The organism is Halovenus anhuiensis (genome assembly GCF_037080055.1).
In the GTDB taxonomy this organism is placed as follows: Archaea; Halobacteriota; Halobacteria; order Halobacteriales; family Haloarculaceae; genus Halovenus.
Genome location: NZ_JBAOJI010000004.1, coordinates 1 through 55,467, shown reverse-complemented (window position 1 = coordinate 55,467; position 55,467 = coordinate 1). Strand labels below are relative to the sequence as shown.

55 protein-coding genes, 2 tRNA genes and 2 rRNA genes (1 of these 59 only partly in view) are annotated in these 55,467 nt (G+C 61.4%); 22 read left to right on the top strand and 37 right to left on the bottom strand.

Annotation, left to right across the window (positions count from 1 at the left end; translation table 11 throughout):
* The 3 genes from V8P86_RS11160 to V8P86_RS11150 form a co-directional block, all read right to left on the bottom strand.
* Window positions 1-758, bottom strand: the 5' portion of a protein-coding gene (locus tag V8P86_RS11160; RefSeq protein WP_336327349.1) for a thioredoxin domain-containing protein. The gene continues 1,360 nt to the left of window position 1, outside the view; the window shows 758 of its 2,118 coding nt (coding positions 1-758); it begins with the start codon at window positions 756-758; the stop codon falls past the left edge of the window.
* A 38-nt stretch (window positions 759-796) separates the two neighbouring features.
* The gene (locus tag V8P86_RS11155) at window positions 797-1,471 is read right to left on the bottom strand and encodes a helix-turn-helix domain-containing protein (protein ID WP_336327348.1); all 675 of its coding nucleotides are present in this window, start codon (window positions 1,469-1,471) and stop codon (window positions 797-799) included.
* Window positions 1,472-1,815: 344 nt separating this feature from the next.
* A complete protein-coding gene (locus V8P86_RS11150) occupies window positions 1,816-2,208 on the bottom strand; it encodes a CopG family ribbon-helix-helix protein (protein ID WP_336327347.1) in 393 nt (130 codons plus the stop codon).
* A 94-nt stretch (window positions 2,209-2,302) separates the two neighbouring features.
* Between V8P86_RS11150 and V8P86_RS11145 the strand changes: the two genes are divergently transcribed.
* Window positions 2,303-3,232, top strand: a complete 930-nt coding sequence (locus V8P86_RS11145) for a hypothetical protein (RefSeq protein ID WP_336327346.1) — start codon at window positions 2,303-2,305, stop codon at window positions 3,230-3,232.
* Here V8P86_RS11145 and lpdA read toward each other — a convergent pair.
* The 14 genes from lpdA to V8P86_RS11075 form a co-directional block, all read right to left on the bottom strand.
* Window positions 3,229-4,641 (bottom strand): dihydrolipoyl dehydrogenase, encoded by a 1,413-nt coding sequence (lpdA, locus tag V8P86_RS11140; RefSeq protein WP_336327345.1) that lies wholly within the window; start codon window positions 4,639-4,641, stop codon window positions 3,229-3,231. The two genes, V8P86_RS11145 and lpdA, sit on opposite strands and share 4 nt — an antisense overlap.
* A 33-nt stretch (window positions 4,642-4,674) precedes the next feature.
* The gene (locus tag V8P86_RS11135; RefSeq protein ID WP_336327344.1) at window positions 4,675-6,249 is read right to left on the bottom strand and encodes a dihydrolipoamide acetyltransferase family protein; all 1,575 of its coding nucleotides are present in this window, start codon (window positions 6,247-6,249) and stop codon (window positions 4,675-4,677) included.
* Window position 6,250: 1 nt separating this feature from the next.
* A complete protein-coding gene (locus tag V8P86_RS11130) occupies window positions 6,251-7,246 on the bottom strand; it encodes an alpha-ketoacid dehydrogenase subunit beta (RefSeq protein WP_336327343.1) in 996 nt (331 codons plus the stop codon).
* Window positions 7,243-8,367, bottom strand: coding sequence for a pyruvate dehydrogenase (acetyl-transferring) E1 component subunit alpha (gene pdhA / locus V8P86_RS11125; RefSeq protein ID WP_336327342.1), 1,125 nt, complete (start codon window positions 8,365-8,367; stop codon window positions 7,243-7,245). Before pdhA ends, V8P86_RS11130 begins: the two co-directional genes overlap by 4 nt.
* A gap of 150 nt (window positions 8,368-8,517) precedes the next feature.
* Window positions 8,518-8,913 (bottom strand): hypothetical protein, encoded by a 396-nt coding sequence (locus V8P86_RS11120; protein WP_336327341.1) that lies wholly within the window; start codon window positions 8,911-8,913, stop codon window positions 8,518-8,520.
* Between the two features lie 90 nt (window positions 8,914-9,003).
* Window positions 9,004-9,801 carry a DUF7260 family protein gene (locus tag V8P86_RS11115; RefSeq protein ID WP_336327340.1) on the bottom strand — a complete coding sequence of 266 codons (798 nt, stop codon included), beginning with the start codon at window positions 9,799-9,801 and terminating at the stop codon, window positions 9,004-9,006.
* The gene (locus tag V8P86_RS11110; protein WP_336327339.1) at window positions 9,798-10,679 is read right to left on the bottom strand and encodes a DUF7551 domain-containing protein; all 882 of its coding nucleotides are present in this window, start codon (window positions 10,677-10,679) and stop codon (window positions 9,798-9,800) included. Before V8P86_RS11110 ends, V8P86_RS11115 begins: the two co-directional genes overlap by 4 nt.
* 2 nt (window positions 10,680-10,681) lie before the next feature.
* A complete protein-coding gene (locus tag V8P86_RS11105) occupies window positions 10,682-10,918 on the bottom strand; it encodes a hypothetical protein (protein ID WP_336327338.1) in 237 nt (78 codons plus the stop codon).
* Window positions 10,919-11,092: 174 nt separating this feature from the next.
* Entirely contained in the window at window positions 11,093-12,013 is a 921-nt protein-coding gene (locus V8P86_RS11100; protein WP_336327337.1) for an ABC transporter ATP-binding protein, read from the bottom strand.
* Entirely contained in the window at window positions 12,014-13,402 is a 1,389-nt protein-coding gene (locus V8P86_RS11095) for a FecCD family ABC transporter permease (RefSeq protein ID WP_336327336.1), read from the bottom strand.
* Window positions 13,399-14,358, bottom strand: coding sequence for an NAD(P)/FAD-dependent oxidoreductase (locus tag V8P86_RS11090; RefSeq protein ID WP_336327335.1), 960 nt, complete (start codon window positions 14,356-14,358; stop codon window positions 13,399-13,401). The genes V8P86_RS11095 and V8P86_RS11090 overlap by 4 nt, the downstream gene beginning before the upstream one ends.
* A 270-nt stretch (window positions 14,359-14,628) precedes the next feature.
* Entirely contained in the window at window positions 14,629-14,877 is a 249-nt protein-coding gene (locus V8P86_RS11085; protein WP_336327334.1) for a DUF8151 family protein, read from the bottom strand.
* Between the two features lie 59 nt (window positions 14,878-14,936).
* Window positions 14,937-15,887 carry a lipoyl synthase gene (gene lipA / locus V8P86_RS11080; RefSeq protein ID WP_336327333.1) on the bottom strand — a complete coding sequence of 317 codons (951 nt, stop codon included), beginning with the start codon at window positions 15,885-15,887 and terminating at the stop codon, window positions 14,937-14,939.
* Window positions 15,888-15,961: 74 nt separating this feature from the next.
* A complete protein-coding gene (locus V8P86_RS11075) occupies window positions 15,962-16,183 on the bottom strand; it encodes a hypothetical protein (protein ID WP_336327332.1) in 222 nt (73 codons plus the stop codon).
* Between the two features lie 59 nt (window positions 16,184-16,242).
* Here V8P86_RS11075 and V8P86_RS11070 point away from each other — a divergent pair, with 59 nt between their 5' ends.
* Window positions 16,243-16,989 carry a hypothetical protein gene (locus V8P86_RS11070; protein ID WP_336327331.1) on the top strand — a complete coding sequence of 249 codons (747 nt, stop codon included), beginning with the start codon at window positions 16,243-16,245 and terminating at the stop codon, window positions 16,987-16,989.
* 98 nt (window positions 16,990-17,087) lie between these two features.
* Here the strand turns inward: V8P86_RS11070 and V8P86_RS11065 are convergent, their stop codons facing one another.
* Window positions 17,088-17,387: a hypothetical protein gene (locus tag V8P86_RS11065; protein ID WP_336327330.1), complete on the bottom strand. Its 300-nt coding sequence runs from the start codon at window positions 17,385-17,387 to the stop codon at window positions 17,088-17,090.
* Window positions 17,388-17,561: 174 nt separating this feature from the next.
* On the opposite strand from V8P86_RS11065, the gene V8P86_RS11060 reads away from it, so the two are divergent.
* Together V8P86_RS11060 and V8P86_RS11055 are read left to right on the top strand one after the other, a co-directional pair.
* Window positions 17,562-17,789, top strand: a complete 228-nt coding sequence (locus tag V8P86_RS11060; protein WP_336327329.1) for a YgaP family membrane protein — start codon at window positions 17,562-17,564, stop codon at window positions 17,787-17,789.
* Between the two features lie 75 nt (window positions 17,790-17,864).
* Window positions 17,865-17,948, top strand: a tRNA-Ser gene (locus V8P86_RS11055).
* A 103-nt stretch (window positions 17,949-18,051) separates the two neighbouring features.
* On the opposite strand, the gene V8P86_RS11050 is transcribed toward V8P86_RS11055, so the two are convergent.
* Window positions 18,052-18,561, bottom strand: coding sequence for an MOSC domain-containing protein (locus V8P86_RS11050; protein WP_336327328.1), 510 nt, complete (start codon window positions 18,559-18,561; stop codon window positions 18,052-18,054).
* A 272-nt stretch (window positions 18,562-18,833) separates the two neighbouring features.
* Here V8P86_RS11050 and V8P86_RS11045 point away from each other — a divergent pair, with 272 nt between their 5' ends.
* Complete coding sequence (locus V8P86_RS11045; protein ID WP_336327327.1) at window positions 18,834-21,113, top strand: methyl-accepting chemotaxis protein; 2,280 nt, start codon at window positions 18,834-18,836, stop codon at window positions 21,111-21,113.
* 145 nt (window positions 21,114-21,258) lie between these two features.
* Entirely contained in the window at window positions 21,259-22,230 is a 972-nt protein-coding gene (locus V8P86_RS11040; RefSeq protein WP_336327326.1) for a quinone oxidoreductase family protein, read from the top strand.
* 12 nt (window positions 22,231-22,242) lie between these two features.
* Here V8P86_RS11040 and V8P86_RS11035 read toward each other — a convergent pair whose 3' ends face one another.
* The 3 genes from V8P86_RS11035 to V8P86_RS11025 all read right to left on the bottom strand — a co-directional run bounded on the left by V8P86_RS11035 (window position 22,243) and on the right by V8P86_RS11025 (window position 25,536).
* Complete coding sequence (locus V8P86_RS11035; RefSeq protein ID WP_336327325.1) at window positions 22,243-23,493, bottom strand: RNA-guided endonuclease InsQ/TnpB family protein; 1,251 nt, start codon at window positions 23,491-23,493, stop codon at window positions 22,243-22,245.
* A gap of 112 nt (window positions 23,494-23,605) precedes the next feature.
* Window positions 23,606-24,835 carry a PGF-CTERM sorting domain-containing protein gene (locus tag V8P86_RS11030; RefSeq protein ID WP_336327324.1) on the bottom strand — a complete coding sequence of 410 codons (1,230 nt, stop codon included), beginning with the start codon at window positions 24,833-24,835 and terminating at the stop codon, window positions 23,606-23,608.
* Between the two features lie 71 nt (window positions 24,836-24,906).
* Window positions 24,907-25,536 (bottom strand): hypothetical protein, encoded by a 630-nt coding sequence (locus V8P86_RS11025; RefSeq protein ID WP_336327323.1) that lies wholly within the window; start codon window positions 25,534-25,536, stop codon window positions 24,907-24,909.
* Between the two features lie 78 nt (window positions 25,537-25,614).
* Here V8P86_RS11025 and V8P86_RS11020 point away from each other — a divergent pair, with 78 nt between their 5' ends.
* Window positions 25,615-26,703 carry a molybdopterin-dependent oxidoreductase gene (locus V8P86_RS11020; RefSeq protein ID WP_336327322.1) on the top strand — a complete coding sequence of 363 codons (1,089 nt, stop codon included), beginning with the start codon at window positions 25,615-25,617 and terminating at the stop codon, window positions 26,701-26,703.
* 1 nt (window position 26,704) lies between these two features.
* On the opposite strand, the gene V8P86_RS11015 is transcribed toward V8P86_RS11020, so the two are convergent.
* Window positions 26,705-27,928: a phosphoglycerate kinase gene (locus V8P86_RS11015; RefSeq protein WP_336327321.1), complete on the bottom strand. Its 1,224-nt coding sequence runs from the start codon at window positions 27,926-27,928 to the stop codon at window positions 26,705-26,707.
* Window positions 27,929-28,076: 148 nt separating this feature from the next.
* On the opposite strand from V8P86_RS11015, the gene V8P86_RS11010 reads away from it, so the two are divergent.
* On the top strand, window positions 28,077-28,499 hold the full coding sequence (locus tag V8P86_RS11010) for a DUF5790 family protein (RefSeq protein WP_336327320.1): 423 nt from the start codon (window positions 28,077-28,079) through the stop codon (window positions 28,497-28,499).
* Here the strand turns inward: V8P86_RS11010 and V8P86_RS11005 are convergent.
* A complete protein-coding gene (locus V8P86_RS11005) occupies window positions 28,496-29,242 on the bottom strand; it encodes a creatininase family protein (RefSeq protein ID WP_336327319.1) in 747 nt (248 codons plus the stop codon). The two genes, V8P86_RS11010 and V8P86_RS11005, sit on opposite strands and share 4 nt — an antisense overlap.
* Before the next feature lie 167 nt (window positions 29,243-29,409).
* Here V8P86_RS11005 and coxB point away from each other — a divergent pair, with 167 nt between their 5' ends.
* The 4 genes from coxB to V8P86_RS10985 all read left to right on the top strand — a co-directional run bounded on the left by coxB (window position 29,410) and on the right by V8P86_RS10985 (window position 34,122).
* The gene (gene coxB, locus V8P86_RS11000) at window positions 29,410-30,264 is read left to right on the top strand and encodes a cytochrome c oxidase subunit II (RefSeq protein ID WP_336327318.1); all 855 of its coding nucleotides are present in this window, start codon (window positions 29,410-29,412) and stop codon (window positions 30,262-30,264) included.
* A complete protein-coding gene (locus V8P86_RS10995; protein ID WP_336327317.1) occupies window positions 30,264-32,900 on the top strand; it encodes a cbb3-type cytochrome c oxidase subunit I in 2,637 nt (878 codons plus the stop codon). Before coxB ends, V8P86_RS10995 begins: the two co-directional genes overlap by 1 nt.
* Before the next feature lie 11 nt (window positions 32,901-32,911).
* Complete coding sequence (locus V8P86_RS10990) at window positions 32,912-33,178, top strand: cytochrome C oxidase subunit IV family protein (protein ID WP_336327316.1); 267 nt, start codon at window positions 32,912-32,914, stop codon at window positions 33,176-33,178.
* 68 nt (window positions 33,179-33,246) lie between these two features.
* A complete protein-coding gene (locus tag V8P86_RS10985) occupies window positions 33,247-34,122 on the top strand; it encodes a homoserine kinase (protein WP_336327315.1) in 876 nt (291 codons plus the stop codon).
* Here V8P86_RS10985 and V8P86_RS10980 read toward each other — a convergent pair.
* Both V8P86_RS10980 and V8P86_RS10975 read right to left on the bottom strand, forming a co-directional pair.
* Entirely contained in the window at window positions 34,119-35,531 is a 1,413-nt protein-coding gene (locus tag V8P86_RS10980; protein ID WP_336327314.1) for a hypothetical protein, read from the bottom strand. The genes V8P86_RS10985 and V8P86_RS10980 overlap by 4 nt on opposite strands.
* A gap of 130 nt (window positions 35,532-35,661) precedes the next feature.
* Window positions 35,662-36,876: a mechanosensitive ion channel family protein gene (locus tag V8P86_RS10975; protein WP_336327313.1), complete on the bottom strand. Its 1,215-nt coding sequence runs from the start codon at window positions 36,874-36,876 to the stop codon at window positions 35,662-35,664.
* 128 nt (window positions 36,877-37,004) lie between these two features.
* Between V8P86_RS10975 and V8P86_RS10970 the strand changes: the two genes are divergently transcribed.
* Window positions 37,005-37,643: a halocyanin domain-containing protein gene (locus V8P86_RS10970; RefSeq protein ID WP_336327312.1), complete on the top strand. Its 639-nt coding sequence runs from the start codon at window positions 37,005-37,007 to the stop codon at window positions 37,641-37,643.
* Between the two features lie 17 nt (window positions 37,644-37,660).
* Here V8P86_RS10970 and pdxS read toward each other — a convergent pair whose 3' ends face one another.
* The 5 genes from pdxS to coaBC form a co-directional block, all read right to left on the bottom strand.
* Window positions 37,661-38,569 carry a pyridoxal 5'-phosphate synthase lyase subunit PdxS gene (pdxS, locus tag V8P86_RS10965; RefSeq protein WP_336327311.1) on the bottom strand — a complete coding sequence of 303 codons (909 nt, stop codon included), beginning with the start codon at window positions 38,567-38,569 and terminating at the stop codon, window positions 37,661-37,663.
* Between the two features lie 60 nt (window positions 38,570-38,629).
* On the bottom strand, window positions 38,630-39,199 hold the full coding sequence (gene hpt, locus V8P86_RS10960; RefSeq protein ID WP_336327310.1) for a hypoxanthine/guanine phosphoribosyltransferase: 570 nt from the start codon (window positions 39,197-39,199) through the stop codon (window positions 38,630-38,632).
* Between the two features lie 47 nt (window positions 39,200-39,246).
* Entirely contained in the window at window positions 39,247-39,780 is a 534-nt protein-coding gene (locus V8P86_RS10955; protein WP_336327309.1) for a hypothetical protein, read from the bottom strand.
* Between the two features lie 172 nt (window positions 39,781-39,952).
* A complete protein-coding gene (locus tag V8P86_RS10950) occupies window positions 39,953-40,387 on the bottom strand; it encodes a type IV pilin domain-containing protein (RefSeq protein ID WP_336327308.1) in 435 nt (144 codons plus the stop codon).
* 121 nt (window positions 40,388-40,508) lie between these two features.
* On the bottom strand, window positions 40,509-41,666 hold the full coding sequence (coaBC, locus tag V8P86_RS10945) for a bifunctional phosphopantothenoylcysteine decarboxylase/phosphopantothenate--cysteine ligase CoaBC (RefSeq protein ID WP_336327307.1): 1,158 nt from the start codon (window positions 41,664-41,666) through the stop codon (window positions 40,509-40,511).
* 81 nt (window positions 41,667-41,747) lie between these two features.
* Between coaBC and V8P86_RS10940 the strand changes: the two genes are divergently transcribed.
* Together V8P86_RS10940 and V8P86_RS10935 are read left to right on the top strand one after the other, a co-directional pair.
* Window positions 41,748-42,299, top strand: a complete 552-nt coding sequence (locus V8P86_RS10940; RefSeq protein ID WP_336327306.1) for a hypothetical protein — start codon at window positions 41,748-41,750, stop codon at window positions 42,297-42,299.
* Window positions 42,299-42,529 carry a DUF8527 family protein gene (locus V8P86_RS10935; protein WP_336327305.1) on the top strand — a complete coding sequence of 77 codons (231 nt, stop codon included), beginning with the start codon at window positions 42,299-42,301 and terminating at the stop codon, window positions 42,527-42,529. Before V8P86_RS10940 ends, V8P86_RS10935 begins: the two co-directional genes overlap by 1 nt.
* 58 nt (window positions 42,530-42,587) lie before the next feature.
* Here the strand turns inward: V8P86_RS10935 and V8P86_RS10930 are convergent, their stop codons facing one another.
* Both V8P86_RS10930 and V8P86_RS10925 read right to left on the bottom strand, forming a co-directional pair.
* Window positions 42,588-43,823 carry a mandelate racemase/muconate lactonizing enzyme family protein gene (locus V8P86_RS10930; RefSeq protein WP_336327304.1) on the bottom strand — a complete coding sequence of 412 codons (1,236 nt, stop codon included), beginning with the start codon at window positions 43,821-43,823 and terminating at the stop codon, window positions 42,588-42,590.
* Between the two features lie 65 nt (window positions 43,824-43,888).
* The gene (locus tag V8P86_RS10925; protein ID WP_336327303.1) at window positions 43,889-44,803 is read right to left on the bottom strand and encodes a dihydrodipicolinate synthase family protein; all 915 of its coding nucleotides are present in this window, start codon (window positions 44,801-44,803) and stop codon (window positions 43,889-43,891) included.
* A 112-nt stretch (window positions 44,804-44,915) separates the two neighbouring features.
* Here V8P86_RS10925 and V8P86_RS10920 point away from each other — a divergent pair, with 112 nt between their 5' ends.
* The gene (locus tag V8P86_RS10920; RefSeq protein ID WP_336327302.1) at window positions 44,916-45,977 is read left to right on the top strand and encodes a glucose 1-dehydrogenase; all 1,062 of its coding nucleotides are present in this window, start codon (window positions 44,916-44,918) and stop codon (window positions 45,975-45,977) included.
* A gap of 6 nt (window positions 45,978-45,983) precedes the next feature.
* Here V8P86_RS10920 and V8P86_RS10915 read toward each other — a convergent pair whose 3' ends face one another.
* Window positions 45,984-46,433: a universal stress protein gene (locus V8P86_RS10915; RefSeq protein ID WP_336327301.1), complete on the bottom strand. Its 450-nt coding sequence runs from the start codon at window positions 46,431-46,433 to the stop codon at window positions 45,984-45,986.
* 66 nt (window positions 46,434-46,499) lie between these two features.
* The gene (locus tag V8P86_RS10910; RefSeq protein WP_336327300.1) at window positions 46,500-48,167 is read right to left on the bottom strand and encodes a tRNA uridine(34) 5-carboxymethylaminomethyl modification radical SAM/GNAT enzyme Elp3; all 1,668 of its coding nucleotides are present in this window, start codon (window positions 48,165-48,167) and stop codon (window positions 46,500-46,502) included.
* Between the two features lie 113 nt (window positions 48,168-48,280).
* On the opposite strand from V8P86_RS10910, the gene V8P86_RS10905 reads away from it, so the two are divergent.
* Window positions 48,281-48,511: a hypothetical protein gene (locus V8P86_RS10905; RefSeq protein ID WP_336327299.1), complete on the top strand. Its 231-nt coding sequence runs from the start codon at window positions 48,281-48,283 to the stop codon at window positions 48,509-48,511.
* A gap of 71 nt (window positions 48,512-48,582) precedes the next feature.
* A complete protein-coding gene (locus V8P86_RS10900) occupies window positions 48,583-49,923 on the top strand; it encodes a sulfatase (protein ID WP_336327298.1) in 1,341 nt (446 codons plus the stop codon).
* Here V8P86_RS10900 and V8P86_RS10895 read toward each other — a convergent pair.
* A complete protein-coding gene (locus V8P86_RS10895; protein WP_336327297.1) occupies window positions 49,891-50,940 on the bottom strand; it encodes a quinone-dependent dihydroorotate dehydrogenase in 1,050 nt (349 codons plus the stop codon). The two genes, V8P86_RS10900 and V8P86_RS10895, sit on opposite strands and share 33 nt — an antisense overlap.
* Before the next feature lie 4 nt (window positions 50,941-50,944).
* Window positions 50,945-51,142 carry a hypothetical protein gene (locus tag V8P86_RS10890; protein WP_049995293.1) on the bottom strand — a complete coding sequence of 66 codons (198 nt, stop codon included), beginning with the start codon at window positions 51,140-51,142 and terminating at the stop codon, window positions 50,945-50,947.
* A gap of 249 nt (window positions 51,143-51,391) precedes the next feature.
* Between V8P86_RS10890 and V8P86_RS10885 the strand changes: the two genes are divergently transcribed.
* From V8P86_RS10885 to V8P86_RS10870, 4 genes are all read left to right on the top strand, one after another.
* Window positions 51,392-51,703 carry a non-histone chromosomal MC1 family protein gene (locus V8P86_RS10885; RefSeq protein ID WP_336327296.1) on the top strand — a complete coding sequence of 104 codons (312 nt, stop codon included), beginning with the start codon at window positions 51,392-51,394 and terminating at the stop codon, window positions 51,701-51,703.
* Window positions 51,704-52,689: 986 nt separating this feature from the next.
* Window positions 52,690-54,161: ribosomal RNA gene (locus V8P86_RS10880) — 16S ribosomal RNA — on the top strand.
* A gap of 110 nt (window positions 54,162-54,271) precedes the next feature.
* Window positions 54,272-54,343, top strand: a tRNA-Ala gene (locus tag V8P86_RS10875).
* 190 nt (window positions 54,344-54,533) lie between these two features.
* A 23S ribosomal RNA gene (locus V8P86_RS10870) occupies window positions 54,534-55,467 on the top strand; the annotation flags it as partial.

The window sequence follows — 55,467 nt, the reverse complement described above, 5'->3', positions numbered from 1 at the left end:
TGGTCGTACATCCCGCCGTCGGCCATCGCGTCCAGCGTCTCGGTTACGACATCGAGATAGACATCGCGGTCTGTCTCGTCGTACGCACGCATGAGCAGGTGGAGCCGGCCGGTCTGGGGGAATTTCGGGCCGGAGCCCCAACCACCGTACTCTCGGTCTGCACCCCGGACGGCAGCCTGTGCCGCCGACGAGAGAACGTTGTCGTCCGGTGGCTGTGAGCCGCCAGGTGCGCCTTCCAGTTCGTCGACGGCCAACTCCGCCCACTCCTCGGCGCGGGACTGGATCTCTTCACGGTCTTCCTCGCTGTTCCAGGCCTCTTTGATCTGCTCCAGAATGTTGAGAAATCCCGGAGTCCGGCGTTTCTGCTCTTTCGGGAAGTACGTCCCAACCTGAAACGGCTTCTGGTCGGGTGTCAGCCAGACCGAAAGCGGCCAGCCCCCGCGGCCGCTGACGCGCTGACAGATGGTCTGGTAAATACTGTCGACATCGGGGCGCTCCTCGCGGTCGACCTTGATCGGGACGAAGTGCTCGTTGAGCATCTCGGCGACTTCCTCGTCCTCGAAACTCTCGTCTGCCATCACGTGACACCAGTGGCAGGCGGCGTAGCCGACAGAGAGGAAGATCGGTTTGTCCTGTTCTTTCGCGGCTTCGAGGGCCGCCTCGTCCCACGGCTGCCAGTTGACGGGATTATCGGCGTGATCCTGTAGATACGGACTCTCCTCGTCGTCGAGGCGGTTCCGACTTGCTGGAGTACTCATACCCCGTAGTTGTCGCTCCGGGAAGGTAAAGCCAGTACTTACAGGTCCTCGTCCCCCTCGGGAACGACCGAGGAGACCAGCGCTGCCTCGACCCGCCGGAGATGCTGCCCGACGACGCTTTTCGAGCAGCCCAGTTCGTCGGCGATTTTCTGGTGTGTCGCTTCCCGGGGAATCTGGTAGTATCCCTGCTCGACGGCCGCTTGCAGGACTTCCTGCTGGCGGTCGGTTAGCTCACGGAACAGTTGCTCGGAGCCCGGTCTGTGGCGATGGACGTGATTGATGTGCACGTCTGCAACCTCCCGAGTCTGCTCGATCCGATCCCGGAGTTCGTTTCGCGGCCCCGTCTCGACGATTTCGATGGTTGCCGGGTTCTGACTGACGTAGTCGATCGGAAACTCGACAGAGACGCCGAACGAGCGGTGCACATCCAGCAACTGCTCCAAGGTCTCGTCGGGATAGAGCCACAACTGGGCGACCAGCGGGTCGCTGTCTTCCGTGATCGAATAGTCGATGATCTTCTCCGGTGCGGCGTCGAGACAGCCTTGCAGCGTCTCTGCGTCGCCGTCGACTTCGTAGACCATGACGACCGATCCGTCCTCGACGAATTCCATCGAACGAATCGACTCCAGATAGATCCCCGCGTCCCACAGAACCGTCTCGCCCCTGTCGAAGTATTCCTGTTCTGGCGTGATTCGATATGATACTTCCCACATTGATTGGGTCAGTAACCGTTTGACGCTCGATCGTTTACCGTGGAACCGTTCAGTCGCGTTTCGAGTTTACAATGTTGCCCAATATAAAGATGCGGCTATTACAACGAGAATACCTTGGTGGCTGGCAACTGATCACATAGCTGTTCCATGATTCCGATGCGAACGGGAGGTGATCTACCGCGGCGGCGATGACGAACGCAGACATTGCGCTTGGTGTCTGTCTGTCACGGACGGTGCACTTTCTCTGCGACCGGCACCGACCATCCCCTATGACTGCCGGTCGCGGTTTTGTCTGTTGTCTTGTGTCCCACTCACCAGCCACGAATCCGGCATGCTCGGGTGGCTCAGTCGTTGGTTTGTATGACCATCGTCTTCACTCGGCGTACGCCGTCGAAATCGCGAAGCTCGTAGCTCAGTTCTCGGACTCTGCGCACTCCACCGCGGCAGAACAGCGATTCGAGACACCACTCTCCGTGATGCGTGTGGCTCGTGTTCAGGATAACGTCCTGGTACTCGTGTTGGATGCCATGTAACTCCTCGATCACGTCGTGATGGCGGTAATCGAAGGCAAGCAGTGCAACGACAGTCCCGTCTAACTTTTCGAGTCGAGCATGGGTCTCGATGTACTCCTGCATCGCCTCGCGGACTGCACGTGATCGGTTGTCCAGCCCTTCCTCTTGCCAGACCTGATCGAACTCTTCGAGCAGTTGTTCGGGGATGTTGAAACTCGTTCGCACAGCCGTCTTTCGACCGCCCGGTACAAGAAGGTATTACGATTCCCCCGATCCGGTAGTAACAACCGTTATGCCCGCTGTTTGCGGATATCTTGCTATGTTGCACGGTGACTCGCTCGGGCTGTTGGTCGGCGCTGTCGGACTCGGTGCCATCCACGGTATCGAACCGGGCCACGGCTGGCCCGTCGCCGCCTCGTACGCCCTCGATCAGGGGAACAAGTGGCTCTCCGGGATGGCGGCGAGTCTGCTCATCGGGATCGGTCACCTCGTGAGCAGTATTGCAATGGTGGCTGTCTTCTTCTACGCGAAGGGGTATTTCAGCCTCACGCAGGTCGACGAGCCGATCACGATCCTCGGCGGCGTTCAGATCGGTGGCCCAGTCAGTATCGTGGCCGGTCTCGTACTGGTGGCGCTTGGCGTTCGGGAGTACTTTCATGGCCACTCTCACGGGACCAGTGGAGATGGTCACAGCCACGAACACGAGAGCGGCCACGGTCACGAGCACGCCGAAAGCGATCACAATCACGGGCACACTGACGATCACGATCACGAGCACACTGACGATCACGATCACGATCACGAGCACACTGACGATCACGATCACAATCACGCGCATCACGAACACGCAGCGGATAACCAGCACGACGAGCACACTCACGACGACGGGGGACTCCGCTCTCGACTCGTCGGGTTCCTCCCCTTTGTCGGGGGGCACTCACACGGGACTCCGGAGGACGCTGCCGACCGCGGTCTGTTCGGCATCGCGTGGTTCGCGTTCCTGCTCGGGTTCGCCCACGAGGAAGAGTTCGAGATCATCGCGCTCTGTGCCGGCTCGACACACTGTCTCGAACTCATGACTGCGTACGCACTCACCGTCATCGTCGGGATTGTCGCGCTGACGATGGCGCTGATCGCGGGCTATCACGCCCACGAAGAGACAGTCGAACGGTACACCCCCTACCTCCCAGTGTTCTCCGCTATCGTCCTCGTGACGATGGGGCTGGGATTCATCGCGGGCGTGTTTTAGTAGTGAATGCTCTGTCCGCGAGCGCCCTTGGCGGCCTCGTGGACGGCCTCCGACAGCGTCGGGTGGACGTGAATCGTCGCTGCCACGTCCTCTAACGTTGCGCCGAGTTCGATCGCCAGGGCGAGTTCGGCGACCAGTTCCGAGGCTTCAGGGCCGACAATCTGTGCACCGAGCACGAACTCCGTCTCGGCATCGGCGACGACTTTGACGAAGCCCTCGCGTTCGTTCAGCGTCAGCGCTCGACCCGACGCCCGCAGGGGCATCTTTCCGACGACTGGCTCGAAACCGGCTTCCTCGGCGTCGGCCTCGGTCATGCCGACCGTTCCAATCTCGGGGTCGGTGAAGACTGCGGCCGGAATCGCCTGATAATCCAGTGCCGCGGGCTCGCCGGCGATTACCTCGGCCGCGACCTCGCCCTCTTTGAACGCCTTGTGCGCGAGCATTGGCTCGCCGGCCACGTCGCCGACGGCGAAGATGTGTTCCTTGTTCGTCCGCGCTCGGTCGTCGGTGTCGATTCTGCCTTGGACGGTCTCGATACCTGCGGCGTCCAGGTTCAGCGTATCCGTCACTGGCTGGCGGCCGACCGCGACGAGACACTTCTCACAGTCGAACGTGCCGCCGTCGCCGTCCTCGGTATCGGTGTGGACTGTGATGTCGTCCTCGTTGTCTTCCCAGTCGGCCGCTGCGTGGCCGAAGTGGAAGTCGACACCGAGTGACTCCGCGCGCTTGCGAACGACTTCTGTCACCTCCTCGCCGTAGGTCGGGAGGATGTCGTCAAGTTGTTCGACGATAGTCACGTCAGAGCCGAGTTTCTGGAAGACCGTCGCCAGTTCCATCCCGATGTAGCCGCCGCCGACGACGACCATGCTGTCGGGCACATTCTCCAGCGCCAGCGCGTCCCGAGAGGAGAGGATACGCTCGTTGTCGAACTCGAAGTTGGGAATCTGGATCGGCCGACTCCCGGTCGCGATGACGGCGTGCTCGAACTCGATGGACTCGGATCCCTGGCCCTCGCCCTCCTGAACGATGCGGGCGCTGTTCTCACCGGAGAACTCCGCGCGGCCCTCGATCAGCGTCGCGCCAGCGCCGTTACAGAGCGATTCGACGCCCTTCGTGAGCCGAGTGACGAGTTGATCCTTCCAGGAAACCATCCCCTGCATGTCGACCGCCGGGTCGGCGAAAATTCCCATCCGTTCGGCATCGCCCGCTTTGTGGGCGATGTCCGTCGCCGAAATGAATGCCTTCGAGGGAATGCAGCCGTAGTTGAGGCAGGTGCCGCCGTAGCTGTCCATCTCGACCAGCGTCACGTCGAGGTCGAGTTGCCCGGCGCGGATCGTGGCCACGTAGCCGCCGGGTCCGCCGCCGATTACCAGTACATCAGTGCCAGTGGTGACGTCTCCTACTACCATGTGTGGATCGTGTGTTGGGTTGATTGAGTCATCTTATTCGAGCAACAACAGCGTCGGATTCTCCAGGTACTCGATCACCGTGTTGGTGAAGTGTGCGGCCTCCGCGCCGTCGATGACGCGGTGATCGATCGATAGCGACAGCGGCAGCGTTTCGCGTGCAACCACCTCACCGTCCTCGGCGACGGGGCGCTGTTCGATCGCGCCGAGGCCGAGAATCCCCGTCTCGGGGTGGTTGATGATCGGCGTGGCGTACTCCCCGCCGATGGCACCGAAGTTCGTCACGGTGAAGGTGCCGCCCTGCATTTCGGCGGCTGACACCTCGCGGTTGCGGGCCTTCTCGGCCAGTTCGTTCACCTCCGAGGCCAGATCGAGAATTCCCTTTTGATCGACATCTTCGACAACCGGAACCATCAGGCCGGCGTCGGTCGCGACCGCGATGCCGATGTTGTAGTATTCCTTGTAGCGGACCTCCTCGGCCTCTTCGTCGAGTTCCGTGTTCATCACCGGGTATTCTTTCAGCCCCGCGACCAGCGCCTTCAGCACGAAGGGCATGTAGGTGAGGCTGATCCCCCGCTCCTCGGCCCGCGATTTCAACTCTGCGCGGGTCTCGACCAGATCGTCGACGACCGCCTTGTCGTGGTGAGTCGCGTGCGGAATCGTCTGTGATGAGGTCTGCATCTGGTTGCCGATGGTCCGGCGAATCCCGCGGTACGGCTCCGTCGAGACTGGCTTGTCGCCCGCGGTGGCCGTCTCCGCCTGTGTCGTTGCGTCGGTTGCGGCGCCCGTCTCCGCCGACGCCTCGGCTTCTGCGGCGGCTTCCTGCGCTTCGACGTACCGCTCGATGTCCTCGGGTTCGACGAAGGCCTCGCCGTCGCGCTCCTTCTCCGTGGGCACCGCGTCGATGTCGACCTCGTGGTCGCGAGCGACTTTCCGCGTCGCCGGGACGGCGAGCGTCCGGTCGCGGTCCGCCGACTCGGCGCTTGCGGTGGCTCCGCTCTCGCGTCGACGAGTGGCGGACTTCCGCTCGCCGTCGCTACGCTTGCTCACTGCCGACTTGCGCTCGCTGTCGCTTCGCCGTCGAGTCGCGGATTTGCGTTCTGTCTCCGCTTCCGACTCGTCGTCGGCCTCGGCGGCCGCCCGAACGTCGGATTCGGTGACGCGTCCGCTCGGTCCCGACCCCTCGACGGCCGCGATTTCGATGCCGAGTTCGCGGGCCAGTCGGCGAACGTTCGGCGGCGCGAACACCCGGCCCTCTGCGACCGGCGTCTCGCCGTCTGTCGTCGCAGCAGCAGCAGTTTCTTCACTGCCGCTCGCCTCCGTCGCAGGTTCAGCGTCCGCCGGTTCACCTGCGTCCGCTTCGTCCGCCTCGCCATCTACGTCGATGGTCACGACGACGCTGCCGACCGGGACGACATCGCCCTCCTCGGCGTGCAGTTCCCGAATCGTTCCCGCGACCGGCGAGGGCAGGTCGACGACCGCCTTGTCCGTCTCGATTTCGGCCAGCACCTCGTCCTCGTCGACGTGGTCGCCGACCTCGACGTGCCAGGCGACGACCTCGCCCTCCGCGACTCCCTCGCCGACATCGGGAAGTTCGTACTCGAAAGCCATGCTAAAAGTCCACCGTCTCCTTGATGCCGTCCTTGATTCGCGCGGGTTCCGGCATGTAGTAGTCCTCGACGGAGTACAGCGGGAACGGCACGTCGAAACCGGTGACGCGGTTGATCGGGGCTTCCTGGTAGAGGAGGATATCCTCCTGAATCGTGGCGATAATTTCCCCCGCCAGTCCGCCGGTCTTCGGGGCCTCGTGGACGACGACGCCCCGGCCGGTCTTCTTGAACGACTCCTTGATCGCCTCCTCGTCCAGCGGCGAAAGTGTCCGCAGATCGATCACCTCGCAGTCGATGCCCTCCTCGGCAAGATCTTCTGCGGCCTCCATCGTCGGCCGGGTCATCGCACCCCAGGTGTAGACCGACACGTCCGACCCCTCTCGTCGGGTGGCTGCCTTGCCGAGTTCGACCGTGTAGCTCTCCTCGGGCACGTCCTCGCGGAAGGCCCGGTAGATCAGTTTAGGTTCGAGGAAGATCACCGGGTCCGGGTCCCGAATCGCCGCCGTCAACAGTCCTTTGGTGTCGTACGGCGTCGATGGAATGACGACCTTCAGTCCTGGCTGATGGACGAAGAAAGCCTCAGTCGATTCGGAGTGGTGCTCCGGCGCGCGGATGCCGCCGCCGTAGGGTGCTCGGATCACCATCGGACAGGAGAAGCGTCCGTTCGAGCGCGTCCGCAGGCGTGCGGCGTGGCTGACGATCTGATCAAAGGCGGGGTAGATGAACCCCATGAACTGGATTTCGGGGACCGGTCGCATCCCGTAGGCGGCCATCCCGACCGCCGTGCCGACGATACCCGATTCAGCGAGTGGTGTGTCGACGACACGATCCGGGAACTCCTCGATGAGTCCCTGCGTGGCGCGGAAGACGCCGCCGTTCTCGCCGACATCCTCGCCCATGACGATCACGTCGTCGTCTTGGTCCATCTCGACGTACAATCCGTCTCGAACTGCTTGTACGAGCGTCAAGCTCTGTGTCTGACTCTGCTGTTGACTCATTCCAGTAGTACCTCCTCCCCGTGGCGGCTCCGTAGCCGGTCCAGATAATCGAGTTGCTCGTCGAGTCGCTGCGGCATCTCCGCGTAGACGTTCTCGAACATCGATTCGGGATCCGGTCGGTTCGCCTGCTCGGCCTGATCGATGGCCTCGGCGACAGTCTCTGCGATTTCGCTCTCGATCGATTCGATTCGCTCGTCGTCGAGCAGACCGCGGTCCCGCAAAAAGGTCTCCATCCGCGGGATCGGGTCCTTCTCGCGCCACTGCTCGACCTCCTCTTCGTCACGATAGACGGAGGGATCGTCGGCAGTCGTGTGCGCGCCGAAGCGATACTGCACGGCTTCGATCATCGTCGGCCGCGTCGCCCGACCGATCTCCTCGTCGGCACCGTCGGGGTCTTTCGCCTTCGAGAGCGCTTCCTTCGTGACCTTGTACACCGCAAGCGGGTCCATTCCGTCGACCTGCACGCCCTCGAAACCGTAGGCGTGGGCCTTCTGTGCCAGCGTCGCGCTGGCGGATTGGCGCTCTCGGGGCACCGAAATCGCCCACTGGTTGTTGTTACAGAAGAAGACGGCGGGCACGTCGAAGACCCCGGCGAAGTTCATGCCTTCGTGGAAATCACCTTCGGAGGTCGCACCGTCGCCGAAGTAACAGAGAAACGCGCGGTCCTCCTCGCGGAGTTTCGACGCCCACGCCGCGCCGGTGACGTGCGGGACTTGCGTGGCGATGGGTACCGCGCCGGTGAACATGTTGACTCCCTCCGGCGGTGCCTTGTGTTCCTCGCTGCCCATCCAGTACAGTAGGATCTCACCGAGCGACCAGCCGAGCACGTAGCCGACGACGTGTTCGCGGTAACTCGGGAAGACCCAGTCTTCGTCGCTCAGGGCGAAGGCGCTGCCGACCTGTGCGGCCTCCTGGCCCGACATCGGGGGATAGGTCCCCATCCGCCCCTGCCGCTGGAGGCTCACCGCGCGCTTGTCGAAGTGCCGGCCCAGTTTCATCGCTCGGTACATCTCGATCAGTGTTTTGTCGTCCACGTCAGGCACCGTCTCCCCCTCCCTGACAGTACCGTCGGTGTCGAGAATCTGTACCCGATCAGCCGGATCGCGCTGTAAAACGCTCACGAGAAAGTCCACCTCACTGCGAGTAGCATATTCGACCCTTCAGGGGCCTGTGGCTTATTGTTTTCGCGCACCCGGACCAGAACTGCCCATCTGTCAACCGCACTGTCGCTCTGAAACGCGGGGGGCCGCCGGCGGTGCTTTCACCGGTCGCTATCGAACGTTTTCCCGTTCGGCTTCGAGCCGTTGACAGCCAACGACCAGCGAATCGGGAATGTCGGCTGCTTTGGTCTGCAACGTCTCTAACACCGTTGCGGCCTCATCGAACTGCGGACCGCGGGAGGCAACCAGTGGCTCCGACTTGCTCACGACAAAGTCCATCTCGGACAACATCGGCAGATGGACGTGATGGAGTTCCCGCCGAAGCGACTTCGAGTCCTGCGGGACGTTCGGGTTGACGGCACTTTCGGGCAACGGAACCGACTCGTCCGGCGGCGTATCTAGCAGAGACACGATAATCTGACGGCGGGGTTCGGCCGAGAGCGCCTTGAATACGGTATTCCACCGTTCGATGACCTGGCTTCCGTTCGAGTGACGAGTTGTTGTCATTACGAAAAGTATGGGGCAGTACCAAATATATCTTCGGTGGCTGTAACAGTTCGAGTAATCAGTAGTTCACGTTACCCGGGTTTCGCGGTCTCAAGCCCGACGCGTGAGATGATCCCGGACCGCCCGCTGACAGTCCCGGCAGAGTTCTTCGAGTCGGCCCGCCGTCGACAGCACGGGGTACTCCACCGGGAAGTCCTCGTAGAGTTGGGGGATGATATGCTCGTGTCGAACCCCCGTCTCGACCCCTTCGCTCGTCGTCTCTCGCAGGAAGGCCTGTCGGTCCGCCGCCAGTTCCTCGCAGCGCACGCGGTGGCTCTCCAGTCGCTCGTGTCGCTGCTTCAGTTCTCGGAATCCCAATTCCGATAGCGCTGTCTCGTCGGCGTCGGCAATCCACGACGTGATCTCATCGACGGTTTCCCCGGCGTCCGCGAGTACGTCCGCCTCGCTGTCGAGCGTGCGTCGCATGACCTCGATTTCGGTGCGTCGACTCTCTGCCTCCGAGACGATGGCTCGTTTCAGCCCCGACGACAGCGGTGTGTTCGTCGCTGGAGCGAGTGCGGCGGCGACGGAGTCGGTTAACTCTGCGCTGATCGTCTCTAGCAGCGGCTCAGGCTCCTCGATGTCGGCCACGCTGTGCGGACGGACCGTTTCGGCGAAGGCTTCTCGGACCGCCGCACAGCCCTCTGTTCGTGCTCCGCCAGTCTGCAACTGTGTCGCCGTCGTCGTCGCAATTCCCTGTGAACTCGTCGACTGTGCCGCCGCTGTCGAATCCGGTGCGATCTCTCCCACGCGGTCGATGAACGTCTCGACCGCTGCTATCTTCGCGTCCAGTGCGTTCTGTTCTGCCGCAACCCGTTCTCTCGCGTCGTGGATGTGTGTACTGATCATGTCTGTATCGGTGCGCTTGCCAGTCCGTCCGAAACCCCGTCGGTCCCGAACACGAAGGTCAGTTCCCAGCCCTCCTCGGTCCGTTCGACCCGAGTCGTGGTCGGGGCCCGATCCAGTCCCCGGCCAAAGCAGTCGACGATGATCGGGAGGATCGGCAGTCGATTCTCCTGCGCCGCGAGCGCGTACCCTGCAAGTTCGACGGTGATCTCTCGGATGCCCTCTGCCGCACTCACCGACCACGGCGACCGGGTCACGTCCTCGACGACGCCATGCGTCCGCAGATCCGCGCAGGCGGCCGCGACGGGCTGGTCGGCAACCGCCCTCCTGTCCAGTTCACCCGCCGCTCGGGCGAGCACCGCTGCCTGTTTTGTCGGCGGGAGCTCCCGGGCGAGTTCGCTGGCCATGTGTTCGAGCAGGCGAAGGCACAGTTCGTCGGGGTCAGAGAGGCGCTCCGCGGACTCGAAGTAGCAGTCCATTATTGCGGATTCGATCTCTCGATAGCCACTCTTCGACAGCGCCTCGAAGACAGCTCCGACGATCCGGTGACAGAACGCGATCAGTGTCTGGTCTTCTCCGGTCACGACGGGGTCGGTCATCGCCCACTCGCCTGCCGAACAGCAATTCTTGTCGTGGCTCGACTCGCTCTCCTGACAGACGATGATATCGTAGCAGGGCAGATCCGAATCGTACTCTCGGAGTTGCTGTCGGTAGTGAGCCGTCGCACCCGCGGCCGCCCGTGCCGTAGCTCTGCTCTCGAAGCGCAGTCCGGACGCCGGAACCGGTCGGTCACCGTACCGCGCACAGATTAGATAATATTCGCCAGTCTCGCTCGCGAGCGCTTCGATGTATTCGCGGACGTGTTCGAGTGGTCTGCTCATCGTTATCGTCGGACTGTCATCGGCTGTTCTGCGCTGATGAACGGCTCTGTTTGGTCCTCCTCGGCCAGTGCCATCCCCGGCGTCACGTCGAGCAGCCGCCAGTCCGGTAACTCGGGAATGCCGTAGGCTGCGGGTTCACGCGCCGCCGCGATGGCCCAAGTTCGGGCGTGCATCGCCGACTGCGCCTTCCCCGGCGGTGCCGACTGCTCCTCGTCGGCGACCGATTGCTGCTCGTCCATCTCAGGTCTCCCCCGTGACGATTTCTGCGACGTGGCCGCGGTCGAACAACTGTTCGCCGCCGTATCTGAGTGCACCTCTCCGGGTCGCACTCTCGCCAGGTCCGTCGGTGTCCATGTAGTTTAGGCTAGCCTAAAAATACAAAACCGTTTCGTTCTTTAGGCGGGCCTAAAAACTTAATCACTCGTCAGTTCGACGGTCTCACAGGCCGATTCGGGGCCGGACGGCTCGTGTGAGTGTTCGTCGGGTCTGTCGTGGCGGGGACGTAGCGGTTCGACGCGCGGGCCACGGTCGGTCTGCTCGACGCGGGCCTCGATCTCGAAGACATCGGCGAGCAGTTCTTCGGTGACGACTTCGCCCGGCTTCCCGTTGGCCTGGATCTGGCCGTCTTTGAGCGCGACGACGCGGTCGGCAAGCCGGGCGGCCTGCTGGATGTCGTGGAGCACGACGACGATGGTGACCTCGCCTGTTTCTCGAAGGGTCTCGATGATCTCCATCACTTCGAGTTGATGATGCAGGTCGAGGAAGGTGGTCGGCTCGTCTAGCAGCAACACGTCGGTGTCCTGTGCGAGCACCATCGCGATCCACGCGAGCTGTTTCTGCCCACCGCTGAGGCTGCCGACCTCCCGGTCGCGCAGGTGGTCACAGCCGGCCAAATCGATGGCGCGGTCGACGTGCTCGCGGTCCTGCTCGGTGACGCTTTCGAAGAAGCCGCGGTGGGGATACCGGCCGTGATAGACCAACTGCTCGACCCTGATGCTGTCTGGCGAGGTACTCTCTTGGGAGAGCAGACCGAGGCGTTTGGCGAACTCTTTGTCTCCCATCCGGGTGACTTCCTCACCATCGATCAGCACCGAGCCGTCCTCGGGAGCGAGCTGGTTGGCCAGTCCCTTCAACAGCGTACTCTTGCCCGAGCCGTTCGGTCCCACCAGCGCGGTGACGGCCCCGGGTTCGGCGGTGATGCTTTCGCCGTCGATCACCGGCTGCTCTGCACCCGGATAGCCCAACACGAGTTGTTCGCTCGCCAGTTCGCTCGCCGCTTCGGACTGGTACTCTGCCGATTCCGCTCCGTTCGTTCCGTTTGGTTCCTGTGTCATTCAGATCTCACCGATGTTCTCCTGTCTGCGCATCAGGTAGAGGAAGTAGGGGCCGCCGATCAGTCCGGTGACGATGCCGACGGGCACCTGCACGTCGCTACCGACCAGCAGGCTCATGCCCAGGCGAGCGCCGACGTCCGCGACGACCATCAGCGCCGGCCCGACGAACAGACAGCCCACCATCAATTTCTTGTAGTCATTTCCGACGAGGTTGCGGACGAGATGGGGAACGATCAGGCCGACGAAACTCACGATGCCCGCGACGGCGATGCTCGCCGCCGCCGCCAGCACCGCGACGCTCGCCAGTCCGAATCGGACGCGTTCGACCGACATCCCAAGCGATTTCGCCGTCTGCTCGCCGAGCAGGAGGACGTTCAACTGTCGTGCGCCAGCCAGCGCCAGACCGACCGCAAGGATCGACCACGGCAGGACGATCCGTACCTGTTCCCAGTCGGCTCCGGTCAGCGAGCCGTTGGTCCACGCGACCGCGGACTGGACGACGCCGACGTTGTCTGCGAAGAAAAACAGCGAGGTCTGCAGGCTCGTGAAAATCGTGCTGACGATGACTCCCGCCAGCACCAGTCGAACCGGCGAGGTGCCGTTCTTCCAGGCGATGGTGTAGACGATCAGAAAGGCAGTGATTCCGCCGAGCGCCGCGAGCAACGGCAGCAGCGCCGACAGCGAGACGATCAATCTGATCGGCGCGAACGGTAGCGGCCCCGCGGTGCCTGTTGCAGCAAGGAGGCCGACTCCGGCTACGACTGCCACGGTGAGTCCCGCGGCCCCGACCAGCGCCTGTTTCGTCTCCCGTCTGTACGCGACCAGCCAACTCCCGGCTATCCCGACGACGACACCGAGCGTAAGGGCGGCTGAGAGGACGCCGCCGGCCGACAGCGACAGCGTCGGAACGAGCAGCGGAATGCCGAGAGCGACCCCGGGCAGGACGACCAGCGTCAGCAAAATCGTCAGTCCGGCCCCGGAGGAGACGCCCAGAATGAACGGACTGGCGAGTTCGTTCCGCGTCACCGCCTGAAAGATAGCGCCGGAGATGGCGAGATTCATGCCGACGAAGACGGCGACGACCACCCGCGGGAGCCGAATCCGCCAGACAACGAGACTCTCCGTACTCACCTCTGGCATCTCCGTGCCGAGCAAAAACGACTGCCAGGCGGCGGGGTCGAACAGCACGTCGCCGCTAAAGACCGCTCGCCAGGCCTCGACGTAGGCCATCGAGTACGAGCCGTGACTCACCTGCACCATCCCCCCGACGAAGACGACGACGACACTCGCGCCGGCGACGGCCAAAAGCGCCGGGTCAAACAGCCAGCCAAATCTGCTCTCGGCCGGCGACACGGCCGTCTCCGTCCCAGTCGAGGATTCCCGGCTCATGGTTCCCCTGCAGTCCGTTCGGCTGTCGAGTCGAGATACTCGCGGATCCGTTCGTCGTCGATACTGTCGAGAACCGCTTCCGTGTCGAGATACGACGCGAGAGTCTCCTGACCGGTCGTCTTCCGGGCCGTGATCTCCGCCGGGTCGATGTACGAGGCCCGCCCAACGTCGATGACCGCCGACCGGACGCGTTCGTAGCGCTCGCTGTCGGACTCGACCGGCGCGTCCGCAGCGTACCGGTTGTCGAACCACTCGACCCACCGCCGGCGGTCGGTCCATTCCTCGTCAAGTTCGGCCCTGCGGCGCACCCAGTCGCTCCGGTCGGCGACGGCCTCCCACCAGCCCTCGGCGATCCGTGAGTCGGCGATCAGGCGGTGAGCGACGCGAGCGCCGCGTCCGGCGGCCATGATGGCCTGCATATCGACGGCTGCCGAGGGCGAGGCGACGTAGAGTCCGTCGACCGGCGTCCGTCCCTCGCGGTCGGCGTACTCCCTGTCGAACCGTTCGTACTCCTCCTCGCCGTACCGTTTCGTCTCGAACATCGCCTCGTCGTCGTCCAGTCCGCGGAGGTACTCGCCGTCGTATCGGGTCGCGGCGACGACTCGCCGTGCCGTGTGCGAATCTCCTTCGGCCGGCGTCACGACGAATCCGTCGCCCTCGTCGGTCCGCTCGACGGCCTCGACGAGGTCTGCGACGAATTCACAGCCGGCAGTCCGAGCGTGGTCGTGAATCCGCTCGTAGAAGCTCTCGATGTCGATGCCTGCCGGAAATCCGAGGAAGTTCTCTAGATGGGCACACTGCTTCAGCGAGGAGCGGCCGCGGTCGAAAATTGCGGTATCGAGTCCGGCGCGGGCGGTGAAAATCCCAGCCGAACAACCCGCCGGGCCGCCGCCAACGATGACGATATCGTGGTCGAACTCGACCTGCTCCACCGGCTCCCGGGGTCCCGCTGTCATGGCTTGTCTGTGGTCGTGCACTCGCCGCAACTGTCCTGACCCCCACCAGTCCGCTCGGATGTCCCGACTCGTTCGCTCGCTGTCGACCCCGGTCTGGGCTCTCGTCGTGGCGACTGCTGGTCCATGTTTTTCGGTCAGCCTAAACAATTAAGTCTGTTTCGGATTTTAGGAGTGCCTAAAACGAGTGAGGGTTGTCTCAGGATGGTGGCCACAGCGGGAGCGTGTCGGCCGGAAGTCGGCGAGAGGACCGCACAGGCGCCGATCAGTTGCTCAGAGTTGTCCTGCCTGCAGATCGATCCAGGCGTCGACCAACTTGTCGCGGCCGATCCGATATGCCAGCGTGAGCACGACGAGACCGAGTCCACCGATCCACAGGGCGAGCATCGTCTCCCCGCCGCTGACGAACTCGTAGCTCCGGTACTCGAAGAGAGTGCCGATCACTGTGAGAACCGTGGTCGCAACCCCATACAGGAAGAGCATACCTACTTCCACCAGCAGTTCGATGATGCCATCTCGCATACCTGCTCTGACTTTACAGACGGTTATAATCCTTCTGTTGGCTACGTCTATCGGGCGCGCTACTCCTGCTCGTTTCGAACTCGTCGTCTGGCGGTCTCCTCGTCTTCACCACGGAGGATCGATTCGACGAACAGTTCGCCGGCACGGTACGACGACCGGACCATCGGGCCGCTGGCACAGTACAGAAAGTCCAGTTCTTGCTCTGCAATCTGCTGGTACGTGTCGAATACGTCGGGGTGGACGAACTCACTGACCTCCAGATGCGACCGGGAGGGCTGGAGATACTGGCCGAAGGTGACGATATCGACGCCGACGCTGCGCAGATCACGCATCGTCTGGTAGACCTCGTGGTGGTACTCGCCGACCCCGAGCATCAGGCTCGTCTTCGTGTACGCATCGCTTTCGCGGGCGGCCTGTTCGAGGACAGACAGCGACTGCTCGTAGCCCGCACGCCGGTCCCGGACCGGCCACTGCAACCGCTCGACGGTTTCGACGTTGTGGGCGATCACGTCCGGTTCGGCGTCGATGATCTTCCCGACGAGTTCCGGTTCTCCCTGAAAGTCGGGGATCAGTACTTCGACGAGAATGTCCGAATCCCGGCGTTTGATCTCGCGGATCGTCCGGGCGAAGTGGCCCGCACCCTGGTCGGGCAAATCGTCCCGATCCACCGAGGTCAACACGACGTAATCCAGCCCGATTTCGCTCACCGCGGCGGCGACGTTTTCGGGTTCGTCCTCGTCCAGCGGCTCCATCCCGCCGGTCTGTACGTCACAGAAGTTACAGCCTCGCGAACAGCGCTCGCCCATCAACATGAAGGTTGCAGTGCCGGCACTGCCGTCGGCACCCGCGGCCGCGCCCGACCCCGACCAGCACTCGCCCATGTTCGGACACGAGGCCTCCTCGCAGACGGTGTGGAGGCCGTGCTCGCGGAGAATGCCCTTGATCTCGGTGAATCGCTCGCCCGACGGTGGCCGCATCTTCAGCCACTCGGGCTTGCGCGAACGGCTCATTAACTAGTCCTTTGGGGCTGTCGACAAAAATGTGCGGCTCCCGGCTTCGATTCACCTGAATCCGATCTGGGCCCTCACCAGTACGGCGTCCGCTTCCAGAACCGCCACGGCCGGCCGACCGCGACGAAGACGACGAGCGCCCCGACGAAGGCGACCAGTGTCGCAATCGCTGCCGCGGTGAACTCGGTTGAGCCGATAAACAGCTGGTTGTTGGTGACGAGGCTTGCCAGAATTCCGCCGAGACCGACGGCGATCAGCAACACTGCCGCGCCGCCGAGTATCCGCATCTTCTCCATACGCGATACTTGGATGGGGGATACAAAAGGACAAGGGAATCCGGCGGCTACTGCCCGCTATGACGACTGTCGTCGTACTCGCTGATCCACCTGTTCCCGAGTGTGTGCCCGATCTCCTGCCCGACGGCTTCGATGCCGACCAGAACGCAGCACTGTACCGGGCGATGCTCGCCGATGTCTGTGCGACCATCCAGCACGGCGAGGGCGAGATTCTGATCAACTACCGCGATCCGGAGACTGTCCCTGACGGCGTCGACCCCGAGAACTCCGTTCGTGACCTGCTCGACGAGGAACTCGCCGATCCCGGCGCGGTCCGCTACGAGGTACAGGTCGGATCTGACGACGCTGGGAAAATTGGGAACGCACTGACGCACTTGCTCGACACCGAGGAACTCCCGACGGTGGCGTTCGCCAGGCCGACCGCACTGTTTCTCCGCCGGGAGCATATCGGCACGACGGCGATGCAACTGCGAACGAGTGATGTCGTGATCGGTCCGTCGACCAACGGGCGCGTCTCCTTCGCGGCCTTCGGCCAGCAGATCGATTTCACTGACGTGTTTGCACCGCCGGCAGTCGAGACGCTGACCGAACGCGCCCGGTCGGCGGATCTCGACGTCTCCTTCCTCCCGGAGACGCCGCTGTGGGAGCGCCCCGAAGATCGCAAAACTGCGCTCTCGCTGCTCCGTGCGCGGGTGCGCGCTGGCGTGCTCGTCCCCGACCGAACGGCAGAACTAGTCGCTGAGTGGGGGCTGTCGGCAGTCGAGTCTGACACTGTCTCAGATAATTCTGCAAACTCAGAGGACTAACTCGCTTTGTCCGTCCCGACCGCCTCCGCTCTGCCCAGCATCGCGACGGATCCGCCGGCTGACACTGGCCATTGTTTAAGACACTCTCCGACAGTCGCTCAAGCGCTCTCGTCTTCTTCGGCGGAGTCGGTTACACTGTCGTCGGCTTCCGACTCGTCCGGGTCTGCTGCGGCGTTTTCCATGACGAGACCAGCGATTCCGGCCGCGGCCAGACCGATTCCGAGGGCGCGAAGCTGGCGGAGGTAGCCCGGTTTTGCTTCGAGTTCCGCTGCGTTCTCGAAGTTCTGTCCGATCATCTTCTTCATCAGCTTCACACTGATCTGTGGCACCAGCGCAGTGAGCAGCCCCTGAGTGATTGCCCACAGCGCACCGATCTTGCGACTCTTTTGGCTATTCATCCACCAATAATTCAGTGACTGATCGACATGAACGTTGTGACAATTCTACAATTCGTGGAACCGAGCTGGAGAAACCAACCGCTTGAACTGGGATCTCGGACCCTTCTGTTCTCAATAGTATTGTCTGGTTATCCCAATAGCAAGAACTATATCCTTCGGCGACCAATTATCAGTATGGCCAACAATGTCGGTTCGATAGACCGGAAGCTACGAACGGTAATCGGTGCGGTCGCGGGTGTGCTCTCACTGGCGATTCTCGCAAATGCGGTGTCGCTGCCCGAGGTCGCGTCGCCGGTGCTCGGTGTAGTCGCGCTCGTGATGCTCACAACTGCCGCGATGGGCACCTGCGGGTTGTACGCGCTTCTGGGTGTCGACACCTGCCCAGCCAACGCGAATCGCTGAACAGCCATCGAGAGCGACACGCTTAATTCTCCCACGGTCACATCATTATCTGTACTCGCATCGAGCGAGTCGTGAGGTGGGGTGGCAGAGCGGCCTATTGCGTTTGCCTTGAGAGCAAATGTCCGAGAGGACTCCTGGGTTCAAATCCCAGCCCCACCGCATTTTGCTGCGAACAACTCGTGAGCAGCAAATGCGTAACGGCTGGATTTGAACTCGATGGCGAGACTCGCTCCGCTCGTCTCGCGCAGTTCAAATCCCGGCCCTACTTCCCGACTCGCTCGCGGATATTCGCCACCAGCGACTCGAAGTTGTTCAGATCCTCAATGTCGGTGATTTCGTCACCGACGGAGAATGCTCCGGGGTCGGCCACGCGGGCACAGATCCCACCTTTGCCGTCCGCCAGCGCACGCAGCAGTCCGTCCTGTCCCGTCACTCGCTCCAGATACCGGCAGGGCGGTCGTTCCCGTGTCCCCTCGAATTGGGCGTCCCCGACCGTAAAACGATGATTCAGCAGGTCGTGTACGTCGCCGCCGCGGACGACCACGTTCCGCCGGTGCTGGCCGTCCAGTACGTCCAACTGTGACCGCTCGCTGATCGCTTCGAGAGCTTCGGCCTGCACGAACGTCACCTGACAGACATCGAACGGAGAGTAGTGACCGGTTCCGGTGCAGTAGCGGTCACCAGCCAGCCCACCGTCGACGGCGCGGATCGATTCGTGGTCTGCCATCGGCTCACCGGCGGCCTCCGCCGTGTAAATCGCTTCGACGCGCATACGCAACGTAAGTCCTTCTCGCTGATGTGAGTTGGCACAGTCGACCCTAGCAATACTGACCCTCGACGACTTCACGCCCTGGAAAACAACAGTTTCCGGATATCTCTATCAGAGTATCAACTCTGCGAACAATCGCCGACGGTCCGATGGCTTTCGACGAGTACGTACTGGTATGTAGCTGTATGCGCTTGCGGGTACCACTATTATAAGCCTTCATTCGTGGGAGCAGAGTACGTCGAGACGTAATGATTCCCGGCCGCGATGTTGGGCTGATGGACAGTTACAAACTACGATTCACGCTTGCGCTCTCGATAATCTTTCTGATAACTGCGGGAAGTGGCGTGCTTATTTATACGACAGTTGACAACCAACTCACGACGGAGACAGAACAGCGACTCGTTTCGACTGCAGAGAGCGAAGCCCATCAGGCAGAGATCTGGTTCGAACACACTGACCGACTCCTTGAGTCCTCGATTCGGTCGACAGCGATCAGTAAGAACGAATCTTCGTTCCGCATCTGGGATCAGTTGACGAGAATTTCCAATCGGGAGGCGATTTCGAGTACGTACTTCGTCGATCTCGATACCGGCAAGTCGATCGTGACAGCCGGCGAAACCTCTGGAAACGAAACGAACACGGCGCTTCCGGCAGCCACACAGTCTCGGATCGACGAGTTGGCTGCTGCGGACCGATCCGAGGTCCAATACTCCGATCCGATGGAGTTCGACGGACGGCCGGCTATGCTCGCCGTCCGAGAGACACCGAGTGGCGACGGCCGGGCGCTGATCGCCGTCATCGATCTACATCGACTCTCGGAGCAACTGTTCGGTTCGGCGTACGACGACACGTCGACGACGACGAGCGTCGTCAACGCCAGCGGCGTGACGGTGCTGTCGAGTGAACCGGACACGATTCTGGAGGCCGACCAGACCTGGGACGAGGGTCACAGCGGGAGTGGCTTCGAGACCGAGTCCGCAGACGGAGGGTTCGCTGTCGGGTATGCCGGGATCGAGAACCACGGCTGGGCCGTGACGAATCGCGTTCCGACCGCGCAGGCGTTCGAAATGCGAAGCACCGTCGGGAATCTGATCGCGCTTCTGCTCGGCGTCTTGCTCGTCGGGCTGGCCGGATTCGGCCTGACAGTCGGCCGAACGACGATCCGGTCGGTTGGCTCACTCGCGACCAGCGCGGAGACGCTCAGCCAGGGTGATCTCGACACACCAATCGAGAGCGAGCGCACGGACGAATTCGGTACCGTCTTCGACTCGCTCGAACAACTCAGGCGCTCGCTCACCTCGAAAATCGAGGCCGTCGAATCCGAACGTGACCGGGCCGAGGAAGCAAAGACCGCCGCGCAGACAGCAAAACAGGAGGCCGAGGAGGAACGAGCGCGCGCTGAACAGTTGAACGAACATCTCCGAGAGAGAGCCGAATCCTACAGCACCGTCATGGCCCGCGCTGCGGAGGGGGATCTCACTCAGCGAATGCAGCCGGACAGCCAAAGTCCCGCGATGGTCGAAGTCGCGGAGTCGTTCAACGAGATGATGAACGATCTCGAAGCGACGTTCAGAGAGATCCAGTCCTTTGCCGACGCCGTTGCCGAGTCGAGTGACGAAGCGACCGCCGGAACGGACGAAATCAACCAGACGACCGAGACGGTCAGCCAGTCGATCCAGCGGATCGCAAGCCAGACCGACAGCCAGCGGGAATCGCTCGAAGATCTCTCGACGGAGATGACCCGCCACTCCGAGGCAACCGAAAACGTCGCGGACAAGGCCGAAACTGCTGCGGCGCTCTCACGGGAAGCCGCGACGGTGGCCACGAACGGTGAGTCGACCGCCCAGCAGTCGATGGCCGAGATGGAAGCCGTCCAGGACTCGATGGCGACTGCCGTCGACAACGTCCAGACGCTCGCTGATCTGATGTCCGAAATCGACGAAATCGTCGCCCTGATCCGTGAGATTGCCAGCGAGACGAACATGCTGGCGCTGAACGCGAACATCGAGGCCGCTCGTGCCGGCGGTGATGCGGATAGCGAGGGTGACGGATTCGCCGTCGTCGCTGACGAGGTCAAGCAACTGGCCGAAAAGACACACTCCTCGGCGACGGAGGTTGCCGATCTGATCGAGGAGGTCCAGCAGACGACCGACGAAACTGTCGCCGAAATCCAGACCGCCGACGAGCGTGTCGAGCAGACGACCGTAGCAGTCGAGGAGGCTGTCGAGGCGTTCGTGACTGTCCTCGACAAAACCGAGCGGACCGACGACAGCCTTCAAGAGATCACCGAAGTGATGTCCGCGCAGGCAAACCGGGCCGAAACGGTCGACGACATCGTTGCGCAGGTCGAGCAACAGAGCCACTCGACAGCGAGCGATGCAGCGGATGTTTCTGCCGCCGCGCAGGAACAGACTGCGGCCGTCTCACAGGTCGACACCAGCGTGAAGACACTCGCCTCCCGCAGTTCCCGACTGCAATCGCTTCTCGAGACGTTCGAGACGGCAGACAGGAACGACCGACAGCCGGCATCGACTCCTGCGCTGTCTCCTGACTAACCCTCTCCAGCACAGCCGTTCCCGAGTGATCGAGCCATCTATCGTACACGCTACTTAAAAATACGGCCAAACAACACCGACAGAATTTAGCCGAACGGGATAACATCGTATGGTTTTATTCCCTGGGGTGGTGAAACGAATACGTATGAGAGCAGTTCAGGTCACCGAATTTGGCGACAGAGACGTACTGGAAGTCAACGAAGTCGAGACGCCGGAGCCGGACAGCGGTGAGGTCCGCATCGAGGTCAAGGCGGCGGGTATCAACTTCGCGGATATCATGCAGCGCCGTGGTCACTATCAGGGCGGTCCGAAGCCACCGTACACGCCCGGTCTGGAGGTCGCAGGGGTCATCGACGCGGTCGGCGACGGCGTCGGCCGCGAGGTCGGTGACGAAGTCGTGACGATGGTCGACGGTGCCGGCGGCTACGCCGAGTACGCCATCGGCGACGCGATGGGGCTGTTCGATATCCCGGAGGGGCTGAGCTTCGAGGCTGCTGCCGGCTTCCCAGTCCAGTATCTTACCGCCCAGAACTGTCTGCACGAGTGGGGCGGACTCGAAGAGGACGAGTCGGTGCTGATCCACGCCGCCGCCGGTGGCGTCGGGACCGCCGCGGTCCAGATCGCACGCGAAGCGGGTGCGGAGATCTTCGGCACGGCTTCCACCCAGGAGAAACTCGATAAAGCGGCTTCTCTCGGTGCGGATCACACGATCAACTACGAGGAAGAGGACTTCGTCGAGGTCGTCAAAGAGAAGACCGACTACGGCGTCGATCTGGTGCTCGACGGCGTCGGCGGCGAGACCACCCAGCGCTCACTCGATGCGCTCAAGGAGTTCGGCCGGATGGTCGTCTACGGTGCTGCGAGCGGAACGCCGGGCCGACCCTCGACCGACGATATCCTCTTCGGCAATCAGAAAGTCATCGGCTATCATCTCGGACGAGGCCTCCAGCGCAAGCCGATGAAGGTTCTCGCGTCGGTCAACGAACTCTCGGAGATGCTCGCAGAGGGCAAACTCGAAGTACAGTTCGACCGCGCGTTCGACCTCGATGAAGTCGCCGATGCCCACGAATACGTCGAGAGCCGGCAGTCGATGGGCAAAGTCGTCATCACGCCGTGAACCGCCTCGGGGTCAAGCCCCGAGGCTTCCCGTTTCGATGACGCGACTTGCAGGAACCGACGAAGGCTGCCCTCCATCGGTTTCCACAGCGGTCGCAGTCTCCACGGGCGTGACTTCGGCCTGTCCCAGACCTAACTCTTCAAGACCGCGAGAAAGAGCGTTGTACGACGCATTCGCGTCCCTGTCCGCCTCAAACCCACAACTCGGGCAACTGTGTTCCCGCACCCACAACGGCTTCTCCGTCTCAACACCACACTTCGCGCACTCCCTGGTCGTTCCCGCAGGGTCTACTTGGACGACGTGAGTGCCGTACAGGTCGCCTTTGTACTCCAGCATCTCGATGAACCCGCGCCACGCAGCATCCTGCTTGTTCCGAGCGTTCCCACGCTGTTGAAGCATTCCCGAGACGTTCAGGTCTTCCACGAATACAGCGTCATACGTCTTCACGAGCCACGTCGTGAGTTTGTGCTGGAAATCTTCGACCTTCCGCTTGATTCGACGCTTGACCTTGGCAAGCTCGCGCCGTTGTTTCTCCCAGTTGTTACTCCCGTGTTCTTTACGGGAGAGACTGCGCTGTTCCCGACGCAGGCGTTCGTATTCGTCGGTGAGGTCGAGCCAGTCCACGCTGTCGCCATCGCTCGTGTAGATGTAGTTCTGGATGCCGAGGTCGATGCCAACGCAATCCTCAGCATCCAAGTCATCCACGTCGGGTTTCTCGGGGAGTGCGGTGTCTTCGACTTCGAGACCGAACGTGACGGACCACTCCCCCGTCGTCCCCTTTTTTAGTGTGACTTCTTTGATGGTGGCGTTGTCGGGAATTTCGCGGTGGTATCGGATAGGGATGTCTCCGATTTTGGAGAGCCAGAGTGTTGCGCAGCGGCCACTCGTGTTTTTGAGCTCGAAGCCAGACTGCGAGTATGTCATGCTCTGGTATTCTCGCGGTGACTTCCACTTGAGCCACCCGATGTTGTGCCCGTTCTGCTTCTTCACGGAAAGGTTCGAGAGGTTATCGTAGAAGCGTTCGACGGTCTTCTGTAACGCCTTCGAGTGGACTTCGGAGAATACGGGCCATTCGTCTTTCCACTCGGTGAGTCGTTTCTGGTGTTGGTACGCCGAACCGATGTTGTTCTCATCGGTGTCGAGGACGTTGTATTCGTAGCGGGTGTGGTTGTAGGCTTGGCGGTGGATGTCGATGTGGCGTTCCACTTCCGTAGCCACGCCTGTTCGGTCAGGATAAGCGCGGAAGCGGTAGTCATACCACATCGCTGTACCGTGATTATCGGTGTATTTCGACTTAATGGTTGGTGTCACGGAGTGTCGGCTTCAACCCCGGGGCATTCGCCTCGACAGCCTGTAAAACAGTCCGAGCCGGTTTTTATTCGTCGTCGGCGAGTCGTCGCGAGAGCAGATATCCCGCACCGCCCAGTCCGCTCACTGCGGAGAGGACGCCGAATCCGGGGCCCGACCCGTCCGAACTGTCCGAGTCGTCCTCACTCTCGTTGGTCTCGCTGCCGTCCATATTCTGATCGTCAGTCTCGTTCTGTCCGCTGGAGCCGCCGTCGTCCGTTCCGTCGTCGGTATTGTCACCATTGTCGTTTTCGCTGCCGTCGCTATCGTCTCCGTCGTCCGGGCTGTATCCGATATCGTCTCGGTTGTACCGCGCCGTCACGCGAACTGTCTGCCCTTCTGTCGTGATTTCCCGGCTGAGTTCGTTTGTCACCATCCCGGCGACCTGATCGGTATCGATGGTCGCGTCTTCGGGGTATTGAACAACAGTTGTCGTGTCGAACTCTGTCGTATCGCTGTCGTAGTCCAGCGTTCCGATGTAGCTTGTTGCTCCAGCCAGCGGCGAGTGGTCGATCGATTCGCTGTACTGGTCTGTACTGAGTGTCCCGTCGTCCGTGAGCCGCAAGAACGTCTGTCCGCTGTGATCAACCGCGGTGAGCAGCGCTTCGAGTTCTGCCGTGCTCTCGTAGCGGGGCTGCTGGTCGCCGTCACCAGTGTTGCGGATCGCGGCAACCTGATCGATGTTCTGGTTGTCTCCCTGGATGAGATAGCCTTCGCCCCACGTGATGACTGCCTGATTCGAGTACTCGTAGATACCGTCGTACTCCGTCTCCTCCGCATCGCTATTTTGCACGGTTTCTGCGATGGTGTCGGTATCGAACGGTCCAGTGTACACGGAGGTGCGTCCGAGCAGAGTATGCCGTTCGACGGGAATGCCCGATGGGTCGACATCTCCGACGCTCTCTGCCTCGACCAACGAGCCAAATACTGGCTCTGCGAGGTTGATCTGTGTCAGCGCTCGCCAGAGTCCAGCCATACTGGACGTGTAAATGTACGGCTCCAACTGCAGGAGTGTGTCCCCTCTCGTACTCACTTCGCCGAACAGTTCGAGTTGTGTCTCGAAGGTGTAGGTTCCAACGTCGATCTCACCGTACTGATTCAGGATCGTCTCTCCCTTTGGAACCCACTCAGCGAACGCCGGGACGCTGCCCTCCTGTGCTGTTGCTGTCTGCTGACCGATTCCCGCCCCGACTACGCCTGCCGCTCCGAGTGCGACCGCCGACGACTGCATAAACTGGCGACGACTCTGTTCGTTCATCTTCTCATTTCATATCGCATCACCGCGTTTAATTACTTCGATGTCTGCAGGTGTGGGCGGCCGCTGCCCCGTTAGCCGGCCTGTGCCAGCCTGACGTGTGACCAGCCGATCAGGGTGCTCACTGTCCAGATCAAAAACAGGACAAAGAGCAATTCCGGACCGAACAGGTATCCCGCTACCGCTGGACCGCCGAAGGCCACGGCTACCGGCGTCACTGCCAGCATCACGCTCCGGGAAAGTGCCCCACCACCACGGCCTGTCTGGCCGAGAACGGCGGTTCCGACTGCTGTCGCGACTCCGACGGCGAGACTCCATCGAACTGGCCATCCTGGTCCGCTGAAACTCACCGCCAGCGTGATTGTGCCGCCGATCCAGAGCAACCCACCGACGGCCAGCGCTTGCTCGGCGACCCCTCGTCGACCCGACCGGAGCCAGCCGAGATACCAGCCCCACCCGCCGACGGTTCCGAGCACAAATCCAACTTGAGACGCCGGGGCAGACAGCGCAATCGCCAGTTGACTGCCCACGCCGACCGCACCGAGCAGACAGGCGACGACCACACCGGCCCGAGCCGTGGCCCGGAACTCTCGAACGGTCACGAGGGCGGCACAACCGAGAAGCGCGAGTCCGGCGACGACCGGAGCGGCAAATCCCGGGCCGATCCCCGAGAGCAACGCCGGCGGCGCGGTCTCCGAACTCATATCTCACCGTTCGGCTACAGCCACCTCAAGCTGACCCCCGAAGAAACAGTTAATCGCCGCGAGACCCAATCCTGCTCAATGAGTCGGAGTGCTTCGCTGCCGGGCCGCCTGCTCTCCGTACTCCGCCCACCGCCTCGCGTGGTCGACTGGTCGATTTTCGCCGTCGTCCTCCTGGCGGCTAGCTCCGGTATCCTCTCCTTTCTCGGTGTCCGCCCCGCCTGGGTGCCCGTCTTCTGGTTCCACCGCATCGTCGGTCTCTCGTTGATCGTCCTCCTCGGATTCAAACTCGCTCGGGTCCGCTATCGCCTCACCGACAGTCGACAGTGGCAGTCCTCGACGGCGCTGTCGGTGCTCACTGCTCTGACCGCCTTCGCTACCATCGCCACCGGTGTCATGTGGGTGTTCGGCTTCGTCCCCGAGATTCCGTACTTTCACTTTCTATCGGTCCACGTCGGGTTCGGCCTGCTGCTGGTCGCGCTCATGACCGTCCACCAGCGGACCCGCTTTCGGCCGCCCCGCCGGGTCGATTTCGACCGCCGACGGACCACGATGCAGTACTCTGCGCTGCTCGTTGGCGGTGCGCTCACCTATCGCGGCCAGCAACTGCTCAACAGCGTCTTCGAGACACCCGGCGACGACCGCCGACTGACGGGCTCTGAGCGACAGGACGGTTCTGGTAACGAGAGTTTTCCGGTCACCTCGTGGGTCGCTGACAGCCCGGATCCCGTCGATATCGACGAGTACGAACTGACCGTCGACGGTGCAGTCGACTCCTCACTCGTGCTGTCGTACGACGATCTGGATCCCGATAGCTCCGCGGAAGTACTCCTGGACTGCACGAGTGGCTGGTACACCGAACAGGAGTGGCGGGGAGTCGCCGTGGGTGATCTCCTCTCGCTGGCCGACCCCGACGACAGAGCGACCCATGTCCGATTCGTCTCGGTTACCGGCTACCGCTGGAGTTTGCCAATCGAAGAGGCCCGTGACGCGATGCTCGCGACTCACGTCGGTGGGGAATCGCTCAGTCACGGCCACGGCCGCCCGCTCAGACTCGTTGCGCCCGGTCGCCGCGGGTTTCAGTGGGTCAAGTGGGTCCAACGCGTCGAGGTGCGCACGCGCGGTGATGCTGCGCAGTGGCTCGCAACGCTGATCAGTGGGTTCGAGTAACTCAGTGAGTCGCTTCGACGTTTCCTTTCAGGACTTCGACGCCGGGGAGTGACCTGCCAGTCAGGGCGTTGATGTACGCGCCGCCAGCGATCGAGACGTGTGAGAAGTCGGCCTCGTCCATGCCGTACATCTCGATGGCCCGGGAGGTGTCACCGCCGCCGACGACGGAGAAACAATCGCTTCGACCGATCGCTTCGAGCACGCGGGCGGTCCCGTTACTGAACCGCTCGTCCTCGAACATCCCGAGCGCACCCTTGACGAATACTGCCTCGGAGTGGGCAGCGATATCGGAGAACTGCTCGACGGTGTCGCTGCCCACATCCAGATAGTCGTGGTCTTTGTTCTTGACATCGGCGACGGTGACTTCGCCGCGCTCGTCGTTCTCGTCGGCGAAGGCGAGATCGGAGGGATAGACGAGCTCGCTGGGGTGGCTCTCGATCAGCGAGCGAATCCGATCTTTGTTGGCGCGCCACTGGCTCTCGTAGAGGTCTGATTCGTCGATATCCCGACCCACGTCGTAGCCGATTGCTCGCAAGAACAGTTCACCGACGATCCCACCCAGCAGGAAGTTGTCGACCCGGTCCTGCAGCGAGGTCATCACGTCGATTACGTCGGTTGCCTTCTTCCCTCCGGCGACCATCGTCACCTCGCCGTCGAACTCCCGGTTTGCGATTGCGCTGTTTGCTTCGTATTCGGAGGCCATCACCCGCCCGGCGTAGGCGTCCATCTCCAGGGGCAGGCCGACGATGGAGGCGTGTTTGCGGTGGGCCGTCGAGTAGGCATCCCCGACGTAGGCGTCGAACTCCGGTGCCAAGGTCTGGACGAGGTCGCTTTTGGCGTGTTCCTCGGGGTCGCGCTCGGGGAGTTCGTCGTCGGTCATCCGCACGTTTTCGAGCATGATCGCCTCGCCGCCGTCGAGTTCGTCGATTGCCGTGAGTGCGGTTTCCCCGTAGGTATCGGGGACGTATTCGATTTCTTCACCGACGTGTTCGGAGAGGATCTCCGCGTGTTGTTCGAGCGTGACGAAGGTGTCCCGACCGGGACGGCCCTGGTGGGCGAGCAGGGCAACACGGTGGCCGCTGTCGAGTAGATCCCGCACTGTCCGGGTGTGTCTGGAAAACCGACGGTTGTCCTCCACGACGCCGACCGACACGGGAGAGTTGAGATCGAGGCGTGCGAGCACACTCTGCCCGTCCGCGAGATCGTCCAGTGTCCGGTAGCTCATTAGTTGTGTACTCGGCAACCTCATACTAGTACTCCGCGATGTTCCCCGCGAAAAATGCGAAATTGGGGACTCACTCCCGAGTAAAGCCCACAGTTTCACTTTCACTTTCAGGCGTCTTTTTAATGCCACCGGGGGAGAACTAGCTAGTATGTCACAATCGACACTGGACGACGACGAGCTATTCACTGAGGCTGCCTCGGAAATGCGGGAGGATGTCGAGGATTCACTCGACGCAGCACGGGCGGAACTGCCCGACGCTGCGGATATCTGGGATGTCGAAGCAGACAACACCCTCGGGGTACTGAACAGCCTTCGGACCGCCCTCGAACTGGGCGAGGCGAAGGAGAACCTCCGCGACGCGAAAAAGTGGTACACGATGGGGAAGGAGGCCGACGCCTTCGAGGACGCAGCGGATCTGGCCGAGGATATCGAGGCCGTCGAAGAGCTGCTCGGAGATATCGAGACCGCCCACGATCAGGTCGGCGAACTCGCGAGTACGATTCCGCAGCTCAAATCCGCGCTCGAAGAGAGCGAGGACCCCGAGGCCGACGCCGAAGCGGCAGAAGCCTAACGCCGATCCGGTAGCTCTCGCTCGGCGACGGTCGCGACGAGGTCGGCGAGCGCATCCCCGGCCTGATCGAGCAGCGCTTCCCCGAGCTCCGCCGTGCCCTCGCGGGGATCACCGACGACGCCGCTGTCGGTAAACTCGTCGCTGTCGTAGGCGAGGTTCACACCGGAGTGCCACTCGCCCCACTGTTCGGCCGCACCAGCCGCAGCACGGTCGTACTCCGCTGGTCTCACGTACTCGTCACTGAGGTGTTCGAGCACGCTCGTTTCGACGGGACCGCCGTGGCCCATTCCGAGGTCCCGGCCAGCGATATCGGCCGGGTCGACGGCGTCGAACCACGTGAACGGCACCGCGTACCCCTCCCCGGAGCGGGAGATGGTCCCACAGAGTTCCCGCAGTGCCGAGACGTTGCCGCCGTGGCCGTTGACGACGACGATTCGATCCCAGCCGTGGGCGGCGAGACTCTCACACGTCTCGCGGACGTACGCGCGAAACGTATCTTCATTGACCCACAAGGTCCCGGGAAACTGCCGGTGTTCGGCGGCGACACCGACGGGAATCGTCGGGCCGAGCACGCACTCGACGGGTGCGCGTTCGACACCGAGGTCGGCGACTGCTCCTGCGGTGAACAGATCGGTGCCCAGCACAGCGTGTGGGCCGTGCTGTTCGGTACTCCCAACTGGCAGGACCGCGAGCGATGTCTCGACCGCGCTGGCTTCGGCCCAGGTCGACTCGGTGAGATCCATATTCGCACGTCCGCCCGGATCCGTTTATATGTGCTGCTCGGGCCGATCCGATGGCCGAACAAGATCGGCCAATCTATTAAACAGAATACAGCTAGATCGTTAATAGACCCCGTGATACTGCGGTCATCCGAAATACATAAGACACGATAACCGTAAGCGAACATAGAATGCTGGGTACCGGATTCACAATCTCGTCCATCCTCCGGCACGCGCCGGTTGCCCAGGCCGGGCAAAGCCAGGCAGACGTATTCAGTCAACTCTACCTGGTCTTTCTCGTCCTCGGGACAATCGTCGGGACGATCGTCATCTCGTATACGGTATACAACGCGTACAAGTACCGGACGACCACCGGCGATGCTGAAGGTCGCTACGATGTTGACGAGGCGGAACTCGCGGAGACGGACGAGTACGATGTCGCGCGCCCACGGCAGGGAGAAATCCCGACAGGGCAAGGTAAAGGCGGCGGAAAAAAACTGTTTATGTCCTTCGGGATGAGTGCTGTTCTCGTCCTCGGACTGATCATCTACTCCTACTCGCTGTTGCTCTACGTCGAAGACACGGGCGAAAACGAAGAAGACGCCATCGAGATCGACGTCGAGGGCTATCAGTTCGGGTGGGACTACACCTACTTCGAAGACGAGTACGACAACGAAGAGGATGCGCTGCACAGTGACGATTACAACGCGACGGAATTACATCCCGAAGCTGAAGAAAACGCGTTAGTGGTGCCCGAGGGGACCGTTGTCCAGCTAGATGTCACCTCGCGTGACGTCTGGCACAACTACGGCATCCCCGAGTTCCGGGCGAAGACTGACGCGATCCCGGACCAGACCACGAACACGTGGTTCGAGGCCGACGAACCCGGCCTCTACGAGGCCAACTGTTACGAACTCTGTGGACAGGGGCACTCGAATATGAAAGGTGATGTTGTCGTCGTCGAACAGGAGACGTTCGTCGACTGGTACACGTCACAGGAGAATACAGATGAATCAAACATTGACTTCATGGAGGTGAGTAGCTGATGAGCGAACACCTGCCACCGAAATCCTCGGTCAAACGCTGGCTCGTAACGACTAATCACAAAGACATCGGGATCCTGTACATCATCACCTCGCTGTTTTTCCTAATCTTCGGGGGGATCCTCGCGATGATGATCCGTGTCCAGATGTGGAATTCGGGGACGGTCATCCTCGGTGAACTCGGATACAACCAGGTCGTGACCGCACACGGGCTGTTGATGGTGTTCTGGTTCCTCTCTCCTTTCGCGTTCGGGCTTGCGAACTATCTCGTGCCGCTGCAGATCGGTGCCGACGATCTGGCCTTCCCGCGACTCAACGCGATGAGCTACTGGCTGTATCTGTTCTCGGGAGTCATTCTCGGGCTTAGCTTCTTCCAGGGCTCGTCGCTGCCGACTGGCTGGACGCTGTACGCACCGCTGAACCTGCCGGCGTTCATTCCGTCGGTCGCCGAACTGGGTGCGTTCTCCGGAATTCTCGCACTCGCGATGTTCGTCGCATCGGTGACGCTCGGCTCAGTTAATTTCCTGACGACCATGTACCGGATGCGCGCCGAGGGACTTCGCATGCGCGACGTTCCCTTGTTCAGTCTCTCCATTCTGCTGACGGTCTGGATGATGCTGTTCGCATTCACGGCACTGCTGGCCGCTATTATCCTGCTCAGCTTCGATCACATCTTCGCCGGAGCGGCTGGAACCGGCTTCTTCGGTAGTGAAGAGGGTGGGTCGCTGCTCTGGACGCACCTGTTCTGGTTCTTCGGTCACCCCGAAGTGTACATCGTCTTCTTCCCTGCACTCGGCGTGATGGCCGAAATCGTTCAGACGTTCTCCGGACGGCGACTCGTCGGCCGGAAGTGGTTCATCATCGCGATGGCGCTCGTTGCGATTCAGAGCTTCATCGTCTGGATGCACCACATGTTCCTCACCAGCATCAACCTCCCAATCAAGACGGTGATGATGGTGACAACTATCGGGATTTCGCTCCCGTTCGACCTGATGATCTTCGCGCTGATCTACACGATGATCAAGGGTCGAGTCCGATGGAAGACGCCGTTCCTGTTCGTTCTGGGCGCGATCCTCCTGTTCATCCTCGGTGGGATTACCGGCGTGTTCCTCGGTGCGATTGTGCTCGACTACTCGTTCCGTGGAACCTACTGGGTTGTCGCACACTTCCACTACGTGATGGCATCCGGTGCTGTCGCGCTGATCGGTGGGATCTACTACTGGTATCCGAAGATCACCGGGAAGATGTACAACGAGTTCCTCGGGAAGGTTCACTTCGTTGCGGCCTTCGTCGGCTTCAACCTGCTTTACTTCCCGATGTTCGTCGTCTGGGAGACGCCACGGCGCTGGTTCCACTACGAGGCTGGCTTCACCTTCTGGCATCAGCTGGCCTCTCTGGGCGCGTTCGTCTTCGCGGCGTCGTTCCTGATTATGTTCTACAATCTCGTCGCGAGCCTCTACAGCGACCGTGTGGTCGACGAGAGTCCGTGGGCCTACACTGGCTCCGCGGAGTGGGCGGTCTCTTCGCCCCCGCCGGAAGGTAACTTCCCCGGCAAACCGAGCTTCGCGACGGGCAAGCTCAACTTCCTCGACGGCGCGGCGACCGACGGCGGCGAAGCCGACGCGAAAACCGACGGCGGCGTTGCGACGGCCGCTGACGCGGTCGAACAGACGGCAGACCACACGAGCTGGTGGCCAGTGATCCTCTGTGCGACTGGCCTGATCACGGCAGTCGGCATTTCCGGACTCGAGGAGTCGTACTTCATCTGGCCGTTCGTGTTCGCGGTGCCGTTCTTCGTCGCCTTCGTCGGCCTGAAGGGCGCGAGCTACGACGGCTTCGGTATCGTTCACGGGCTGTATCTGGTGGCCGCAGGACCGATGCTCGCTGCGTTCCTGCTGGTGTTCAATATGCACCACGGGATCGAAGTCGGATTCACGGAAGCGAACGCCTACTTCTGGGTGACGCTGGTCGGCATCGTCTCCGGCGTGGGCGCGCTGGTCGGCATGGGCTTCGAGTCCTTCTTCGCACCGGAGCCGGAGTTCTCCGAACAGTGGCCGTTCGAGGGCGTCAAAAACACCAAACTCGGTATGTGGGTGTTCATCGCCTCCGACATCGTGCTGTTCGGTGCCTTCATCGGCTCGTACTTCTTCATGCGCCTGCAGGCTGGCTGGCAGGATTGGTGGCACATCGCCCACGAGAACGGGCTTGCCGAGCACGCTGTCTGGCCGGGGTTGCTCAACACCTACATCCTGCTCGCAAGTAGCTTCACGGTCGTGCTTGCACTCGCGTACGCACGGAAGGGTAACATGCGGCTCACTGTTGGCTTCCTCGCCGCGACGTTCCTCGGTGCCTGCCTGTTCCTGGTGAACAAGGCCATCGAGTGGGTGGAGTACTACTTCCACTTCGGCTGGGTCTTCGACTCCGGTCCGGCCTCGGTGACGTACTACCTGACGACCGGGCTACACGCGGTCCACGTCGTGATCGGGATGCTCATCTTGCTGTTCCTGATCGCTCGTGCGTCGCGGGGCGCCTACTGGAGCGAGGGAGAGAACGCCGACACGGTGGAGTACTTCGGCCTCTACTGGCACTTTGTCGACATCGTGTGGCTGTTCCTCTTCCCGCTGTTCTACATCCTCTGAGGTGATCACACATGGCAAATATCAAACTATACGGCATCATATTCGTGGTACTGGGAGCGATTAGTACGACGCAGTTCCTCGTAGAATCCTTCCTCCCTGAGGGGCTGTACTGGATCGGCCTCGTTGCCATCCTGGCGCTGTCGACGATGAAGGCGATGGCCGTCGCTGGCTGGTACATGCATCTGGTCGAGGAACCGCGGTCGATCACGTACCTCGCCATGGGCGGGGTGCTCTGTGTCGTTGCACTGACCGCCGGCGCGGGCTACTCCGTGGTGTAAGGCCGGGATTTCCCCCGGTTGCGGTGCGGTCTCGTTACCTTTTTCCGCTCACTGAAGCAACGAAGCGTATGGTTACAGTCCGGGCACCAGCGACGAGTGCGAACCTGGGAAGCGGCTTCGACGTGTTCGGCGTTGCGCTGTCGCGCCCGGCCGACATCGTCCGAGTGACGAAAGCTTCCGAGACGACGATTGACGTGACCGGGGCCGGCAGCGACTTCATTCCGGAGGACCCCGACAAGAACACCGTCGGTGCCGTCGCGGAGGAACTCGATGCCCCTGCCCACATCGAGATCGACAAGGGCGTCCGTCCAGCGTCAGGGCTCGGATCCTCGGCAGCGAGCGCCGCGGCCGCCGCCGTCGGGCTGAACGAACTGTACGATCGGGGATACTCCCGCGAGGAACTCGTCCCCGTCGCGGCGGAAGGCGAGGCGGTCGTCTCCGGCGAGGCCCACGACGACAACGTCGCCCCGGCGATCATGGGCGGCTTTACGATCGCGACCCCCGATGGCGTCCGGAAGGTCGACGCGGAGATTCCACTCGTCGCCTGTCTGCCGGAAATCGTCGTCTCGACGCGAGACGCTCGGCGGGTCGTCCCCGACAACACCTCTGTCTCCAATCTCGTCGAGACGGTCGGCAACGCGGCGACGCTGACGACGGGCATGCACCGCGACGACCCCGAGTTGGTCGGTGCAGGGATGCACGATTCGGTCGTAACACCGGCCCGCGCAAAACTTATCGACGGCTACGACCGCGTCAGAGAATCTGCATTCGAGGCCGGCGCCACCGGCGTCACGATCAGCGGTGCCGGCCCGACGGTGATCGCTGCCTGTCCCGAACACGCACGGCGAGCCGTCGGCACTGCGATGCTAGACGCCTTCGAGAATCACGGAACACAGGCTCGCGTCTACCAGACGAAAATTGGTCGCGGCGCGCGGATCCTCTAGTCCTGCTGTTGGCCGTCGTCGCCGGATTCGTCGCTGTCGGCGACAGCCTCGGACTGATCGTCGTTGTACTGCTCCTGTTCTGCCGGCCCCTGCTCGCTCTCTGACTGTCCGTCCTGGTACTGATCCTGTTGATCGTACTGTCCGCCCTGATACTGCTCCTGCTGGCTCTCTTGGTACTGTTCCTGCTGGTTGTACTGCTGACCGTCTTGGTACTGATCCTGCTGGTTGTACTGGCCCTGTCCGCCCTGATACTGGCCCTGTTGGTCGTACTGGCCCTGCTGATCGTATTGTCCCTGCTGATACTGCTGGTTCCCCTGGGGCTGTCCTTGCTGATACTGCTGGCCTCCCTGCTGCTGGTACTGGTCCTGTTGGTACTGTCCCTGCTGGCCCTGCTGGTACTGGCCTTGCTGTGGGGGTTGATCGTCGCTGAGCAGGTCGTCGAAATAGCCTCGTTGCTCTCCGATGACGGCTCCAATCGCGACCAGCCCAACGGCGGCGATCAGGACTCCCTGCATGACTATCGTCCCAAAGAGACTATCGACGACGGCGACGATACCGTCGCTCATCGCGGACACCTCTTCGCTATCCGCATCGACCGCAGACTCTACGGCACCCGTCGCGACGGCACCGAGGCCGAATCCGATAGCCGCACTGAGCACTCCTGCGATGGCGAATCCAGTTCCTCCCGAGCGCGCTGTTCGCCGCAGGTCCCGTCCAGTAAAGTGGAACATGCCGGCGAGAAGCCCGAGCGCACCCAGTGGAAGCAGCCAACTGAGCGTTCCGACGAGGCTGACCCCGGCAGATGCGCCTTCGACCTCGGAGGGAACGTCTCCGCCTTCGGTGATGTTCTCTTCGTCGGGAATCTCACCAGAGACGGACGCAACGATCTCTTCCTCGTCGATTCGCGGATCGTCTTGCAATGTCTCTCTGATCGACTCGTTTAGCTGGTCTTTCTGCTCGCTGATCCGAACGGTGATCTGGCCATCTGACTGTTCGCCGTGGAGCACCGCGTAGATGGTTTCCAGGTTTCGGGTGAGTTCTCTTTCGATGAAGCCACTCGTGATTGCACCTTCGACGAACTCTTCCTGTTGTGTTCTGTTGGGAAGCCCCTCGTTAATCTGCTGCCGTGCGAACTCTTCTTCCCGTGGTGTGAGCTCCCTGTTTCCGATTCTGTTGTTGATCTGCTGGTCTTTCTGCTCTTCTATCGTCTCGTTGACGCGCTCGACGGTGTCTGCCTGGGCAATCGCTGTCACATCCTCGTAGACATTCTCCTCGCCGAAGGTCTCGATCGTGTGCTCGGAATCGAGTGCGGTGCGATCCGCAGCGATGACCACGTTGGCCAAAAGCAGCACAACAATCAACACGAACCCGAGTATGTAGACCGGGGCCATCCTCGCGTCGTCACTCATTGCTGTTCACCTCTCACTCGAACGGGCCAGTTACTCATCCCTTTCATGTCCGTTCACTACGTATTCTTCTCTCCTAACCCGTTGGTAACTATTTTGTTTTCCGGTTGTCATGCCGGCGCCGCTGATCGAGTCAGTCCTCGGTCTGTGTACTCACTTCCGCCGGTGGATCCGCGGGATCCGTCTCTGCCATCCGGGTCTGCCCAACCCTGTCGGACAGTTCCCGCTGCGGGAATGGGATCTTGATTCCCTCCTCGTCGAACCGTTGTTTGACGCAGTGGATAACTTCCTGCGTCGCACGCCACTTCCGTGGCGGCGTCGGCCTGTCGATCCAGAAACGCATCTCCAGAATGACAGCGGAATCGCCAAAGCGTGTCGGAATAACAGCCGGCGGCGGCGAGTCGGCGACAGATTCGACAGACTCGATCGCCTCGATTGCGATCTCTTCGGCGTGAGCCGGATCGGATTCGTAATCGATCCCGACCTCGATTCGAAGCCGGAGATGCCCCTGATCGCTTCGGTTGATGACGGCGTGGTTGCTGACGATATCGTTGGGGATGACGATCGATTCGCCGTCGAAGTTGCGCATCCGGGTGTTCATGATCGTGATCTCGGTGACAATTCCCTCTTCGTCTCCGACTTCGACCCAATCGCCGATGGTGAATGGTCGCGAGAACATCAGGACGAACCCAGCGACCATCGATCCCAGTGTCTGCCTGGCGGCCATCCCGACGACGATTCCGAGAAATCCTGCCCCGACGAGCAGCCCGGACAGATCGAGTCCCCACAGCGTGAGTACTGCCGCGATAGCGAACACCAGTACTGCCAGATTAGCGACTCGCGTGACGATTTCTTGCTGGTGGTCGGTGATCTGGTTTGCCTCCTCGCTGAGGTCCCGAATTGCCTGCTCGAACAGATCGGAGGCGATGTACGCGAGCAGGAAGATCACCCCGGTGACCAGTAACTGACCGAAGAGGGGCAACGAGACGAAGACGAATCCGACCGCGCTGACCGCGAGTTCGACCTGTCCCCAGATGATCAGCAAGGTGATGATCGCTCCGCCGAAGACGGTGATCTGAAGCAGTCGCAAAAAGAACCCACTGACCGTCCTCGGGATATACTCTCCGACGAGATCGACTGCGTTTGCCGTCCGACCGTCCGGGAATCGCTGGCGAACACGCGTGCCCGTCCAGCGAGCGAGCCGTGGTGCGATGAGCACCACGGTCAACGCCAGCAGGAAGACCCCCGCACTGACAGCCAGTCGACCCTCCGTCGTGGTCAGTTCCTCGACGAACAACCGGAACTCGTCGAGACGTTGCTGTCCGACGAACTCCGAACGCGCGATCATACCCGCGTAATCGTCGTGGACGAACTTGACCGTTGTTACACGTACCGACGGACTCGCGGTGGTTGGGTACGCGACCGTCCGCAGAAACAGTCGGATTTATACTGCTCAAACTGTGAGTAAGCAGTATAATGGACCAGGATACCACGGGACCGATGACGCGACGATCATTGCTGAAGCGGGCTGGCGGCGCTGCGACGGCCGGTGCTGTCGGGGCCGCGGCAACGAGCACAGCCAGCGCACAGAGCGATCTGTACGGCGGCTATCTCTCAGACACCGGCAACTTCGACGGCGCGACGGCCGATGCGACGGGGATGGACACAGTTACCATCTCGGTCGGTGCGGGCAATCAGGGGCTGCTCTACGATCCCGCTGCAGTCGTTATCGAACCGGGCACGACTGTCGAGTGGGAGTGGACCGGCAACGGGGGCGCACACAACGTCTACAACGACGACGCCCTTTCGAGCGTCAACGAGCGCCTCTTCGAAAGCGGAGAACCTGTCGACGCGACCGGCGTCCAGTACGAGTTCACCTTCGAGAGCAGTGACACTGGCACCCACCCGTACGCGTGTAGCCCCCACCGAGCACTCGGCATGCGCGGTGTCGTCGTCGTCGGTTCGGACAACGTTCAGGGCGATACTGTTCCGTTCGGCGCAGAAGAAGAGTCGCTCAATTCGGTCGCCATCTTCGGCGGCGCGGCCGTCTTCGGCACGACCGCGCTGCTCGGTCTCTCGGCCTACCGCGAAATGTTCAGCGAAGACGACCACTAACTGGAATATCCCGCCGCTCAGACGCCGCGGTCCTGAAGCTTCTCTTCTTCGGGCAGGTCAGCATTCGCGTCGCCTTTCATTCCCTTGCCGATGTTCGAGGAAATCTCGGCCAGTCGCTGTGGGTCGTCCCAGTTGTTGACTGCCTCGACGATTGCAGTCCCCATCTCGCGGGGATTCTCGGCACCGAAAATGCCCGAACCGACGAAGATACCGTCACAGCCGTGTTGCATCATCAGCGAGGCGTCCGCCGGGGTCGCGATACCACCGGCTGCGAAGTTGACGACCGGCAGTCGACCGCGCTCGGCGGCGTCGTGGACGAGTTCGGCGGGCGCTTCGTTCTCGCGGGCCCACCGCTCTCGTTCCTCGTGGGTCATACCTTCGAGTTTGCGGATCGCACTCTTGATGTTACGCTGGTGGTGGACGGCCTGGTTCACGTCGCCAGTTCCGGCTTCGCCTTTTGTACGGACCATGGCCGCGCCCTCGTCGATCCGCCGCAGGGCCTCGCCGAGGTTGCGCGCCCCGCAGACAAAGGGCGAGGTGAAATCTCGCTTGTCGATGTGATACCGGTCGTCGGCCGGGGTGAGTACCTCGGACTCGTCGATCATGTCGACGCCCAGCGCTTCGAGAATCTGTGCTTCGGCGGTGTGGCCGATTCGGGATTTGCCCATGACGGGAATCGAGACTTCCTCGATGATCTCCTCGACGTCGGCCGGATCGGGCATCCGGGCCACGCCACCGCGTTTGCGAATATCTGCGGGCACTGCCTCCAGCGCCATGACCGCGACAGCCCCGACATCCTCGGCGATTCGGGCCTGCTCTTTGTTGACAACGTCCATGATAACGCCGCCTTTTTGCATCTTCGCGAAGCCACGTTTGACCAGTTCGGTCCCGCGTTCTAACTCTTCGAGATCGGTCGCGTCGCTCATGTTTCACAGTAGGTTTCCAGTCACTTAACGGGTGCTATCAGCCCGCCGGAGTCGTCCGGATTAGCCGTCCCCGGTCTCGTCGATGATCACGACTGCACCATCCTGCACATCGACGTTGATCAGCGTCTTCACCTCGAAATCGAGTTCGTCGACCTTGTTCTCGCCGCCGGCTTTCTTGATGACTGCGACGGTATCGACGATTTCGGCGCCCATATTGTCGAGGGCGGTCAGAAGCGCCCGGAGCGTTCCGCCGGTCGAGAGCACGTCGTCGAGGACGAGTACCCGGTCGCCTTCTTGCACGTCGTTGATGTACATCTCGTTTTCAGAGTAGCCGGTCTCCTGTGCGATCGAAATCTCACTGTCGAGGCCGTAGGATCGTTTACGGACGACGACCAGCGGGATGTCGGTCATCAGCGAGACGGCAGTCGAGATGTGGATGCCCATCGCTTCGGGGGCGACGATCTTGTCGACCCGTTCAAGGTTAGCCTTCCGAACGATTCCAATCACGATTTCCCGCAACAGCTCCGGCCGGAGCATCGGCACGCCATCGCTGACGGGATGGACGAAGTAGTGATAGCCCTCTTTCTCGACGATTGGAGCCGTCTTGAGCGACTCTCTGAGCTTGTCCATATGCTCTCTACTCACAGCGGTGGGAAAACGTTGCTGACTTTCAGTCGTCACCGACCGGGCCGCTCGTACCGCTGGAGGACGGCCGACTCGCCTTCGCCATCCCACCTGATCTGGAGTTCGTCTTCGACGTGCATCCACATCTCGAAGCCCTCGCCGTTCGCGACGGCCTCACTGTCGTTGTACTTGCTGTACTCCGTCGCCCACCTCTCCGATTCGATCAGTCGGTTCCCGCCGATCCGTAGATTGCCAGCCTCCAGCGGCGGACCGTCCGTGTAGGTGATTCTAACCAGTCCGATCTCTTCTGCGGGAACGTCCTCGATTACGCGTTCGTAACTCCCGTTGATCGTCCCAGTGCCGTCCGAACTGTACAGAACTCCCAAATCATCGACCTCGTTGGCGGCCTCGCTGTCGAACGCGAAGGTGAAGGCTCCCGTGGGTGTTGAATCACCCATCGAGTCACTTGCCGAAAAGACGACAAGCCCGACGGTCAATCCGATGATCACGATGAAGACGGCAAACAGGGCCAATCCGACTGCCGGGCTCGCCGCGTCGTCGTCGGTGAGAAACTGACGGAGGTGCATCGGACTCAGGGGCCGGCCATTTCGACCTGTTTGTCAGTTGTCCAGATCGCTCAATCAAAAAACTACTGATCTTCTGTCACGAACGTCTGCCGACACAGATCGGTCTGGTTGGCAGTGAGACGTGTGAGGAAAAAGTGCTCACACTATCCGGCAGTGCCGGAGCGTCAAGGGATTAGCTCGGGATTTCGTAGTTCGACAGCGTTGCGGAGTCGCCCTCTGAGGTCCAAATTATGCTGATTCGTTCACCGTTATTGAAATCACTAGTAGTTGTGATTTCCGCGGTATCCCCAGCACTTACTTCGTCACCTGAACTGAAACCGTAGTTGGTGAAACTGCCATCACCTCCAGCGTAACCGGGCCCTCCGAATTTCAGACTATCAGCTTCAATCGCCGGACCGGAGGTATGGGTAGCTAACACGTCGTCGTTGCCGCTGTTGTATTCCCACTGGAAGTTCGCGTTCGGTGCCGTGTCGCTGACCTGTTCGCCGAGGCCGAGCACGAAGGTCGCGATGACGGCCGCGAGAATGACCGTAATTGCGACCATCAGGATGACCCCGATGACTGGGCTGACCGCGTCGTCGTCGGTAAGTAGTTCTTTAATTCTCATGGTTGACAGGTACGCAGTGTATACTCTGCGTTTATACATTATCCGGAGGAGGTGCGTAAAAGTGATGTGGTCGTATTCTTCTTATTGAGAATCAGATTATTTCTAGGCGCTCTCTGAGTGCTCACGTCACAAGCGTGGCGGCGAGTCTCTCGGCGACTGCACTGGCGAGGTCGATCTTCGAGCCTTCGATCCACTCCACATCGTCATCGACCAGCGCCGCTCGCGTCTCGGTCTCGCCCATCACCTCGGCGGCGTTTCCGACGACGAAAGCCAGTCCGGCCCGATCACGGATCCGGCGGGCCTGTTCGACGATATTCGCTTCCTCACCGTTGCTTTCGGCTTTGAACCCGACGATCGGCAACTCGGGTTCGGCCTCGCGGACGCTGTCGATCAGCTTCGGTGTGGGTCGGAGATCGAGTGTCAGATTCTCCTGACCAGATCTAATCTTCTCCGCGGCGGCATCGACGGTGTAATCGGAGATGGCTGCCGCCGAGATCAACGCGTCGGCGTCGGGTGCGTGATCGAGAACCGCATCGAGCATCTCCGCGGCGCTTTCGACCTGTTCGACGGTCGCCCACGGCAACTCCTCGCCGTCGTGGACGAGGACAACATCGGCCCCGCGGGCGTAACACGCGCGGGCGATCGCACGCCCGGTCTTCCCGGACGCGCGGTTGGAGAGCGTCCGAATCGGATCAACCGATTCTGTCGTCGCGCCGCTGGTGATGATTACCGTCTGGTCCGCGAGAGATTGTTTGGTCGTCACGCGGGCGGTTTCGGTAACGATTGCTGACTCGGTCGCGATCTTGGCCTTCCCTTCTTCGATCCGCGGGTCGACGAAGTCGACGCCCCACGACTCCAATTTGTCGAGGGCTTCGAGCACGCCCGGATGGTCGTACATGGGTTCGTGCATCGCTGGGACGACGACGATGGGTACGTCCGATCCGAAGGCAGTCGTTGCGCAGGTCGTCACCGGCGTATCGTCGACGGCGTGGGCCATCTTCCCGACGGTGTTGGCCGTGGCGGGAGCGATCAGCAGGGTATCTGCCCAGCCGTCGTTGCCGCACAACTCGACGTGTTCGACGGCGCCCGTGATCTCGGTGACGACCGAATTCTCCGTCGCGTATTCGAGCGACCACGGGTGGATGATTCCTTCGGCGGCGGGGGTCATCACCGCGCGGACCTCTGCGCCCTGTCGGCGGAGTTCGTGGGCTAACTCGACGGTCTTGACGGCTGCGATCGATCCAGAGACGCCGAGGGCCACCCGGACACCGGAGAGCATACGCACACTCGGGAAGCGCTCGCATATAAGTCTCCGCGATTTTCCGGAGGCTATAATCCCCTCGACGCCTAACGGAGGAGTATGAAGGTGCGTGACTGGGAGGATATTTTGAGCGATGTTGTCGAGAGTGACGCAGAGCCGAGCGGCTGGCGCGCTGTCGGCGGTGACCGTCGCAACGGCATCGGCGAGGATCTGTACATCGCCCACCCTGCCGTCGGCGCATACCAGCTCAAGACTTACGCGAAAAATCCCTTCGAGGTTCAGGGAGTCGGCGCACAGGTGGCCCGGTCGATCGACGACGAACTAGACCCACTCTTTCCCGACAACGACGATGGCAGCGGCCTCTTCGGCGTCCAGCAGTCCATCGAGGACGAGGAGACTGCCGAAGAGCGCGTCAAGGAACTCGAAACGGTCGTCGAGACGCACGCCGACGCACCGACCTCACCGCAGGCGCTGTTCGAGGACATCATGGGCGCACTCGACAGCCCTGCCTACGGCCCGATGGAGTTCGACGGGACCGACCGGCCCGAGCGGATGGACGACCTCACCGACACCTTCGAGGAGGCCGAAGAACTGCTCGACACGGAGTTCGATGAGATCATCGAAGAAGATGTCGAGCGTGGCTTCTACTGATGGAGCGACCTGATCCGGCCGCCCGAGACCGGCAACTGCTCTCACGACTCAGGATCGGCTTTGTCGCCCTCGTCGCGGTCTCTGCCGGACTAATCGCCAGTTACGCCGACGGATCGCTCCTCGAAGCGGCGAGTGCCGTCGGCGGCGGGGCTGTCGTCGGTGTCTTGCTGGTCTGGCTCGCCTTTCCCTCGCCGAGTGCGGAGGCGTCCGAGCGCTCTCCTCGCCGGTAGGGCAGTAACTCACGCCGGATCGAACACGGAAAATCAGAGATTTTCTTGCTCGATCGGCTCACGCCGGATCGAACAGTGTCTCGCCGTCGACCATGTGTTCGGCGACGACATCGAGATCGAGCGTAACGCCGAGGCCCGACTTTTCTGGAATCGTGATCGATCCGTCCTCGATAATAGATTCTTCGACCAGATCTCCCCACCAGCCGAGTTCGTAGCTGTGGTACTCGACGGCCAGCATGTTGGGAATTGCCGAGCCGACGTGGGCGCTCGCTACCGTTCCGATCGGTGAGGAGACGTTGTGCATCGCCACCGGAATGTAGTACTGGTTCGCCAGATCGGCGATCTTGCGCGTCTCACGCATCCCGCCGACTTTCGGCATGTCCGGCGCGATGATATCGACGGCCTCTGACTCGATGAGTCGCCGGTGCTCGCTCAGCCGATACCGGTTCTCACCGGCCGTGATCGGTGTGGTCGTCGACCGCGTCACCGTCTCCTGGACGCTCAGATTTTCGGGCGGGACGGGATCTTCGAGCCACCACACGTCGTACTCCTCCAGTTCGGCCGCGAGCCGTTCCGCCGAGTTCGCCGAAAACGACCAGTGGCAGTCGAAGGCCACGTCCGCGCGGTCTTTGACACGCTCGGTGACCTCCTCGACGATGTCGATCTTGTGGCGGATCTCACCCGGACGGAGGTGGCGGTTCGCGCGGTCTTTCTCCAGTCCCGAGGGCACGTCGAGGTCGAATTTCAGGGCGTCGTAACCCAACTCTTCGACGACGCGTTCGGCCTCGTCGGCGCAAGCCACGGGATCGGCCTCTTCCTCGGTGTGACAGTCGCAGTAGACCCGTACCTCGTCGCGGTACTTCCCGCCCAGTAGCTGGTAGGCTGGGATATCGAGTAGCTTACCCGCGAGGTCGTGCAGCGCCACGTCGATCCCTGAAATCGCCGTCACGGTCGCTCCCTCGATCGACCCCTCGCCGGACATCTTCTGGATCAGATGCTCGTAGAGCCGGTCGATATCCAGCGGGTTTTCCCCGACGACGAAGGGTTTCATCCGGTCGATCAACTCCGGTACCCCCGCGCCCCAGTAGGCCTCACCCGTTCCGACGACGCCCGCGTCGGTGTAGACCCGAACCAGCGTCCACGGGAAATTCCCGTCGACCATCGTCGTCTGCACGTCGGTAATCTCGACGCTACGGACCCCGCGATCCCCCGTCACACCCATCGTCTCGCCGGAGAGGTCCCGCATCGTATAGTTCGCGTTCGGATCGTGGAGGTCCGCGTACTCCTCTGGCATACTCTCCTCTCGCGCCCCGACGAAAATAGCTTTACTGGATTACTCGGTCCCGAGTAAGAATGCGGTCACACCAGATCGAGCGCGGCGAGGTCGGCCTCGAGTCGCTCGCGGTCGTCGTCGTCCATCGTTCGAAGCGGTGCGCGGAGCCCACCCACGTCGAAGCTCAGATCCCGTACCTGCAGCGCGGTTTTGACCCCGGCCATGTACGGGCCGCGCTTCATCGCGTCCCGAACCTCGAAGACGGTCGACTGCAATTCGCGGGCACGGTCGGTCTCGCCCGCGTCGTATGCATCGTACAGATCGACGACGAGTTCGGGAAAGACGTTCGCGACTGCACTCACGAGTCCGGCACAGCCGAGGTCCAGTCCGGCGTGCAAAAGCGAGTCCGAGCCAGCCATGAAGGTCAGTCCAGGATTGCGGTCGATGGCCTGGGCGAGCCACGGTACGTCTTTCGAGGAGTCTTTCAGCCCGGCGATGCCGTCGATGGCAGCGATCCGACCCAGTGCTGATAACGAGAGTTCGTTGCCCGTCTTGCTCGGAATGTGATAGACATAGACCGGGATATCGACTGCCTCGGCTATTGTTCGGTAGTGTTCGACTGCACCCTGTTCGTCCAGCGGGTAGTAATACGGCGTGACTGCGACGACACCATCGGCGCCGACGGCCTCGGCGTGTTCCGCGTGTGCGACCGTATCCCGGGTCGAGGGCGTGCCGACGCCAGCGATGACTGGCACGTCGACACCGTCGGCGACGGCCTCGACGACCCGTCTGCGCTCCTCGCCGCTCAACAGCGCGAACTCGCCGTTCGTTCCGAGCGGGAAGACCGCCCTCGCTCCTCCGTCTGCGACGAACCGTGCGTGTGCGACCGTCGCCTCCGGATCGACTGCGCCCGACTCGTCGAAGGCCGTCACAGTCGGCGGAACGACGCCGGCGACATCCAGCGGGTCCCGCTTGCCGGGCGCCGGTGCATGGTCTGTCATACCTCCCCGTTCGCCGCCGACGTGGAAAATGGTATCGCTTGTGTCAGGTCTGCGTAACCGTCTCACCTCGCTAGTCCGCGAATTTTTGACAGAGCCGTCTGTACGTTTGGACATGAAAGCAATCGGTGTCAGGAAGGGGGAAGAGGGGGCGAAGTTGCTCGATATCTCGCGGCCGGAACCGTCGGCGGGCGAGGCGCTTGTCAGGACGCTTCGGGTTGGAGTGGACGGAACTGATCACGAGGTGATCGCCGGCGGGCACGGGGGCTTTCCCGAAGACGAGGAGTATCTCGTCCTCGGACACGAGGCGGTCGGCGTGGTCGAAGAGCCGAACGGAACGGCCTTCGACGCGGGCGACGTGGTCGTTCCGACGGTCAGGCGGCCGCCCGGTGGTGTCGACAACGAGTACTTCGAGCGCGGGGAGGCGGACATGGCCCCGCCCGAGGCGACGCTCGAACGCGGGATCGACGGCGCGCACGGCTTTTTGTGCGAGTACTTCACCAGTCCCGCGGAGTATCTGATCGAGGTGCCGGATCGACTCGCCGAGTACGGCTTTCTGGTCGAGCCGATCAGCATCTCCGAGAAAGCGCTCGAACTCGCCCGGGACTCCCGGCAATCGTTTTCCTGGGAGCCACAGGCGGGGCTCGTTCTCGGCAACGGATCGCTCGGCCTGCTCACCGTCGCGATGCTCACCGAGGAGATGGAGATGTACTGTCTGGGCCGGCGGAGTCGACCCGATCCGACGATCGATATCCTCGACTCACTCGGCGCGACCTATATCGATTCCCGGGAGACGCCAGTTCCGGAGATTCCCGATGCCTACGAGGCACCTGATCTCGTCTACGAGGCGACCGGCTACGCCGAACACGCCCTGACTGGGGTGCAGGCGCTCGCACCCAACGGCGTCGCGGCGCTGCTCGGGATTCCCGGCCCGACCGAACAGTCCGTCGATCTCGGCACCTATCACAAGGATCTGGTCATGCACAACAAAGCCGTCGTCGGCAGCGTCAACTCCGGGCCGCGACACTTCCGGGCGGCGGTGGAGACGCTCGACTCCCTCGATGCGGAGTTTCTCGACGACCTGATTACGACAGTCGCGGCTGTCGAAGAGTTCGAGACGGCGTTCGAGGCGGACACGGAGACGATAAAAACGGCCGTCCAGTTCCACAGTCGCTGAGTCGATTCACTCTCCCTTGACGAGTGTGACCGGACACGGCACGTCGACGATCACCGACTGTGCAGTCGACCCGAAGACGACTTTTCCCGACGGTGCTCGCTTGCTGCCGCCCACGACGACGAAATCTGCGTCCAGTTCGTCGGCCAACTCGGCCACTCCCCCGCCGTTACCCTCGCTCAGACAGCCGTGGGTGTTGTACGAGAGTCCGGCCGCTTCTAGTTGATCTCCGAGATCTCCCAAGAGGCCATCCTGCCGGGCGACCGTTGTCGGTGTGACAGTCTTATCCGCAGAGTCCAGCCTTGCCTTCGCCTCGTCGTATTCCACATCGGAGAAGGCGTGCGCCAGTTCGACGGTCGCTCCCGCTGGCTTGCTCAGATCGATGGCCGCCTCAGCCAGTGAATCGAGTCGGTCGGTATCGTCGTCGTCGACAGCCACGAGGACTGTCTGTACACTCATACCTCCCGGTTGCACACCAGTTTCACTAAAAGTTTTGTCACTCAATACGCAGCATCCCGGTTCTGCTCACAGCCGTTTGCTGACGTAGGGACCGTCCTGCTTGTAGTCGAGTTTCTCGCGGTAGTACTCTCGGACACCGATCCCGCTGAGTACCGCGAGTTTGTCGTAGCCGCCGTCGACGGCGAGATCCTCGGCCTTCTGGAGCAAGCGCTTGCCGTAGCCTTGATGCTGGTGTTCCTCGACCAGCCCATCGTCGCCAGCGATCTCGCCGACGCCGACCTGACTGCCGTAGACGTGCAGTTCCCGAACGACTGCGGCGTCTTCGAGCTCCTTCCGGACCGGATCGTTCGGGAACCGGAGTCGACAGAAGCCCACGAGCAGGTCCTTCTCGAAATCCTCGAAGCTGATGAAATACTCCGTCCCGCCGCTGGACTCGTACTCCATCACGTCGAGTTCGATGTTCTCCGGCTGTTCGTCGTTGTGACCGACCTCGCGACAGCGGATGCACTCGCACTCCCAGCCGTGTTCCTCCATACGCTCCCAAGCCAACTGGCGGAGATTGGACTTCCAGACGCCACCCTCGATGAAGTCGGCCGGAATATCACGCTGGACGCGCTGCAGTCGCGTGTAGCGCGGGATATTGTCCATGACCTCCGCGACGAGTTCGGCGGCTTCGTCGTTCGAGAGTGGCTCGAAGTCGTCGTTGTGCCACCAGTCGTAGACGGCGGTGCCTTCGACGACCAGCGTCGGATAGATCTTCAGGAAATCCGGCTTGTACTCCGGGCGCTCGAAGATACGGCGGAAGTCCTCCAGACACATCTCTTTGGACATGCCGGGCTGGCCGGGCATCATGTGGAAGCCGACCTTGAAGCCGGAATCTCGCAGCCGACGGTTCGCGTCGATGGAGTCCTGCATGCCGTGACCGCGGTGCATCTCTCGGTTGATCCGCTCGTAGGTCGTCTGGACGCCCACCTCGACTTTCGTCCCGCCGAGGTCGAGCATCCGGTCGATCTGCTCGGGATCGCACCAGTCCGGCTTTGTCTCGAAGGTTGTCGCGATGTTGCGGATCTCGCCGGTCTCGTTTTCGGCGATTACGTCCTCCAGATACTCGAATTCGTACTCGTCGGGATCCTGCGCGAAACTCTCCGTCTGCGACGGGTTCGGCTCCTGGTTGGGATCGAAGTCGTTCATCGCCTCCAGGGCGCGTTTGACGAACCACTCCTGGTAGTCGTGACTCCGAGCGGTCATCGTCCCTCCCATCAGGATCAGTTCGACTTTGTCGATTGGGTGACCGATCTCGCGGAGTTGGTTGAGGCGCAGGCGAACCTGTCCGTAAGGGTCGTAGTCGTTTTGTTCCCCGCGCGCGGCCGCGGGTTCGTGACCCGTGTAACTCTGGGCGCTGGAAAACTCCGAATCCGGCCCGCCCGGACAGTAGAGACACTTCCCGTGTGGACACCGCTCGGGCGAGGTCATGATCGCGACCGGCGAGACGCCCGAGGCCGTCCGCACGGGTTTGCGCTGGAGAACGGCTTCGAGTTCGTCGCGTTTCTCTTCGGGCGCGAAATCGAGGAGATCGGAGTGGCGCGGCACCTTCGGCGACGAATACTTGCCACAGACCTCCTTCTTAGCTGATTCGAGGTCGTCTCGCTGGAGTTCACCCGCGAGGATCCGGTCGACCAGCTCCGCGCAGACCTGCTCGAACGCGTCGGCGTCCTCGGCGGTGTCCGTACTCATCGGATAATAATGGCCGATACGCGCGAATAAGCGTATCGCTTGGCGTACCCCTCGGCGTCGACTTATGACCTGACCAGTACACTTTATAAACAGGCTTCTGTAATACTGCTGGCATGGGACTAGTCGACTCAGTCGGCGCACTCGCAGCAAGCATCATCGCGGCAATCATCTTCCTCGTCTTCGCCATCCTGAGCCTGTTCGTCACGGTGTTTATCGTCGATGCGGCCGCGAACATCGCTGGCTTGAGTCCGGACGACGGCTTCGTCGTCCTCGGAGCGGCAATCATCGCCGGCGCAGCGATCGCGGCCGGTGGCTCCGGACTCACGCTCACCGAAGGACAGTAACCACCGGACAGCCCCGTCTTCTTCGGACCCAGCCAGTGGGTTTTTATCTCTCGTCCGTGCAGTAGCCACTGATGAGTCGTCCGAACGTCATTTTTGTTCTTCTCGATACCGTTCGTGCTGATCGGGTTTCGTCGCTCGGATACGATCGTGAGACGACACCCAATTTCGATCGCTTCGCCGAGGAGACGACGCTGTTTACCGATGCAGTCGCCCAGGCCCCCTGGTCGGTCCCCTCTCACGCCTCGCTGTTCACTGGCCTGTACCCCGAAGAGCACGGGGCGACGATTACAAGCCCTATTCTCACCGGCGAGCAGACGCTTGCGGAACTGCTCTCCGCAGATGGCTACGAGACGTACGCAGTCTCGCCGAACGACTACGTTCGACCTGCGACCGGATTCGCTCGCGGATTCGACAGCTACGAGATGGGCTCTGTCTCCGAACCGGCTGTCACCGCCGATCTGCTCGCCCGCCCGGTCAACTGGTTTCTCGATGCCGCTTGGGCACGTCGACCCATCGAGAGCGTGTTTAACCGGATTCAGGATACGGCGACCGTAACTACCGATCCACCGCCACCCGCAGACCGCGGTCTTCTCGACGTTGCTGCAAATCGGGTCGAAACGGCCACCGATCCCTTCTTTCTGTTCGTCAATCTCTTCGACGCACATCTCCCGCGCTCACCTGACCCCGAGTACGCCGAGCAGTTCGTCGATGCCGACCTAACCGACGAACCGATCGTCGAACACGAGCGGACTCACACGCTCGGCTCGCACACGATGGACGACCGCGCACTCAGGCGGTTTCGGCAACTGTACGATGCCGACGTTCGGACGACCGACGAACAGTTCGGCCGTCTGATCGATATCCTCCGTGAATCGGGTGTCTTCGAGGACTCTCTCGTGATTGCCGTCTCCGACCACGGCGAACAACTCGGCGAGTACGGACTGGTCGGCCACCAGTTCAGTGTCTTCGACGGTGCGGTATCGGTCCCGCTCGCGATCAACTTCCCCGAAGGCGGGCCCGACCGCGTCGACGAACAGGTCGAGATCCGACGGATCTTCCATACGATCCTCGACGAAACTGACACCACATGCCACCCCGAGAAATCACTCGCCTCCGGCCGCGGTGACCGGTTCGCCCGGGGAGCGTACTACTCGCCGATGCTCGATATCGAAGCGTTGCTGCGGACGGGAACGGTCCGGTACGACCGCGACTTGCTCGGCGAACGACTCTCCTTCGTCCGAACTGGTGAGACGAAGGTTATCTCGTTCGATGGCACGGAGTGGCTGTTCGAGACGCCCGAACACGGTCAGCCGCCGATCACCGACGCACCGGTCCCGGAACTGTCTGAACAGCTCCCGATTACCGACGCTGCCGGCAGTTCAGAGGTCTGCCCCGACAGCCTCGTCGACTGACTCGAAGCCGTCGCGGTCGAGCAAGTCCAACAGCCCGCGGTTGATCTCGCTAGCAACCGATGGCCCCTCGTAGACGAATCCGGTGTACAGTTGGACGACACTCGCGCCGGCCCGGATTTTCCGATACGCGTCTTCTGCCGAGGAGACGCCACCGACACCGACGACTGGCACGTCGACGCGCTCGGCGACGTACCGGACCATCTCGGTCGCCCGTGCCTCGATCGGCTTCCCAGAGAGGCCACCACCCTCGACGCGGTTGGGTGAGCGAAGCGAGGCTGGTCGATCCGTCGTCGTATTCGTCGCCACGACGCCGTCGAGACCAAACTCTTCGACGATAGAAAGAGCGTCGTCGACGGCCGGATCCGGCAGATCCGGCGAGAGTTTCACCAGCAGCGGGCCCGCGCCTGCGTCCTGCAGTTCGCCGATGATCGCGGCCATCGAATCGCGGTTCTGGAGTTCCGCGAAGCCCTGTGAGTTCGGACAGGAGATGTTGACGACGAAGAAGTCACCACCAGAGGCGACCTGCTCGTAGCTCTCGCGGTAATCGGCAGGGGCGTCTTCCGGAGGGACATCTTCCGTCTTGGCGATGTTGACACCGACCGGAAACTCGACGTTCGTCCGGTCGAGTCGGTTACCGATCACCGCTGCGCCGTCGTTGTTCAGGCCCATCCGATTGATCAGGCCACCGTCTTCGGGCAGTCGGAACATCCGTGGCCGGGGATTGCCGCCCTGTGGATCGGCAGTGACGCCGCCAACTTCGACGAAGCCAAAGCCCAGCGAGCCGAGCGCTGGTGTGATCTCGGCGTTTTTGTCGAATCCGGCCGCGACACCGACCGGGTTGGGAAACTGCTGGCCGAAGGCTTCTGTCTTTAGTCGGGGATCACTCACGGTGTACTGTCTGGTCCCCAGCGACCGTAACGGGGTTCGCTGGTACATCCTGAGTGCTCGATGAACGAGTCGATGGGCGGTTTCCGGTGGGAGCCGAAAAAAGAGCGGTTTAGCGATGTCGTAGATCATCGAGTCAAAACTCGTGTTCGACGTCTTCGGGGTCTGCCTTCTGGATGATAATCTTGTTGTCACGCACCCTGACGAACACTTCGTCCCCGATCTCCATCCCGGCCACGGCAAGTTCGTCCTCGTGGAGATTGATGTGTACGTTGTGATACTCACCGTCCTCGTCTTTCGCGCCACTTGGGCTGAGCTTCTTCTTTCGAACCATCGCGGCTTTCTATTCCGTGTTCACTGGAGCATCTACTTAAGCTTACCGCGCGCGCCTGCGCCGGATTCCCCGACAGATCCGCCGCGCGCGAGCGAATTTCCGCCCGAAGTCGTCGGTTTTCACCCCCGAACAGCGACTCATTCACGCTGATCGGGACGGTCACTTATAAACGAATCCGTCGATGGCGGTTGATTAGGGGGTATATTTATTATTGATCGTGTGCTGGCTTCACACGGAGCGGTGTAAACCATGGCACGCGACAATGACAAGCGCAACTTCGCGCTCAGAGAGGCGAATGGTGACGAAAGTAGCGTCTTTTCGGGGGGGACACCGAGACAGGCAGCCCTGAAAGCTGCCCGGCGGCTGGACCCGGCTTCATCCGAAAGTGATGCCGACACGGAAGAGCTTCGGCTCCGAGAGAAAGGCACCCACAAGGTACACATCTACGAAGGATGGGCGTGGGAAGAAGAAGCTCCGGACGACAAGCCGGATTGGATGCCCGGCGAAATCACGAAAGGTAACGTCGAGAAGCAGGGCGTCGAGCATCTCGACGAGATCTGATCGGACGTCATCCTTCTTGCGGCCCTCTTCGCACCGACGGACACGCGCGAGCGCGGGGCAACGCGCGCAAACGTCGGACACAAATAGCTCGGTCCCAAGCAGAGAGATGCGCGGCTCTCATCCACCTCGACTGAGCGCATGTGCGCAGGATGACGGGCTGGTCTCCTGCCGCGCGACAGTTTTCCGCGCTGTTCCGACTCATAGCCGCGCCACAACCTCTGTTTCGGGTCGAGGTTTGTGACCGCCACTCGGGCGTGAGCAGTTCCCGTGAGATCGCCTGCCGATGAGCGGTTTGTTCGACGCCCTTAAGTTATCCCTACCCATCGAATTGAATGCACTCGCGGCGCGGGACGACGCCCGCCGAACCGCGACGGCACTCGGTGTACTCCACCTGTGTGTCGCGAGCAAATACCACTCTGAGTCCGGCTGTATCACGCCGGTTCGATGCCCTTAAGTATATATGGGCACTCGGATGGAATGCAAACGCAAAACCACCCGACGTGGACCGAACCAACGTAGGTTCGATCCGATGCCCTTAAGTGGAAACGGGCACTCGGTTGGAATACACACGCGGTGCGGGATCGCTCCCGTCGAACCGCGGACACATTTCGATGTACTCCATCGAAATGTGGGTTGCAAATCCACCCGAAATCGATCGAATCGACGACGATTCGATCCGATGCCCTTAAGTACAAACGGGCGCTCGGATGGTATGCAAGCGCGGTTCGGTCGGGGGTCGAGTTCCCGACCGCACCGGACCGGAAATCGAGGCCAACTCGAAGGGTTTATGACCCTGTATGGTCTACGTTCTGGTCCGAAGGAAATGAGGATTCCACCCCTGCGGTCCGCCGTGAAGATGGGATCTGATGTTAGCCCTGGTAGTTCGGTGACACCCGATCGATAGGATATGGGTGTGCCGAGCTTTATTCGATAGCAACACACTTCATTGTGTGTTTCCCGCCTTCCCGCCTCCCTTTGGGAGGCACATTCCGGTTGATCCTGCCGGAGGCCATTGCTATCGGAGTCCGACTTAGCCATGCTAGTCGCACGAGTTCATACTCGTGGCATATAGCTCAGTAACACGTGGCCAAACTACCCTATGGACAGAGATACTCTCGGGAAACTGAGGCTAATCTCTGATACAGCTTCCACGTTGGAATTGCAGGAAGCTGGAAACGCTCCGGCGCCATAGGATGTGGCTGCGGCCGATTAGGTAGACGGTGGGGTAACGGCCCACCGTGCCAGTAATCGGTACGGGTGATGAGAGTCAGAGCCCGGAGACGGTATCTGAGACAAGATACCGGGCCCTACGGGGCGCAGCAGGCGCGAAACCTTTACACTGCACGACAGTGCGATAGGGGGACTCCGAGTGCGAGGGCATATAGTCCTCGCTTTTCTGTACCGTAAGGTGGTACAGGAACAAGTGCTGGGCAAGACCGGTGCCAGCCGCCGCGGTAATACCGGCAGCACAAGTGATGGCCGATATTATTGGGCCTAAAGCGTTCGTAGCCGGCCGGACAAGTTCGTTGGGAAATCCACGCGCTCAACGCGTGGGCGTCCAGCGAATACTGTCTGGCTTGGGGCCGGAAGACTCAAGGGGTACGTCCGGGGTAGGAGTGAAATCCCGTAATCCTGGACGGACCACCGATGGCGAAAGCACCTTGAGAGGACGGACCCGACGGTGAGGGACGAAAGCCAGGGTCTCGAACCGGATTAGATACCCGGGTAGTCCTGGCCGTAAACGATGTTCGCTAGGTGTGGCGCAGGCTACGAGCCTGCGCTGTGCCGTAGGGAAGCCGTGAAGCGAACCGCCTGGGAAGTACGTCTGCAAGGATGAAACTTAAAGGAATTGGCGGGGGAGCACTACAACCGGAGGAGCCTGCGGTTTAATTGGACTCAACGCCGGACATCTCACCGGCACCGACAATGTGCAGTGAAGGTCAGTTTGATGAGCTTACTGGAGCCATTGAGAGGAGGTGCATGGCCGCCGTCAGCTCGTACCGTGAGGCGTCCTGTTAAGTCAGGCAACGAGCGAGACCCGCACTTCTAGTTGCCAGCAACACCATTGGTGGTTGGGTACACTAGAAGGACTGCCGCTGCCAAAGCGGAGGAAGGAACGGGCAACGGTAGGTCAGTATGCCCCGAATGTGCCGGGCAACACGCGGGCTACAATGGCCGTGACAATGGGAAGCTATTCCGAGAGGAAACGCTAATCCCCTAAACGCGGTCGTAGTTCGGATTGAGGACTGAAACTCGTCCTCATGAAGCTGGATTCGGTAGTAATCGCGTGTCACTAGCGCGCGGTGAATACGTCCCTGCTCCTTGCACACACCGCCCGTCAAAGCACCCGAGTGAGGTCCGGATGAGGCCATCATGCGATGGTCGAATCTGGGCTTCGCAAGGGGGCTTAAGTCGTAACAAGGTAGCCGTAGGGGAATCTGCGGCTGGATCACCTCCACAGACCGGGACTGGGCCGTCGCGCCCAGCCCACTTGCGTTTTGGAGGCAGTTGGCACACTCACCCGATCGATCGGGCACCGAAGAACTACCAGGGCTAACGAATGCGGACGGGCCCATAGCTCAGCGGCAGAGCGCCGCCTTTGCAAGGCGGAGGCCCTGGGTTCAAATCCCAGTGGGTCCATGTCCCGTACCCGACTGAAGTCGTGTCCCTTAAGTGGGGCAAGGCAGTCAATCCGGGTACGGAAAACCGATGCACCATCCCGGGCAACCGCGGATGGGAAGGGTCGATGCACGCCCCCCGCACAGGGGCATGTATATGACACCGTGTGTACGTGCGATCCAGGCGTCCACTGGACTCGTTCATCGAGTCACTACAGTGGCTGCTATGCCGCCTGGTGAATGGCTCGGCTCGGAAGCCGACGAAGGACGTGCCAAGCTGCGAAAAGCCTGAGGGAGCCGCACGGAGGCTAAGAACTCAGGATTTCCGAATGGGAATCCCCACCGCAATTGCTTCGCGCAATGGGGAACGCCGGGAACTGAAACATCTCAGTACCGGCAGGAAGAGAAAACGCAATGTAATGTCGTTAGTAACTGCGGGTGAACGCGATACAGCTCAAACTGAAGGTTTCACGACCAATGTGGTGTATGGGCTGACGATCATCACTCGAACACCGTCACGAAGTCCCCTGGAACGGGGCGCGAAACAGGGTGAAAGCCCCGTACTGAGGGTAAGTACAGTGTGAGTTAGTTCCGGAGTAGCATGGGTTGGAAATCCCATGTGAATATGGCAGGCATCGACTGCTAAAGCTAAACACTCTCCGAGACCGATAGTGAACAAGTAGCGCGAGCGAACGCTGCAAAGTACCCTCCAACGGGAGGTGAAATAGGGCCTGAAATCAGGTGGCGATCGAGCGACAGGGCATACAAGGTCCTGTGAAAAACGACACAGCCGCGAGGCTGCAGTAGGAATCACAGGAAGCCGATGTTCTGTCGTACGTTTTGAAAAACGGACCAGGGAGTGTGCTTGTTTGGCGAGCCTAACCCGATTATCGGGGGAGGCACAGGGAAACCAATATGGCCGCAGGGCTTTGCCCCAGGGCCACCGTGTTCAAGCGCGGGGAGTCAAACGGGCACGACCCGAATCCGGACGATCTATGCGTGGATAGGGTGAAGCATGGCGAAAGTCATGTGGAGGCCCGAAGGGTTGGTGTCCTACAATACCCTCCCATAATCTACGTATAGGGGTGAAAGGCCCATCGAGTCCGGCAACAGCTGGTTCCGACCGAAACATGTCGAAGCATGACC

Bases quoted from the DNA above. Each gene is read 5' to 3' on its own strand.
- V8P86_RS11155 (WP_336327348.1), bottom strand. From the start codon at position 1,471: ATGTGGGAAGTATCATATCGAATCACGCCAGAACAGGAATACTTCGAC.
- V8P86_RS11145 (WP_336327346.1), top strand. From the start codon at position 2,303: ATGTTGCACGGTGACTCGCTCGGGCTGTTGGTCGGCGCTGTCGGACTC.
- lpdA (WP_336327345.1), bottom strand. From the start codon at position 4,641: ATGGTAGTAGGAGACGTCACCACTGGCACTGATGTACTGGTAATCGGC.
- V8P86_RS11135 (WP_336327344.1), bottom strand. From the start codon at position 6,249: ATGGCTTTCGAGTACGAACTTCCCGATGTCGGCGAGGGAGTCGCGGAG.
- V8P86_RS11130 (WP_336327343.1), bottom strand. From the start codon at position 7,246: ATGAGTCAACAGCAGAGTCAGACACAGAGCTTGACGCTCGTACAAGCA.
- V8P86_RS11120 (WP_336327341.1), bottom strand. From the start codon at position 8,913: ATGACAACAACTCGTCACTCGAACGGAAGCCAGGTCATCGAACGGTGG.
- V8P86_RS11115 (WP_336327340.1), bottom strand. From the start codon at position 9,801: ATGATCAGTACACACATCCACGACGCGAGAGAACGGGTTGCGGCAGAA.
- V8P86_RS11110 (WP_336327339.1), bottom strand. From the start codon at position 10,679: ATGAGCAGACCACTCGAACACGTCCGCGAATACATCGAAGCGCTCGCG.
- V8P86_RS11105 (WP_336327338.1), bottom strand. From the start codon at position 10,918: ATGGACGAGCAGCAATCGGTCGCCGACGAGGAGCAGTCGGCACCGCCG.
- V8P86_RS11100 (WP_336327337.1), bottom strand. From the start codon at position 12,013: ATGACACAGGAACCAAACGGAACGAACGGAGCGGAATCGGCAGAGTAC.
- V8P86_RS11095 (WP_336327336.1), bottom strand. From the start codon at position 13,402: ATGAGCCGGGAATCCTCGACTGGGACGGAGACGGCCGTGTCGCCGGCC.
- V8P86_RS11090 (WP_336327335.1), bottom strand. From the start codon at position 14,358: ATGACAGCGGGACCCCGGGAGCCGGTGGAGCAGGTCGAGTTCGACCAC.
- V8P86_RS11085 (WP_336327334.1), bottom strand. From the start codon at position 14,877: ATGCGAGATGGCATCATCGAACTGCTGGTGGAAGTAGGTATGCTCTTC.
- lipA (WP_336327333.1), bottom strand. From the start codon at position 15,887: ATGAGCCGTTCGCGCAAGCCCGAGTGGCTGAAGATGCGGCCACCGTCG.
- V8P86_RS11075 (WP_336327332.1), bottom strand. From the start codon at position 16,183: ATGGAGAAGATGCGGATACTCGGCGGCGCGGCAGTGTTGCTGATCGCC.
- V8P86_RS11070 (WP_336327331.1), top strand. From the start codon at position 16,243: ATGACGACTGTCGTCGTACTCGCTGATCCACCTGTTCCCGAGTGTGTG.
- V8P86_RS11065 (WP_336327330.1), bottom strand. From the start codon at position 17,387: ATGAATAGCCAAAAGAGTCGCAAGATCGGTGCGCTGTGGGCAATCACT.
- V8P86_RS11060 (WP_336327329.1), top strand. From the start codon at position 17,562: ATGGCCAACAATGTCGGTTCGATAGACCGGAAGCTACGAACGGTAATC.
- V8P86_RS11050 (WP_336327328.1), bottom strand. From the start codon at position 18,561: ATGCGCGTCGAAGCGATTTACACGGCGGAGGCCGCCGGTGAGCCGATG.
- V8P86_RS11045 (WP_336327327.1), top strand. From the start codon at position 18,834: ATGGACAGTTACAAACTACGATTCACGCTTGCGCTCTCGATAATCTTT.
- V8P86_RS11040 (WP_336327326.1), top strand. From the start codon at position 21,259: ATGAGAGCAGTTCAGGTCACCGAATTTGGCGACAGAGACGTACTGGAA.
- V8P86_RS11035 (WP_336327325.1), bottom strand. From the start codon at position 23,493: ATGTGGTATGACTACCGCTTCCGCGCTTATCCTGACCGAACAGGCGTG.
- V8P86_RS11030 (WP_336327324.1), bottom strand. From the start codon at position 24,835: ATGAACGAACAGAGTCGTCGCCAGTTTATGCAGTCGTCGGCGGTCGCA.
- V8P86_RS11025 (WP_336327323.1), bottom strand. From the start codon at position 25,536: ATGAGTTCGGAGACCGCGCCGCCGGCGTTGCTCTCGGGGATCGGCCCG.
- V8P86_RS11020 (WP_336327322.1), top strand. From the start codon at position 25,615: ATGAGTCGGAGTGCTTCGCTGCCGGGCCGCCTGCTCTCCGTACTCCGC.
- V8P86_RS11015 (WP_336327321.1), bottom strand. From the start codon at position 27,928: ATGAGCTACCGGACACTGGACGATCTCGCGGACGGGCAGAGTGTGCTC.
- V8P86_RS11010 (WP_336327320.1), top strand. From the start codon at position 28,077: ATGTCACAATCGACACTGGACGACGACGAGCTATTCACTGAGGCTGCC.
- V8P86_RS11005 (WP_336327319.1), bottom strand. From the start codon at position 29,242: ATGGATCTCACCGAGTCGACCTGGGCCGAAGCCAGCGCGGTCGAGACA.
- coxB (WP_336327318.1), top strand. From the start codon at position 29,410: ATGCTGGGTACCGGATTCACAATCTCGTCCATCCTCCGGCACGCGCCG.
- V8P86_RS10995 (WP_336327317.1), top strand. From the start codon at position 30,264: ATGAGCGAACACCTGCCACCGAAATCCTCGGTCAAACGCTGGCTCGTA.
- V8P86_RS10990 (WP_336327316.1), top strand. From the start codon at position 32,912: ATGGCAAATATCAAACTATACGGCATCATATTCGTGGTACTGGGAGCG.
- V8P86_RS10985 (WP_336327315.1), top strand. From the start codon at position 33,247: ATGGTTACAGTCCGGGCACCAGCGACGAGTGCGAACCTGGGAAGCGGC.
- V8P86_RS10980 (WP_336327314.1), bottom strand. From the start codon at position 35,531: ATGAGTGACGACGCGAGGATGGCCCCGGTCTACATACTCGGGTTCGTG.
- V8P86_RS10975 (WP_336327313.1), bottom strand. From the start codon at position 36,876: ATGATCGCGCGTTCGGAGTTCGTCGGACAGCAACGTCTCGACGAGTTC.
- V8P86_RS10970 (WP_336327312.1), top strand. From the start codon at position 37,005: ATGGACCAGGATACCACGGGACCGATGACGCGACGATCATTGCTGAAG.
- pdxS (WP_336327311.1), bottom strand. From the start codon at position 38,569: ATGAGCGACGCGACCGATCTCGAAGAGTTAGAACGCGGGACCGAACTG.
- hpt (WP_336327310.1), bottom strand. From the start codon at position 39,199: ATGGACAAGCTCAGAGAGTCGCTCAAGACGGCTCCAATCGTCGAGAAA.
- V8P86_RS10955 (WP_336327309.1), bottom strand. From the start codon at position 39,780: ATGCACCTCCGTCAGTTTCTCACCGACGACGACGCGGCGAGCCCGGCA.
- V8P86_RS10950 (WP_336327308.1), bottom strand. From the start codon at position 40,387: ATGAGAATTAAAGAACTACTTACCGACGACGACGCGGTCAGCCCAGTC.
- coaBC (WP_336327307.1), bottom strand. From the start codon at position 41,666: ATGCTCTCCGGTGTCCGGGTGGCCCTCGGCGTCTCTGGATCGATCGCA.
- V8P86_RS10940 (WP_336327306.1), top strand. From the start codon at position 41,748: ATGAAGGTGCGTGACTGGGAGGATATTTTGAGCGATGTTGTCGAGAGT.
- V8P86_RS10935 (WP_336327305.1), top strand. From the start codon at position 42,299: ATGGAGCGACCTGATCCGGCCGCCCGAGACCGGCAACTGCTCTCACGA.
- V8P86_RS10930 (WP_336327304.1), bottom strand. From the start codon at position 43,823: ATGCCAGAGGAGTACGCGGACCTCCACGATCCGAACGCGAACTATACG.
- V8P86_RS10925 (WP_336327303.1), bottom strand. From the start codon at position 44,803: ATGACAGACCATGCACCGGCGCCCGGCAAGCGGGACCCGCTGGATGTC.
- V8P86_RS10920 (WP_336327302.1), top strand. From the start codon at position 44,916: ATGAAAGCAATCGGTGTCAGGAAGGGGGAAGAGGGGGCGAAGTTGCTC.
- V8P86_RS10915 (WP_336327301.1), bottom strand. From the start codon at position 46,433: ATGAGTGTACAGACAGTCCTCGTGGCTGTCGACGACGACGATACCGAC.
- V8P86_RS10910 (WP_336327300.1), bottom strand. From the start codon at position 48,167: ATGAGTACGGACACCGCCGAGGACGCCGACGCGTTCGAGCAGGTCTGC.
- V8P86_RS10905 (WP_336327299.1), top strand. From the start codon at position 48,281: ATGGGACTAGTCGACTCAGTCGGCGCACTCGCAGCAAGCATCATCGCG.
- V8P86_RS10900 (WP_336327298.1), top strand. From the start codon at position 48,583: ATGAGTCGTCCGAACGTCATTTTTGTTCTTCTCGATACCGTTCGTGCT.
- V8P86_RS10895 (WP_336327297.1), bottom strand. From the start codon at position 50,940: ATGATCTACGACATCGCTAAACCGCTCTTTTTTCGGCTCCCACCGGAA.
- V8P86_RS10890 (WP_049995293.1), bottom strand. From the start codon at position 51,142: ATGGTTCGAAAGAAGAAGCTCAGCCCAAGTGGCGCGAAAGACGAGGAC.
- V8P86_RS10885 (WP_336327296.1), top strand. From the start codon at position 51,392: ATGGCACGCGACAATGACAAGCGCAACTTCGCGCTCAGAGAGGCGAAT.